Genomic DNA, 55,211 nt, shown 5'->3' on the forward strand with positions numbered 1-55,211 from the left:
CATGGGCGTCGGCGGCTCGCTGCTTGATGACTTCATCTATATCGACATCCACGACCACGAGACGAGCGAATACCGGCTGCTGTCGACCAAGGATCTCACGGCCGAGCCGAAGCTGGTGGCGGCGCGCGAGGAAGGCATCGAATATTCGCTGACCGAGGGCGGCGACATCTTCTACATCCTGACGAATGACGGCGGCGCCAAGGATTTCAAGATCATGGAAGCGCCGGTTGATAGACCGGGCAAGGAAAACTGGCGCGAGGTCGTGCCGCATAAGCCCGGCACGCTTGTTATCAGCCACATGGCCTATGCCCGCCATCTGCTGTGGCTGGAGCGCAAGGACGGGCTGCCGCAGATCATGATCCGCGATCGGGCGACCGGCGAGGAACATGCGATCGCCTTTGCCGAGGAAGCCTATTCGCTGGGGCTTTCGGGTGCTGCGGAATACGACACGGATGTCATCCGCTTCTCCTATTCCTCGATGACGACGCCGTCGCAGCTCTATGATTACAACATGGTGACGCGCGAGCGCACGCTGTTGAAGACGCAGGAGGTGCCGTCGGGCCACAATCCCGACGACTACGTCACCCGCCGCGTCTTCGCCCCGGCATGGGACGGCGAGACGGTGCCGGTCACCCTGCTCTATCGCAAGGACACGCCGCTCGACGGCACGGCCCCCTGCCTGCTCTACGGCTACGGCGCCTACGGCATCACCATTCCGGCCGGCTTCAACACGAATTGCCTGTCGCTCGCCGACCGCGGCTTCGTCTATGCCATCGCCCATATCCGCGGCGGCAAGGACAAGGGCTTTGCCTGGTACGAAGACGGCAAGATGGATAAGAAGACCAACAGCTTCAAAGACTTCATCGCTGCGGCCGACTATCTGAATCAACAGAAGTTCACCTCTTACGCGAAGATCATAGCCGAGGGCGGCTCGGCCGGCGGCATGCTGATGGGCGCCGTCGCCAACATGGCGCCGGAGAAATTTTCCGGCATCATCGCCGCCGTTCCCTTCGTCGACGTGCTCAACACCATGCTCGACGATACGCTGCCGCTGACGCCGCCGGAATGGCCGGAATGGGGCAACCCGATCGACAGCAAGGAAGAATACGAGCAGATCGCCGCCTATTCGCCCTATGACAATGTCGGCGCCAAAGCCTACCCGCCGATCCTGGCGCTCGGCGGCCTGACCGACCCTCGCGTCACCTATTGGGAGCCGGCCAAATGGGTGGCGAAGCTGCGTGAGGAGACAACCGGCGCGGCGCCGATCCTGCTCAAGACCAACATGGACGCCGGCCACGGCGGCGCCTCCGGACGCTTCCAGCGGCTGGAGGAGATTGCGTTTGAGTATGCGTTTGCGATCAAGGTGGCGGGGAAGATGTGAAATCTTTAGGGGGGTGCCGTGTCAGCCCCCCTCTGCCCTGCCGGGCCCGGGGCGAGCCGCGGCCCGGCAGGGCAGAGGGGGGCGACCGCGGCACAACAGGCCTAGGGAGACACCGAAATGCCCATCTACATCGCCCTCCTCCGCGCCATAAACGTCGGCGGCACCGGCGCCCTGCCGATGGCTGAACTCAAGGCAATCTGCGAAGAGCTCGGCTTCAAGGATGTGAAGACCTATATCCAGAGCGGCAATGTACTCTTCCGCTCGGATGAATCCGAAACGGCCGTCGAGGAAAAGCTCGACGCGGCGCTCGGCAAGAAGATGGGCAAGCGGCCGGGCGTAATGGTGCGCAGCCGCAAGGAGCTCGAGGCGATCGCCGCCAACGCCCCCTTCCCCGACGCCAAGCCGAACTTCCTGCTGGTCTATTTCCTCCCCGAAAAGCCGCCCGCCGATGCGCTGGAGAAGATGGTGGCGCCCGACGGCGAGGAGGCAAAACTCGCGACCCGGGAAATCTATGTGCATTATCCCAATGGTTCCGGCCGCTCGAAACTGAAGCTGCCGGCGCTGAAGCCGGGGACCTCGCGCAATCTCAACACCGTGCGCAAGCTCGCCGATATGGCGGCGGCGATGGAAGGCTGAACGCAGCTAGGCCCTCGGCATTTCCGCTACCGGCAGGAAGAGCATCTTCACGAAGGTGCGGAGCATCAGCACCTGTTCGGCCAGCGTGTTCGGCTCTTTCAGCGTCTTCGACAGAACGATGCCGCCTTCCAGGACGGAGGACACCATGTCGGCGAGCTGGTCGACATTGACGGGCTCGCGCGGCGGATAGATCTCCATGATGTCGCGGAGCATGCGGCTGAAACGGCGCCGCCAGGCAAGCACCGCATTGCGGTTGGTCTCCTGTATCTCCCGGTCGAACAGCCGCTCGTAATAGCACACGGTCGCCACAAGGCAGCCGGGATGGCCGTTCGGCAGATCGGAGAGCAGTTCGGACAGCAGCTTGAGGCCAAGCAGGAAGGATTGCAGCGGATCGTCGGTCAGATCGCGCGCACGGCTGAAGATCTCGTCGTAGATGCGCTCGTCATTTTCGATGTAGCGGTTGAGCAGCGCCTTGGCGAGCTCGTTCTTGTCCCTAAAATGATAGAAGAAGCCGCTCTTGGTGATGCCCGTCTCGGCGATCAGCTCCTCGATGGAGGTGCCGCCGAAACCCTTCTGCAGGACAGCCGCTTCGGCCACATCGAGGATGCGGGTCCTGGTTTCCTCGCCCTTTCGCATATCCCCTCCTGTACCGGCGGTACAGTTTTGATCGCCGCACGTTCAGAACCTGCCTGCGTCCCCGGCAGCTTCGGTTACGCCAAGCGATTGATATCAACCGGCAAAAACCAAAACCGCCGGCAGTATACCGCAAGTCGCCTAGTTTGGCAGCCGATTAAGCGCCAGAACATCATTCATCGACGGCAGCCGTTTCGGATGCTGCGAGGGAGAGGCTTCAACAATGGCAAAGTACAGAAACGGTCTGCCGCAACTCACAGGCGGCACCTTCATTACCGATGGCGGCATGGAAACGACGATGATCTTCCAGGAAGGCATCGCGCTTCCGCATTTCGCCGCTTTCATATTGCTGGCTTCCGAAGACGGGCGGCAGCGAATGTGGAATTACTATCGCCGTTATCTCGATATCGCCCGGCGGCACGGCACCGGCTTCGTGCTCGACACCGCGACATGGCGGGCCAATCCGGACTGGGGGCAGAAGCTCGGTTATACCGCTGAAGCCCTGAAGGCGGCCAACGAGGAAGCCGTCGACCTGCTCGTTGGCTTACGCAGCGCCTATGAGCGGCCGGAGCAGCCGATCGTCATCAGCGGCGCGATCGGCCCGCGCGGCGACGGCTACAAGGCGGGCAGCATGGATGCGGCCGAGGCGGAAGACTACCACACCTTCCAGATCGCGGCTTTCGCCGGCACCGAGGCCGATATGGTGACCGCCTTCACGCTGACCAATATTGACGAGGCGATCGGCGTGGCGCGGGCCGCACAGTCGCTCGGCATGCCCTGCGCCATCTCTTTCACGCTGGAGACGGATGGCCGGCTGGTGACGGGCCGCAGCCTTCAGGAGGCCATCGAGACGACGGATGCGGCGACCGGCGGGGCGCCGGCCTATTACATGATCAACTGCGCCCATCCCTCGCATTTCGAAGGTGCGCTCGATCCCGACAGCGCCTGGGTGAAACGCATTTCCGGCATCCGTGCCAACGCCTCGACCATGAGCCACGAGCAGCTGGACAATAGCGAGACGCTGGATGCGGGCGATCCCGAGGATCTCGGCCGCCGCTACCGCAAGCTCATCGGCCGCATGCCTGCGGTGCGCGTGCTCGGCGGCTGCTGCGGCACCGACCACCGCCACGTCGCGGCGATCTGCGAGGCATGCCTGCCGCAGGTGGCATGACAGCGGCAGGGGGGCCTGTATCCGGCTACGGCGTGCCGTGCCAGCGAGACCAGTTCATTGCCGATCGGCGTCAAGAAGGCTGAAGGCGTTAGCCTTTGGCGGCGCCTTTCGTCCGCTTCGCCTTATAGCCGCTGATCTCTTCGCCGGCCGTCGGCGAGAAGCGCAGGTTCCAGACGGTGGCGGTGATCGAGATGAGCGTGACGACGATGAAGGCGGTGGAGAAATCGCCGAGCGTCGGCGTTTCGACGTCGTTGAAGGCCATGGAACCGTGCAGCGCCAAGGCGCCGATGCAGATGCCGAGCGACAGCATCAGCTGTTGGAAGGTGGTGTAGAAGCTGGTGGCCGAGCTCATCCGCTCCCTGTCGATCTCGTCATAGGCGATGGTGTTGTAGGCGGTGAACTGGAACGACAGGAAGAAGGCGCTGAGTATCAGCACGATGAAGATGAGCGGCATCGGCCAATCCGGCCGGAAGGCGGCGCAGAGGCCGTAGCCGACCGTGCCGAGGATGCCGTTGAGGACAAGGCTGCGGCGGAAACCGAGCCGGCTGAAGACGAACTTCGCCATCGGCTTCATGGCGAGCGCGCCAAGCGCGGTGGCAATGACGATCTGGCCGGCGGCTGCGGCCGACAGGCCGAAGCCGATCTGGAAGAGCAGCGGCAGCAGGAAGGGCTGTGCGCCTTGGGTGATGCGCGTCAACGAACCTGATATGACCGAGGTGCCGAAGCTCGGCACCTTCATCAGCGAAAAATCCATGATCGGCGACGGATGCCTGCGGGCATGCCTGAGATAGGCGATGCCGAAGATGAGGCCGACGGCGATCAGGAAGAGCGAGAAGGCGCCCTCGCCTTCGTGGCTCGACATTTCGAAGCCGAAAAGCAGCGAGCCGAGCGAGAGGCCGGAGAGCACGAAGCCGATCGTATCGAACGGGCCGCTCGCCTTGCCCTTCACCTCATCGATATAGATCGAGACGAAGATCATGCCGATGATGCCGATCGGCACGTTGATGTAGAAGATCCAGCGCCAGTCGAGATAGGTGACGAAGAAGCCGCCGAGCGGCGGGCCGACGATCGGGCCGATCAGCGCCGGTACCAGCAGCCAGGACATGGCGCTGACCATATCCTTGCGGGCGACGCTGCGCATCAGCACCAGGCGCCCGACCGGCATCATCATCGCGCCGCCGAGGCCCTGCAGCAGCCGCGCCAGCACCAGGAACGACAGCGTCGGCGCCAGCGCACAAAGGATGGAGCCGATCACGAAGACGGCAATTGCCGCGCGGAAGACGGTGCGGGAACCGAAACTGTCGGCCATGCGGCCGCTGGCCGGAATGAAGATCGCCAGGCTGAGGAGATAGGAAGTCAGCGCGATCGACATGGCCGGGGCGCTGACGGCGAAATCGCGCGCCATGGTCGGCAGCGCCGTCGCCAGCACGGTCGCATCGATGTTTTCCATGAGCATCGCACTCGCGACAATCATCGCGATCACCCGGAAATTGGGCGCGGCGCGCCGAGCCATCGGCGCCTGGTAAATCTGATCCGACATCGTCCGGGATCACTCGCGGTGGCGCGGCGGAGCACAGGAGGCAGCAAGGCCGCGGGGGATGACATGGCGTAATGCCAAGGGGAGACGATCTGCTATACGCCTGCGATCATGGCGGCGCTATGTCCTTTATGGCACAGCAGCTTTGACGAGCGGGTAAAGCAGATCACGTTTGCTTGCATCGGCCTCATGCTTCGTGAAGAGCTTGCGCCACGGGCCGCCCGGCCCTACCTATCGATTATGACCTCCGCCCTCGAGAAAAAACGGCCCGGTGCGGCCTTCGCCTTCGACAACAGCTATGCCGGCCTGCCGCAGCGCTTCTTTGCGGCGCAGATGCCGACCGCGGTGGCGGAGCCCTGGCTGATCAAGCTCAACGAGCCGCTGGCCGCCGAACTCGGGCTCGACGTCGAGGCGCTGCGGCGCGACGGCGCGGCGATCTTTTCCGGCAATCTCGTTCCCGAAGGCGCACAACCGCTGGCGATGGCCTATGCCGGCCACCAGTTCGGCGGCTTCTCGCCGCAGCTCGGCGACGGCCGGGCGATCCTGCTCGGCGAGGTGATCGACCGCAGCGGCAGGCGTTTCGATATCCAGCTGAAGGGCGCCGGGCCGACGCCTTTCTCGCGGCGCGGCGACGGGCGGGCAGCCCTCGGGCCGGTGCTGCGCGAATATATCATCAGCGAGGCGATGTTTGCGCTCGGCATTCCGGCGACACGGGCGCTGGCGGCGGTGACGACGGGCGAGCCGGTCTACCGGGAAGAGGTGCTGCCGGGTGCGGTCTTCACCCGGGTCGCGGCCAGCCACATCAGGGTCGGCACCTTCCAGTTTTTTGCCGCCCGCGGCGACACAGACGGTGTGCGGGCGCTTGCCGATTATGTCATCGACCGGCATTACCCCACCCTTAAGGAAGCCGACAATCCCTATCTCGCCCTGTTCGAGTCAGTCTCCGAGCGCCAGGCGGCGCTGATCGCCCGCTGGCTGCATGTCGGCTTCATCCATGGCGTGATGAACACCGACAATATGACGATCTCCGGGGAGACGATCGATTTCGGCCCCTGCGCCTTCATGGATGCCTATGATCCGGCGACCGTCTTCTCGTCGATCGACCAGCACGGCCGTTATGCCTATGCCAACCAGCCGGCCATCGGCCAATGGAACCTCGCGCGGCTCGGCGAAACGCTGCTGCCGCTGATCGACGCCGAGCTCGACGGCGCAGTCGATAAGGCGAATGTGGTGATCCGGGCTTATGGCGAGCGGTTCCAGGCGCATTGGCTGACCGGTATGCGGAAAAAGATCGGCCTTGCCGGCGAAGAGGACGGTGATCTCGATCTGGTGCAGGCGCTGCTGTCGCTGATGCAGGCGCAAAGTGCCGATTTCACCCTGACCTTCCGCCGACTGTCGGACCTTGCCGGCGACGAAACAGCAGAGCCCGCCTTTGCCGCAAGTTTCCGCGAGGCGGAGGCCGGCCGTACCTGGCTCACGCGATGGCGCGAGCGACTGTCGCGCGATCCGCAGACGGCCAGCGAGCGCGCCAACGCCATGCGCAGCGTCAATCCGGCCTTCATTCCGCGCAATCACCGCGTCGAACAGGCGATCGAGGCTGCGGTCGAAAACGGCGATTTCTCGCTGTTCGAGGCGCTGCTGACGGTGCTCGCCAGGCCCTATGACGACCAGCCGGATCTTGCCGGCTATAGCGAGCCGCCGAAGCCGCATGAGCGGGTGCTTGCGACCTTCTGCGGGACGTGAGCGGCTCCAATACAACCGTACCGTGACATCCGCCTGCGGCAAATGCAGCCGTTGAAAGGCATGTCCCTTGCGCTATCTGGCTGATCGGCGGGGCTTTTCCGCCCTTCTTCACCCGGCGAACCTCAGCGGGAGACAGCCTTATGGCGATCGTCATCACCTCCATCCTTTTCATCATCATCGGCCTTGCGCTCGGCGGCGGCGGGCTCTGGCTCGTCACGCTCGGCGGCAGCGTCTTCTATCTGTTCGCCGGGCTGATGTTCCTGATCACCGCCGGGCTGCTTCTGATGCGCAAGGCGGTGGCGCTCTGGGTCTATGCGGTGCTCGTCATCGCCGCACTCGCCTGGGCGGTCTGGGAAGTGGGCTTCGACTGGTGGCAGCTCGGGCCGCGCGGCGGCCTGATCATCCTGCTCGGGCTCTGGCTGCTGACGCCCTGGATCCGCCGGCCGCTCGGCTTTCGCAGCCCGACCGGCATCACCTATGGCGCCAATCCCTGGCCGCTCGCCGTGCCCGTTCTTCTTGCCATAGCCGTCGCCCTCTATTCGATGACGACGGATCCGCATGATCTTGCCGGCGATCTGCCTAGGGATGAGGTCGCCGCCAGTCCCGCTTTCGGCGGCAGCGTGCCGGATGGAGAATGGCATCAGTACGGCCGCACGCCCTTCGGCCAGCGTTATTCGCCGCTCGACCAGATCACCGTCGACAACGTCTCCACCCTCAAGGAGGCGTGGCGATACCAGACCGGCGACGTCAAGCGGCCGGACGACATCAGCGAGACGACCTATCAGGTGACGCCGCTCAAGGTTAAGGACACGCTCTATCTCTGCACGCCGCATAACTGGGCGATCGCGCTCGACGCCAAGACCGGCAAGGAGAAATGGAAATATGACTCCAATTCCGGCATGAACCCCAACCGGCAGCATCAGACCTGCCGCGGCGTCACCTATTATGCCGACCCCGATGTCGCCGCCGGCCAGCCCTGCGCCGAGCGCGTCTACCTGCCGACCTCCGATGCCCGGCTGATCGCGCTCGACGCGGCGGACGGCAAGGTCTGCACCGGCTTTGCCGATCAGGGCGTGCTGCATCTCGAAACCGGCATGCGCTTCAACCCGGCCGGCTATTATTATTCCACCTCGCCGCCGGTCGCCGTGGCCGGCAAGATCATCATCGGTGGGGCGGTCAACGACAATTACTCGACCGAGGCGCAGTCCGGCGTCATCCGCGCCTTCGACATCAAGACCGGTGCGCTGATGTGGAACTGGGATTCCGGCAACCCCGATGTGACGACGCCGATCGCCGCCGGCCAGACCTATACGACCAACTCGCCGAACAGCTGGTCGGTCTTCAGCGTCGACGAGGCGCTCGGCATGGTCTACATCCCGCTCGGCAATCAGGTGCCCGATCAGCTCGGCATCAACCGCAGCGACAATGTCGAGAAATTCTCCTCCTCGATCGTCGCGCTCGATATCGCCACCGGACAGCTTCGCTGGGTGCGCCAGACGGTGCATCACGATCTCTGGGATATGGACGTTCCGGCCCAGCCGGCGCTGATCGACCTGACGAAAGAAGACGGCAGCGTCGTTCCCGCCCTTGTCGGCCCGACCAAGCAGGGCGATCTCTATGTGCTCGACCGGCGCAGCGGCGAGCCGATCATCCCCATCAAGGAGATCCCGGCGCCTGATGGAGCGATCTCCGGCGATCATACCTCGCCGACGCAGCCGATCTCCGACCTCACCTTCTCGCCCGAGCCGCTGAAGGAAAAGGACATGTGGGGCGTGTCGCTGTTCGACCAACTCGTCTGCCGCATCGATTTCCACCGCTACCGCTACGAAGGCCGTTACACCCCGCCCTCGCTCGCAGGGACGATCGTCTATCCCGGCAATTTCGGCACGTTCAACTGGGGCAGCGTCGCTGTCGATCCCGAGCGGCAGATCATGTTCGGCATGCCGACCTATCTCGCCTTCACCTCACGCCTGGTGCCGGCCGCCGACATTCCGCCGCGCGGCCAGGATGAAAAGGGCAGCGAACAGGGGCTCAACCGCAATGACGGCGCGCCCTACGGCGTCTTCATGGGGCCCTTCCTCGGACCGCTGCAGATCCCCTGCCAGGCGCCGCCATGGGGCTATGTCGCCGGCGTCGACCTGCGCACCGGCAAGATCGCCTATATGCACAAGAACGGCACCGTGCACGACATGACGCCGCTGCCCCTGCCCTTCAAGGTCGGCGTGCCCGGCATCGGCGGGCCGATGCTGACCAAGGGTGGCGTCGCCTTCCTCGGGGCCGCAGTCGACAACTACCTGCGCGCCTATGACGTGACGAGCGGCCGGGAACTCTGGCGGGCACGGCTTCCGGCCGGCGGCCAGGCGACGCCGATGACCTATACGACCGACGACGACAAGCAATATGTCGTCATGGTCGCCGGCGGCCACGGCTCGGTCGGCACCAAGCCCGGCGATTATGTGATTGCTTATACGCTGCCGTGATGGCTCGTGGCAGCGGTCGCCTTTGTCAGTGCGAACGCCAACGCAGTGCTTGCGGCCTGGGTCCTCGGGTCAAGCCCGAGGACGACGGAGGTGAAGGGGCCCGATTGGCAGAAGGCGGGACCGCCTGGAGCAATTCCTGATTCCCTATGCAACCGGCTAGCCCCCTCCGCACACCGGACAGCCGTCATACCTTCCCCCGGATCAAACCATCTCCACAATCATCCGCCCAACCTCGGCAAAGACCGGGTTGAGCTCCTTCGCCGGCACGGTCGCCTCGGCGATATAGACGGCGGCGACGATCGGGCCGCGGTCCGGGGGCCAGATGACGGCGATGTCGCCGAGGGAGCCGTTCGGGCCGGTGCCGGTCTTGTCGCCGACCTTCCAATCGGCCGGCAGGCCGGCCCTCAGCCGCTCCTTGCCGGTCGTGCTGGCGACGAGCCAGGCGATCAGCCTGTTGCAGGAGGCTTCCGTCAGCACCGAGCCGAGCGTCAGATTGCCAAGCGTATCGAGCATCGCATTCGGTGTCGTCGTGTCGCGCGGATCGCCCTTCCGGCCCTCGTTCAGCGTCGGTTCGGTGCGGTCGAGACGCGTCGTGCCGTCGCCGATCGAGCGCAGCCAGTCGGTCAGCCCCGCAGGCCCGCCGAAGCTTTCGAGCAGCAGGTTGCCGGCGGTATTGTCGCTGAGCGTCACCGCCGCATCGCAGAGTTCGGCGATCGTCATGCCGTCGGCGCCTGCGTGTTTTTCGCTGATCGGCGAATAGTCGACAAGCTTGTCCTTGCCGTAGGTCACCCGCCGGTCGAGGCTCTCGTCGCCCTTGTCGACGCGGGCCAGCACGAAGCCGGCGGCCAGCGCCTTGAAGGTGCTGCACATCGGAAAGGCTTCGCTGCCGCGATAGCCGAAGGAGATGCTGGTCTGGGTGTCGAGCACCGAGACGCCGAGGCGCCCGCCGGTGCGTTTTTCCAGCTCGGCCAGGCGGCGCTCGACATTGTCGTCGCCCTCTTCGCTCTTTTCCTCGGCGCTGACGGGAAGCGTGAGCGCAGGCAGGCACAAAGCCGAGCCTATCAGCATGCGGCGGGTAAGACTGAGATCCATGAAAATCCTCCGGCGGTGAGGAGGACAGAGCTAAGGCGCGATTGCGGCGGCATCTCGTCATCGCGGCGACGAAGTCGTCCCGCGGCGCCGAAGTTGCCCGCACCGGAATCATGCGGCGCGCGTCACCTCGACCGTCACATGCGACAATTCCGAGAGCGCCGAAAGCCGGGCCTTGTAGAAGGCCGGATCGCGCGGCTCGGAGGTGAGGACGGCGACGATGGCGGCGTGATGGCCGGGGCCGACCTGCCAGACATGCAGATCGGTGATCCGGTCTTCCTCCGTCTCGATCGCCTCGCGAATGTCAACCGGCAGCGTCTCGCCGTGCGGGACGACGTCGAGAAGGACGCCGCCCGAGGATTTCATCAGGCTCCAGGACCAGTTGGCGATGACCAGGCCGCCGACGATGCCCATGATCGGATCGAGCCAGAGCCAGCCATAGAGGCTGCCGAGCGTCAGCGCCGCGATGGCAAGCACGGAGGTCAGCGCGTCGGCGATGACATGCAGATAGGCGGCGCGGATATTGTTGTCGCCGTGCTTTGCGTGACTATCGTGAGCGTGGTGATCGTGGGTGTGATCGCCATGATCGTGATGGCCATGGTGGTGATGATGATGCGCGTGATGGCCGTGTGCATGGTGGCCGCCGCCGGCAAGCAGCCAGGCGCTGGCGAGGTTGACGGCAAGACCGACCACCGCCACGGCGATCGCCTGGGCAAAGCCGATCGGCACCGGATTTGCAAGGCGCAGCCAGCTTTCCCAGGCCATCAGCAGGGCGATCAGCGCAAGGATGATGGCGCTGGCAAAGCCGGCGAGATCACCGAGCTTGCCGGTGCCGAAGGTGAAGCGCGGATTGCGTGCCTGCCGGCGGGCGAAGAGATAGGCGAGCGCCGAAATCAACAGCGCACTGGCATGGGTCGACATATGCCAGCCATCGGCGACCAGCGCCATGGAGCCATAGGCGGTGCCGGCCGTTATCTCCGCCACCATCATCACCGCCGTCAGCGCGATCACCAGCCAGACGCGCCGCTCGTTCACCGCATGATCGGCGCCGAGGAAAACATGATCATGTTCGAGGCTGTTCATTTGGGTTTTCCCAATCCCGGCAGTCATTCCAGGCTCCTTCTACAAGCGCTCAGCGGAGATACGTTCTCAGCACTTCCGATATTTCCTCGACCGCCTCGGCTCTTGCCGCGTCATCGGCGGCATTCAGCACATGCTCGCGCAGGTGATCGTCCAGCACCTCGCCGGTCAGTCCGGTCAGGGCGCCGCGGATCGAGGCGAGCAGCTGCAGGATTTCGCCGCAGGGGCGTTCGGCCTCGAGCGCCCGCTCGACTGCTTCCATCTGTCCCTTCAGACGGCTGATGCGGGCGACGAGCTTCTTTTTTTGCAGGGAGGTGTGGGACATGACGGACTCACCAATTAATATAGGGGGGTATACTATCAGCATATGCCGGCCGATATCAATGCCCATGCCGCGTGGGAGCGTCATGCTGCAGCGCCATTGACAAATGCCGCGTTTGCGGCGATGGATGCTTCATGATCAAAAACGCGCACCAGAGCCGCTCGTATTTTTGGCTGTACCTGTAAAGGGCGGCTGGACAGATCATATTGTCAACAAGCCGCCGTCAGGCGGCTTTGTTGTATCGGCAGCGTCCTGACGGCAGACTATCAAAGGACGCGAAGACCATGACCGAAATCGAAGACAGCGAAATTTCACTGATGCGCCCGTCGGTGGTGACGATCCGCACCGCCAAGCCGCGCGACCTGCCCGAGCTCAACGAGATGATCGCCCTGCTTGCCGCTCATCACGGCGACGCGGCGGCAACGACGCCGGAGCAGCTCGAGCGCGATCTGTTCGGCCCCCTACCCTGGATCCATGCTCTCGTTGCCGAGACCGGCGAAGGGCTGATCGGTTACGCCATTCTCGTGCCGCTCTACAGGGCGCAGGAGGGAAAACGCGGCATGGACCTGCACCATCTTTTCGTGCGCGACGGCCATCGCGGCCACGGCACCGGCCAGTTGCTCGTCGACCGGGCCCGCGAAACCGCACGCAATGCCGGCTGCGGCTACCTCTCCGTCAGCGCCGCGACCGGCAACGTGCTGGCGCACCGCTTCTACGAACAGCTGGATTTCACCCCGCGGCCGGTGACCGGCATGCGCTACATGCAGTCGATTGCTTAGGTTGGCTAGATCGAAAGTCTAGCCCTGGCTCGATGGGCGGGAGCGGGTTAAGCTTGCCAGCTAGAGTGGCGCGCATCTATTCAGACGCAGGGTGGGGTTCGGATCGAGTCGGACGTGCCCGCTTCAGTACTGCGGATACTTTATCGAATCGCGTTAGGAGCATTCATGGCTGATTTCAAACTTCATTGCTTCGCTCTCTCCGGGAACTCTTACAAGGTCGTACTCTTCTTTGCGCTTGCCGGCATCGAATGGGAAAGCATTTTCGTTGACTATCTGGGCGGCGAAACGCGAACCGAAGAGTGGCGAAAAACGATCAACGAACAGGGCGAAGCGCCTGTGCTCGAACATGGCCAAACGAAGATCAGCCAATCGGGGGTTATCCTGGACTACTTGGCAGAGGTGACAGGCCAATTTGGGGCGCAGACGGCCGAAGAACGACGCGACATCATGCGCTGGATCCTCTTCGACAATCATAAATTCACTAGCTATTACGCAACGCTGCGGTTCATGTATGGCCTCCAGAAGAGCGGCGAGACGCCGGTCGTCGAGTTTTTAAGGCTGAGGGCTAAGGCTGCCTATGCGATTGTTGACGAGCACCTGGCCCACCGAGCCTTCATGGTCGGCGAGCGGCTGACGATCGCAGATCTCTCCTTGGCGGGCTACGTCTTCATGCCGGAGGATACCGGAATCGATCACGGCGCCTTTCCGGCTATCGCAGCATGGAAAGATCGTATCAGCAGCATGCCGGGCTGGCGCCATCCCTATGATCTCATGCCTGGTCCCACTTCCCTATAAACAGGGAGATCGACTTTCCGAGTGCAGCGGCCGCAAAAACCGCTGCACACTTTGGCGCGACAGGCTCTAGCGCCCCGGCACGGCCTTCAGATAGGCGGCGATCGCTTCGCGGTCGGCCGCCGGCAGACGGGCGATATTCTGCTGCACATCGACCATCGAGCCGCCGACGCTATCGAAATCGGGGGTGAAGCCGGTTTCGAGATAGCTGGCGATATCGGCCTCGCTCCAGCCGCCGATGCTCTTGGAGGCAGGCGTGATGTCGGGTATGCGCCCCTTGCCTTCCGGATTGGGCGCACCGGCAAGCCACTGATCGGCCTTAAAGCCGCCGAGCGCATCGCGCGGCGTATGGCATTCGCCGCAATGACCGGGGCCCTCGACGAGATATTGCCCGCGCTTCACCTTGTCATCGTTCTTGGCGAGCGCGACGCGCGGCTGATCGTTGAAATAAAGGAATTTCCAGCCGCCGAGCGCCAGCCGGATATTGTAGGGGAACGGCAGCCCATGCGGGGGCGTGGCGTTGGCGCTCTTCGGCAGCGTCTTCAGGAAGGCGAAGAGATCGTTGACGTCCTTGTCGCTCATCCTGGAATAGGAAGCATAGGGAAAGGACGGATAGAGATGCTGCCCGTTCGGCCCGACGCCGCGCTTCATCGCATTGCCGAACTGGGCGAGCGTCCAGCCGCCGATGCCGGCCTTTTCATCGGGTGAGATATTCGGCACGTGGAAGGTGCCGAAAGGGCTCTTCAGCGCCAGGCCGCCTGAGAGCGTCAGTTTCGCATCGCCTTCGGAACCGGGGGCTGAATGACAGCTGACGCAGCCACCGGCCCAGAAGACCATCTCACCGTTTGCCGGGTCCGGCGCGCCGAGACCGGCCCAATGGCTTTCCGGCAGCGGATCGGGCGCGGTGACAAGATAGAAGGCGGCACCGCCGAGGACGGCGACGCCGATCAGACAGAGCAGTAACCGGATGAACCTGCGGACCATGCCCCGCCTCCCCTTTCGCCGAGATTTCCCCGGGCGGATATCAAGACGACCCGCGTCGGCGGCAAGGCCGGCGCGGATCGCATACAAAGATCCGGATCAAAACGGCCTATCGCTCACTTGCCGAGGCGATAGGCCTTGTGACAGCCGCCGCAATTGGCGCCGAGGGTGTTCATCGTGGCGCCGACGGCGGCAGGATCGGCCGGAAGCTGAGCGAGCGCGGTTTCGGCATCGGTGGAGAGCTTGGCGGCACGCGCCTTGAAGTCATCCATGTTTTCCCAGATCTTCGGGCTCGCCGCTTCGTCGCCCGTCTCCGTGCCCGGCTTGAACTGGTCGGGAAAGACCTTGGACGTGGTGGCGATCGTCGTCAATGCCGCCTTCACCGTCTCGGCGTCATAGGGCTTCTCGCCCTTGGCGATGCCGGCCAGCGCGCCCGCCGACCCCCCGATCTTCTTCATCAAGGCAACGCGCGAGTCATGGGTGCCGTCGGCGGCGGTCACCGAGCCGAAGGCTATTCCTGCCATCGCTGCGGCGGCAGCTAGTGCTTTCCAATTCATATGTTCCTCTCCAATTTTCTGAAGGCCAAGGCGGCCGATGGCCAATCTGCACCGGCAGCATGACAAAATCCATGCGTCGGGGCAGTCACGTTTTGCCGGATGATCATAAAAACAATGTGATAAACGGCGAACAAACCTATGGCGAGCCGGTGCTTCCCAGACCTGACTGCCCTATACATCCACCAGCCTTGTTGCCAGAAAGTCGATGAGGACTCGTGCGGCCATCGGCAGGTGCTTTCGCGAAACATAAAGAGCATGGATGCCCAGTGTGCTTGGCTTCCACTCCGGCAAGACGACAACCAGCTGACCTGTCTTAACCTCCTGATCGGCGGCAAAACACGGCAGCATTGCGATGCCGAGACCGGACAGAGCGGCACGGCGCAGGGCGACAGCGTCATTGGTCTGGAAGGTGCCTTCCACCGACATGACGATCTGAGATTCGAAATTCTTCAGCGACCATTCCGTCCCGCCAAGGTGGGTGTAAGTGAGGCACCTGTGGTCGTCGAGATCCGCTGGTGTTGAGGGAATTCCGTATTCCTGGAGATAGCGCGGCGAGGCGTAGAGCAGCGACGAGCACTGTCCCAGCCGTTTCGCGATCAAGGATGGGTCCAGGCGATTGGCGATCCTTATCGCCAGATCGATGCGGTCCTGCACGAGGTCGATCGTCCGATCGGAAATCTGTAAATCGACCTTGATGCGCGGATAGGCGTCGGCAAAATCTGAGAGAAGCGGAATGAGCTGCGCTTCTGCGAGGATGCTGGGTGCCGTCACCCTGAGAAGACCGTGCGGAGTGTCTGCGGGGCTTGCGACCTCAGTCACTGCGTCGGCAACACGGACGATTTCCCGACACATGTCGAGAACGCGTTCGCCCGCCGATGTCAGGCTGAGCTGTCGCGTCGTGCGGTGGAGAAGCCGCGTTCCCGACCAGTCTTCCATGGCCGCGATGTAGCGCGACGCCATCGCGCGGGACATGCCCAATTCTTCGGCTGCTGCCGAAGCGCTGCCGCGCTCGACAGTCTTCAAGAGCACTTTCGCCGCAATGATCCGATCCATCTATTCGCTCGATTTATGCAACATTCTTTCGATCATAGTGACGTTTATCTTTGATATGCGCAACATTATATCTCTCTCGAACACAGGGAGATCGCAGTGACCACCGACATCGAACTTCAATATTTCTTCGACCCTTTCTGCGGCTGGTGTTACGCGAGCGCTCCGGCGCTGGCGGGTCTTGCCGAGCAATTTTCAGATCGTCTCAGGATGCTTCCCTCCGGCCTTTTCGTCGGAGGAAGGCCGATCTCGTCGATCGCCGATCACGCATGGCGCAACGACCAGAGGATCCAGGCTCTCACCGGGCAGCGCTTCTCAAAGGAATACCATCAGAACGTCCTGCTGGCACCGAACGGCATCTTCGACTCAGGCCCCGCGACGCTTGCGCTCACCGCGCTTGGAGAGCACGCCGCGAAGCTTGAGCCGCGTTTCCTGCATGCCATCCAGATCGCCCGCTATGTCGACGGACGCGATACTTCCAACGTTCAGGAGGTGGCGACGGTCGCCGTTCAGGTGGCTGCCGAGCATGGCATCGAACTGACTGCCGAGATCTTCGCCGAGAGGCTCCGGAACGACTCCGATCTTCGTGAGCGCGCGCTGGAGCGGGTGGAGGATGCGCAGCGCCAGATGGACAGGCTCGGCATTCGCGGCGTTCCGCAGCTCGTCGCCCGCATCAACGGCGAGGCCCACGTGCTCAACAGCGAGGCGCTCTATCAAGGTCCGGCTCGGCTCGTTGCGGCGCTCGATGAGCTCTCTGCAGACGCATGAAACCCCAATCCCAACCAGGAGTACCATCATGAAAATCGCTCTTATCGGAGCCTCCGGCCAGGCCGGCTCCCGCATCCTGTCGGAGTTGTCGGCTCGCGGTCATAACGTCACCGCGATTGCCCGAGATCCCTCCAAGGTCACATCTCTGCCGAACGTCGCCGCCGCCTCTGGCGACATCGCCGCACCTGAAGCGTTGGCAAAGGTGTTGGAGGGGCATGAAGCCGTCATCAGCTCGGTGCATTTCTCCGCCAGCGATCCGGACAAGCTGATTGGCGCGGTCAAGGCCTCCGGCGTTCGTCGCTACTATGTGGTGGGCGGCGCGGGCAGCCTCGAAGTCGCTCCGGGCGTTCTCCTGGTGAACACGCCCGAATTCCCTGATATCTACAAATCTGAAGCGCAGGGCGGCGTCGACTACCTCACCAAGCTCAGGGCTGAAAACGACCTCGACTGGACCTTCCTGTCGCCTTCGGCCGCATTCGTCCCCGGCGAGCGGACCGGCAGCTTCCGCCTCGGCAAGGACGAACTGCTGACGAACGAAAACGGCAGCAGCATTTCCTTCGAGGACTTCGCCGTTGCACTCGTTGACGAGATCGAAGCCCCGGCCCACGTCAGGCAACGGTTCACCGTCGGCTACTAACCCGATCCCTCCAAATCTCAATCGCCCACTGCAGCGTGGCCGACATCGTCAGGGTGTCGACCGCCGCCGGACCCTCCTGCCTTGGGGGCAGGACGGTTCGCCCCACAACCACGTGAAGAGAACATGATGAACAGACGCACCACCCTCAAGACGATCGCCGCAGCCGCGGCTCTCATGATCCCGCTCGCTACATCCGGTGTCGCGCAGGAGAAGTCTCCCCTATCATGGACGGCGTTCAGGGCCACCGAAGCGGGCTTTCTGCGCGCTCCGGTCCTTGTCACCGGGAAGACGGAGGCCGTACTCATCGACTCGAGCTTCAGCTATTCGGACGGCAAGGTCATCGCCGATGCGATCAAGGCCAGCGGCAAAAACCTCACCACGATCTATGTCACCACCAACGATCCCGACTACTATTTCGGTCTTGCACCCGTCCATCAGGCCTTCCCGAAGGCCCGCATCCTCGCCGCTCACGACACCGTTGCACTGATGCGGAAGAAGGCCGAAGGCAAGATCAAGGCTTGGTCGCCTGTTCTGGGCGACAACGGTCCCAAGTCGGTCTCCGATCTCATTTTCCCGGAAGCGAGCGACATTGACACGCTGTCAGTCGACGGCGAGAAGCTCGAAATCGTCACCGCGCCAGGGCTCAAGGATCGCGGCCGCTATATCTGGGTTCCATCGCTCCGCGCCGTGTTCGGCGGCGTCCCTGTGTTCGGCGGCATGTATCCCTGGGTCGCCGATCTTCCGACAGTCGAGGAACGGAAGGCCTGGGGCGCAGCACTTGACGACATCCTCGCCCGCAGACCCGAGATCGTCGTACCAGGTCACGGCACCTCCACCTGGCCGATGGATGCGTCCGCCGTCAGCTACACGCGTGATTACCTGATCGCATTTGACGCCGAGGCAGCCAAGGCCGCAGACTCCAAGGCATTGATCGCAGCGATGAAGAAACTCTATCCCGACGCGGCCATGCCGATTTCGCTGGAATTAGGGGCGAAAGTCGCCAAGGGCGAAATGACCTGGGGTCAGTGACCACAGCGGAGAACTCGCGGTTAAAGCGCGTCGTATCTAATTTGATTCGTTCGACGCGCTTTAACTCATATTTTTCGTCGGACCTTCAAATATTGGTGGCTGTGTAAAATTCAAACGGGACAATGTGCTGCGACACGGTTGGCGATCGGCCGGCATCGAGAGCTTCCGCCATTGCCCGGACCAGGGTCTCTCCCAGCAGCTTTGCCGGATGAGACAGGACGACCCTGATCAGCCCCTCAGCAAGACCGGCTCTCGTTTCATTGGTGAGCTCGTGTGCTATGACCACCAGGCGTTTGGCTGCCGGCCCACCATCCTCCCGCAGGGCCCGCATCACACCGGTGATGCCGCCACCGGCAACGTAGAGTCCGACCCAATTCGGCTCGGTCTGCAGAAGGCGTCGCGTCGCTTCATAGGCGATTTCGGGCTCTTCAAGCGTGGCAACCGTCTCCAGCATCTGGAAGCCCGGCGCGCTCTCCCGGAAATACGATCGAAACCCCATTTCGTTCAGCTCTTGGGCGAGATATCGGTGACTCCCGACGAAGACGGAAACCTTGCCGCCATTGCCATTCAGCCCGGCGATGAACCACGCGGCCGTGCGGCCCTTTTTGATGCAGTCGTTGCCGACATAGGCTGCGCGGGAGGCCGTGGAAATATCGGAAATCATGGTCACAACAGGAATGTTCTCTGCTGCAAGACCATCGACGGCGTGGTTCACCTGCGGGTGGTCGGAGGTGATCATTCCGATGACGTCGGCTTCGCGACTGAGAGCGTAGATCGCCTCGGCAGCCTTATCGGGCGCAAGATCGTCCATGAATCTGACGATGGCCCTTCCATGGGCATCGGGAAATGCTTCGGTCGCCGCGACCAGAATGTCGCTCCACATTTGATAAAGCTTGCGGTGAGACTGCTTGAGAAGAAAACCGAATTTGATCACCGGCTTGTCGTGCTCGAGTCGGCGAGCGATGGCCGTCACCCCGTGAAAGCCGATCTGCCGGGCGGCGTTCAGAACCCGCTCCGCCGTCTGCGGGCGCACCGGATCGCGACCGTTCAGCACGCGATCGACCGTTGAAATGCTCACATTCGCGGCCTTTGCCAAGTCGGGGATCGTTGGGCGAGACATATCGAACCTTTCAAATCTTGATGTTATTTATGAGAGTTTTTGGGAGAAAAATCCACCGGTTCGTTGACACTTTGCGGAATTTTCGCAATTTCATCTTCCAGCACAAGCCAGTTTGGCGGGAGAGCTTGGGAGAGCTCTCTCATCTGGAGGAAATACTCTCATGTCTGCGACCTTGCAAAGGGTGGCGCCGCTTTCGGGCGGCGAAGGCCATCGCACGCCTATAGATGGCGGAGCCGGCTTCGTTCTTGAAATGCGCTCAATCACCAAGGCCTTCCCCGGTGTTCTCGCGCTCGATGGCATGAGCCTGAAGGTTCTTGCCGGCACCGTCCATGTCCTCGTCGGGGAGAATGGCGCGGGCAAGTCGACGCTCATGAAGATTCTAAGCGGCATCTACGCGATCGACGGCGGAGAGATTCTTTTCAGAGGCGAAAAGCTCGACCATCAGAGCGCCGCAGCCGCGCTGGACCGAGGGATCTCGATGATCCATCAGGAACTCAGCCCGGTGCTCGACATGACCATCGCCGAAAACATCTTTCTCGGCCGAGAACCCAGTTACGGCCGGACCGGCGTTTTGTCCCGGTTCGTCGATTTCGATCGCATGAATTCAGATACGCAGACGCTGCTCGATCGTCTGGGCCTGAAATACAGCCCCCAAACCAAGATGCGAGACCTGTCCATCGCGACGATGCAACTCATCGAGATCGTCAAGGCGATTTCGCGCGAGGCCTCTCTGGTGATCATGGACGAACCGACGTCGGCGATCAGCGACACGGAAGTCGCGATGCTCTTCAGGCAGATCGCAGACCTGAAAGCGGCAGGCGTCGCGATCATCTACATCACCCACAAGATGGACGAGATCTTCCAGATCGCCGACGACATCACGGTGATGCGTGACGGCCAGTTCGTCGCTGCCGCCCCGGCGAGCGAATACGAGCCGGCAAAGCTGATTTCGCAGATGGTTGGCCGCACGATCTCCAGCATCTTTCCGAAAGAGGACGTGCCGATCGGCGATGTCGTCCTTTCCGTCGAGAACCTCTCTCGTGACGGCGTTTTCGAAAATGTCAGCTTCGAGGTGCGTGCCGGCGAGATCGTTGGCCTTTCCGGCCTGATCGGCGCCGGGCGAACGGAGGTCGCCCGGGTGATCTTCGGCTTGGACGCGGCGGACGCGGGCGTCATCCGCCTGAACGGCAAACCGCTAAAGCTGACGTCGCCGAAGGATGCAATTGCCGACGGCATCGCCATGGTCTCGGAAGATCGCAAGGCGGAAGGTCTGGTGCTTTGCCGGTCCGTCGGCGAGAACATTTCGCTCGCGAACCTCAAGAAGTTCACTTCCGGCCTTTTCATCAGCGAGCGGCAGGAAGAGACAGCTTCCCAGCGCATGATCAAGATGCTCCAGATCAAGACGCCCGACACGGCAATGATCGTGGAGAACCTCAGCGGCGGCAATCAACAGAAAATCGTTCTCGCCAAGTGGCTGCTGGGTGATCTGAAGCTGCTCATTCTCGACGAACCCACACGAGGCATCGACGTCGGGTCGAAATCCGAAATTCACAGACTGATGACCGAGTTCGCTCGTCGGGGGCTCGCGATCGTCATGATCTCATCCGAACTGCCCGAGATCCTCGGCATGAGTGACCGCGTGGTGGTGATGGGCGAAGGCCGGGTCACCGGCGAACTAACAAGAGCCGAGGCCACGCAGGAAAACATCATGCGCCTCGCCACGGGAGGACACTGATGAGTATTGAACGCGCAGACGCGGCCGTGAAACGAGAGGGCCAGGTGATTTCAGGCTCTCGGACCATGAGCTTTTCCCAGATCTACCGCAAATACGGTACAATCCTGATCTTCGTCGGTATCTGCGTCCTTGCCTCGATCCTGAGCCCGACATTTCTGACAGAAGCCAACCTCACCAACGTCCTGCGTCAGGTCGTCGTGGTGAGCCTCCTTGCCTGTGGCGTTACTTTCATCATCATTCTGGGACACATCGACGTCTCCCTGGGATCTGTCCTGGCACTCTGCGGCGTCTTGGCGGCCAGCGTGATGGCCATGACCGGAAGCGTCATTCTGGCTGTCGCCGCGGGCGTTGCAGTCGGGATCGTCACCGGCATCATCAACGGCTTCGTCGTCACTTTCTTCCGCATCCCGTCATTCATCATGACATTGGCCATGACGACGGTGGCACGCGGCACCGTGCTGCTTTACACGGGCGGTTCGCCGGTGACAGGACTGGGCGACTTCAAAGTGATCGGCCAGGGCTCACTCGGCCCGGTACCGATTTCCGTGATCGTTCTCGCGGTCGTTGTCGTCTTATCCTGGATTCTTCTCAACAAGACCAAGTTCGGCCGATACGTCTATGCGGTCGGCGGTAATGAGCGTGCCGCTCGCGCTTCCGGCATCAATCCGGACAGCATCGTCGTGAAGGCCTTCATCTTCAACGGCATCCTGTGCGCCGTCGCAGGCATCGTCCTCATGTCTCGCATCAATTCCGGCCAGCCGGCCGGCGGCGTCGGCTACGAGTTCGATGCGATCACCGCGGTGGTCGTCGGCGGCACCAGCCTGATGGGCGGCACCGGAACCATCACCGGCACGATCATCGGCTCGATGATCATCGGCGTCATCAACAACATGCTCAATCTCATGAATGTCAGCTCGTACTGGCAGCAGATCATCAAGGGTCTGATCATCGCGATCGCCGTGATCCTCGATGTCTGGACCAAGTCTGCCCGCAGCAAAAAGAAGGCATGACAGACGTTCTTCAGCGGGCCAGCGCCTGCTGCGGAACCACCTCTTTGTCGGCGGGGATTTCCCGCATCCGGAATGATCTGAAACTCTATGGGAGGACCCTATGAAAAGCATTTCCAAACTCGCTCTCGCGTGCGCCATATCCCTTGCCGCGATTTCCACCGGCGCCGCATTTGCCGCAGACAAGTTCGTCGTCGGTTACGCCAACATGGCGGATACGGACGTCTTCGTCATGGCGCGCAAAAACGCCTTCATCGAAGCGTCGAAAACCGATCCTGCAGTCGAAGTGAACTTCTCCGACGCCAACAACGACGTCAGCAAGCAACTCGATCAGATCGACAACTTCATCGCGCAGAAAGTCAACGCGATCGTCGTCGTGCCGGTCGACTACCAAGGCATCGTACCGGGCGTCGAGAAGGCGAACCAGGCCGGCATTCCGGTCATTGCACTCGGCATCCAATCGGCAGGCGGCAAGTACACGTTCGTCGGCTCGAAGAACATCGACGCCGGCCGCCTTCAGGGCGAGTACATGAAGGAGCACCTGCCGAAGGACGCCAAGATCCTCTACCTCGAAGGCACGCCGGGGCTCTCGCACACGCAGGAGCGCAAGACGGGCTTTGAGGATGCGCTCGGCCGTTCCGACGTGGCCACTCTCGCCAGCCTCTCGGCCAATTACGACCGCGCGGAAGGCATGAAGGTCACGGAGGACTGGATCCAGAGCTTTCCGAAGTTCGATGCGATAGTCGCAGCCAACGACCAGATGGCGCTCGGCGCGCTGGAAGCACTTCAGGGCGCTGACCGTCTCAAGGGCGTGATGATTTCGGGTGTCGATGGCACGGCCGATGCTCTGAACGCGATCAAAGCAGGCACCATGTCGCAGACCATCTTCCAGGACGCCGCAGGCCAGGCGAAGGCCGCCTTCGAGGTCGTGGAAGGCCTGAAGAAGGGGGAGGATGCTCCGGCCGAAAAGCTGGTGCCGTTCGCTTCGATCACCAAGGACAACGTTGATCAATACGCAAAGAAGTAGGCCCTCCCAAGGGTGCGTGCCGGGATGGGGTTCCCGGCACGCATTTCGCACGAGGAAGGCGCAATGCTTGCCGCAAATCGCTGATTCGCTAACGACAGGAAAATATCGAAATGACAACAAGGATCGCCGTCATCGGGGCAGGACTGATGGGAGCCGATCATGCGAAAATCATCGCGGAAGATCTGCCGGGGGCGAGCCTCCAGGTCGTTTGCGACATGGATGCGGACCGCGCCCGCAAGGTGGCGGACGCCTACAGCGCTCACGATGTCGACTCCGACCCCGACCGGGTCGCCGCTCGTCCTGATGTGGATGCCGTTATCATCGCAAGCCCCGATTTCACGCATGCACCGCTGTCGCTGTCCTGCATAAGAGCCGGCAAACGGGCTCTTTGTGAGAAGCCGCTGTCGCAGTCCTCGAACGAATGCCTGGAGATCATGCAGGCGGAAGAAGCCGCGGGATCGAAGTTCATAATGCTCGGCTTCATGCGCCGCTTCGATCAATCCTATGTCGAAATGAAGGGGGCTCTGGCGCATGGCGCAATTGGCCGCCCCCTGATGATGCACAACTTTCATCGCAATGTCGCGACGCCCGCGTCGGACTTCACCGGAGCGATGGCGATCACGAATTCCGCCCCGCACGAATTCGATGTCGTCCGACACGTCCTCGACACTGAATACGTCTCGATCTCCGCCTTCCAGCCGAAGCGGTCCGACGCGCTGGTCGCACCGGTCTATATGGTGCTCGAAACGGCGGATGATCAACTCGTCAATATCGAGATCAACAACAACGCAGCCTACGGATACGACGTCCGCGCGGAACTGGTGGGCGAGAAGGCGACCATCGCCATGAACGCTGTCAACTACACCCGCGTCGACCGGGAACTCGGACAGAGCACAAGCTACGAGGCGGATTGGCGCGGCCGCTACGCCGAAGCCTATCGCCGCCAGAACCGCGCTTTCGTTCGGTTCGTCGAGACCGGAGTGTTCCCGCACATCGCGTCGAGCAGTTGGGATGGATACTGCGCCGCAAAGGTCGCCGAAGCCGGCGTCAGAGCCTTGAACGACGGCCGCAAGATCCCCGTCGAAATGATTGCCAAACCGGAGTTTTACGCATGAAGCTTGGATTCGTATCAGACAGCCTCGGCGGCCTGCCCTTCGAGGCGATGCTGGATCACGCTCAAAGATTGGGCGTCTCCGGCGTCGAGGTCAATACCTGCGGCTGGTCGACGGCGCCGCATTTCGATCTGTCGACGATCCTCCGGGACAAGAACGCGCAGAAATCATTCCTCGGAGCTTTCGCCGATCGCGAACTGGAAGTGATAAGCCTGAACGCCAACGGAAATCCCCTGCACCCGACCGATCTTGCCCAGGGACAGGGCCTTGAGGATACGATCCGCGCAGCGGGTGCGCTAGGGATCAAGACGGTCTGCGCGATGTCGGGACTTCCAGCCGGGAATGCCACCGATACGATGCCGAACTGGGTGGTTTCCTCGTGGCCGCCGGAGACGCAGGCGATCCTTCGCTACCAGTGGGAGGAGAAGCTCCTCCCGTACTGGACCAAGATCGTGGCGCTGGCCAGGGATCACGGTGTGGAACGCATCGCGCTGGAACTGCATGGCAATCAGTGCGTCTATAACGTCCCCTCGTTGTTGAAGCTGCGCGAAGCCGTTGGCCCGGTCGTCGGTGCCAACCTGGACCCGTCGCACCTCTTCTGGATGGGTGCCGATCCTCTTGTCGCCGCAGAAGCGCTCGGCGAGGCCGTCTACCATGTGCATGCCAAGGACACCTTCCTCAACGAACCGAAGCAAGCCGTCACAAGCCTTCTGGAGAATGGCAGCCTGATGGACATCCCGGCGCGCAGTTGGTCCTACATCACGCTCGGCTTCGGCCATGGCGAAGAATGGTGGCGACAGTTCTGCTACAGGCTGAAGATGGCCGGTTACGATGGCTGGCTCTCGATAGAGCATGAGGATGTGCTTCTGAACAGCCTCGAAGGGCTGGAGAAGTCCGTCGCTCTGCTGCAGGGCGTGATGCCGGTCGCAGCCAGCGATTTCAAGCCGCAGGCGATTTAGTCGGAGCGAAACGCGTCCACTTCGCCCATCTCATGGGAGGCGCCGCCTCTGTGCGCGCCCGACCGAGCTTGCGTGAAGGCGGCTCTTTTGAAAGTGCGTGCAATGCTAAAGGATCGGAACTCTCCTCCTCCCTCAACGCTGCAAGAACTGAAGCACCTGATCGCCAGCCGGCAGCTGGTATTTCCCGTCAGGCTCGAGCGGGTCGCAAGGGAGATCCTGGAAAAACCTGACATCACGGCCTTTGAAGGTGCTGCCGCGGTTGCGCGCAGGTGCCGCGTTTCTCCAGCAACGGTCCATCGGCTTGTCCGGCACATTGGGTTCCAGACATTCGGTGAGTTTCGCGCGATGATAAGACACCATCTCTGCAGCACCGCCGCAAGTCATCGCTGAAGATGCAGCGACTTCCGCTGCCGCATCGGCCTCAATCGGCAGATGCGGCAGCGGTGCTCGACGATCGGGCTGAAGTGGCCGGACTTCGAGGCTCAGGCGCTTTTCCAACCCTGCCAGAGGCTGAGCGCTGATACCGCGACCAGGAGCAGTCCGGCGCAGCGGCCGACAAAGGCCGTCGCATCGGGATTTGCGACGAGAAGATCGCGGCTGCGGCCGGCGGTCATCGCCAGCGTGCCGTAAATGGCGAACTGGGTGGCAACAGTCATGGCGCCCATGATCAGGCCCTGCATCCAGACCGGACCATATTCGGGTTTCAGGAACTGCGGGTAGACGGCGAACATGAAGATGTAGGCCTTGGGATTGACCAGACAGGTGACGGCGCCCTGGCGGAAGGCGCGCCAGCCGGAGCGCGCCGTCGCCGGCCCGACCGCCTCGACGGTGATCGAGCTGCGCATCAGCGAAATGCCGATCCAGATCATATAGGCAACGCCGGCAAAGAGCAGAACATTGAACAACTGCGGCAGCATGGTAACGAGCAGACCGACGCCGGCCGCACCATAGGCCGAATGCACGGCGCCGCCGGCCATGATGCCGCCGGTCGCGGCCATTCCCCGCCTGATGCCGCCGGTCAGCGCATTGGCGAGCACGAAGAGCATGTCCATGCCCGGCACGATGATGATGCCGAAGAGAAGGGTGAAGAAGAGCCAGAGGTTTTCATGGTAATTCATGTCAGTTACCGCCTTGTCGCTGCATGGGTCGTTTTGAAAGACCCTAATTGATTTCAATCCGATAGGCGGCTCTATACGCAAACCCAACTGACAGTGTATTGTCAGGAGCGTAAGGGATTGGAGAGGCAAAATGCGCAAGGCCTCGCGGCTTTTCGAGATCATTCAGATCCTGCGGCTCGCCAGAAAACCGATGACGGCGGCTGTGATGGCCGAGACGCTCGAAGTGACGGTGCGCTCGATCTATCGCGATATCGCCGCCCTGCAGGCGATGCGGGTGCCGATCGAGGGCGGGCGCGGCATCGGCTATATCATGCGGCCGGGCTTCGACCTGCCGCCGCTGATGTTTTCGATCGAGGAGATGGAGGCGATCGTGCTGTCGCTGGCGCTGCTCGAACGCACGGCCGACGAGGAGCTGAAACAGGCGGCGCGCCGGGTCAACCAGAAGATCGCCGGGGCCGTGCCGGCGCCGCTGCGCCAGGCGATGGACACCAAGGCGCTATATGCCTGGGGCTCGACCGCGCAGCCGGCCGGCTTCGACCTTGCGATCGTGCGCCGGGCGATCCGCGACGAACGCAAGCTGATGCTCGCCTACCGCGACGAACTCGGCCGCGGAAGCGAGCGGACGATCCAGCCAATCGCGCTGATCTATTATTCGCAGACCGCCAATATCGTCGCCTGGTGCGAGTTGCGCCAGGCGATCCGCAATTTCCGCAGCGACCGGGTGGAGCGCTGCGCGGCGAGTGACGATTTCTTCAAAGGCGACGGCGACAGGCTGCGGGAGCTTTGGACGAGTGGATGGGCGGAGAAGGCTGTGGCGGGGTGAAATCAGCCGCTTGGCCGATCATCAACGCGCCGGGCTCACGTCAAGGGATGCCCCTCACCCTAACCCTCTCCCCGTTCTGACGGGGAGAGGGGACGTGCCCTGCGAGAGGCGTGGGGGAACGGAGAGGCCGCGGCATATTCCCTTCTCCCCGCAGGCGGGGAGAAGGTGGCGGCAGCCGGATGAGGGGCACGCGGCGATCTCCCAGCCTAATAAACCAGCGTCCGGCTCTCCTCGCGGCCGAAGCCGCGGATTTCGATGTGGGCGGCATAGACCTCGACGACGGCGAAGGCGTTTTCGCTTTCAGTGTCGACCACGCCCTTGAAATTGACGAAGTGGCAGGCGCCGGCCTTGCCGTAATTGCCGACGTGGTCGTGGCCGTTGAGGTAGGCGACGACGTTGCCCTGCGCGGCGAGCAGCGCGACGATGCGCTCGCTGTCCCACATGCCGTGCGCACTCGGCGGATGCACGGGATAGTGATTCATGACGATCACCTTTTCGCCGGCCTCGCCCGCTTTGGCGATTTCATCGGCCAGCCAGGCGAACTGCGCGTCGCTCAGCGCGGCATTCCAGCGATGCGCATTGCTGGCGCCGTTCTCCTCAAGCTCGGCCAGCATTTGCGCGGCGAGCGCGCGATGCGGATGGCCTTCCGGCGGCGCGAAGGTGCTGACCTCGTTGCCGTCGAGCACGATGAAGCGCCAGCCATGACGGGAGAAGCTGTAATAGGGCGACGGCATGCCGAGACGGGTGGCGACTGCCGAGAGATGCCCCGCGGAGACCGAGAAATCGTGGTTGCCGAGCAGGAAGAGCGCCTCGTGCCTGAGCTTTTCATAGACCGGCAGGATATCGTCGAAGCTTGAAAAGCTGCGGTCGATGACATCGCCGAGCGTCATCACGAAGCTCAAATCTTCGCCGTTGAAGACCTCGATCGCCTCGGCGACCTTGGCGAGGCTGTTGGCGTAGTAGCGGTCCATGGTCGCATGCGGAGGGATGGCCGCATATTGCGGATCGGCGATGATGCCGAAGCGGAACAGGGGAAGAGCGGACGAGGACATGGGGCGTGATTAGGTTCGGCCGGTAACAGGGATGTGACGACGGGATGCGAAAACAAACACCCGGCGTTCGGGAGAACGCCGGGTGCAAGATCAAAGAGGCCGAGACATCGCCGCGGATGGCGGCGAGCCCGGGCCGCTTACTTCGTGGCTTCTTCGTAGCGTTCCAGGACGTAGTCCCAGTTGATCAGGCTATCGACGAAGGCCTCGAGATATTTCGGGCGGGCGTTGCGATAGTCGATGTAATAGGAGTGTTCCCAGACGTCGACGCCGAGGATCGGGGTGGCGCCGTGGACGAGCGGGTTTTCGCCGTTCGGGGTCTTGGAGATTTCGAGCTTGCCGTTCTTGACGGAAACCCAGGCCCAGCCGGAGCCGAACTGGGTGGCGCCGGCATTGGCGAAATCGGCCTTGAACTTGTCGTAGCCGCCGAGATCGGAGGCGAAAGCCGCTTCGAGCTTGCCCGGCAGCTTGTTGCCGCCGCCGCCCTTCTTCATCCACTTCCAGAAATGGATGTGGTTGTAGTGCTGCGCGGCGTTGTTGAAGAGGCCGGCATTGGTGCCGAAGGACTTCTTCACGACGTCTTCGAGCGACAGATCCGAAAGGCCGGCTTCGGCGGCGAGCTTGTTGCCGTTGTCGACATAGGCCTTATGGTGCTTGTCGTGGTGAAATTCCAGCGTTTCCTTCGACATGAAGGGGGCAAGGGCTTCGTAATCATAGGGAAGTTCAGGCAATTCGAAAGCCATGTCAGATCTCCTCTTGGCAATAGATTGCGTCATCGGCAGGTGAGGCGGAACATAGGAGGGGAACGGGGGAGAGGCAACCGGCGAAATATCAAAAAACGACCGGCCGGAGGAAAATTTGCCTCAGTTTCAGAGCTGGAATCGCACGCGCAAATCGCCTGACATACCCGCCCGGAAAACCGCTTCGAGCGCAATGCACAACAAGGGAGATCCGATATGAACAGGAATATAATCCAGCTTTCGGCCGCAGCCGCGCTTGCTTGTCTCGCAGGCGCGGCCCATCCCTCCTCCGACGAGGCCTGGCAGCAGTTCGCGGCCGATGTGGAGGCCAAATGCAGGAAGGCGGCGGTCGCGCTGGAGAAGCCTGCCGTCAGTGTCGATCCTTTCGGCACCGCCCATTACGGGCTCGCTTTGGTGACGGGAAAGCCGAAAGGCGCCAAGGGGCTCGTCGCCCAGATCTGCGTCTATGACAAGCAGGAGAAGTCGGTCGAGATCGGCAGCGCGATGGATGCCAAGAAGCTTGGGCTGGCGCCGCCCAAATAGCCGGCCGCCGTCACGGTTTGCGACTCCAGTTGCATTCCGAGCGGAACCCAAGCCCACCCTTAGGAGTTGACGTTCCGGGTTTTTAGAGCGCCGCGCGTCTGTGAGAGGCGCCGAGGCGCTCTATGTTTGTGATAAATGCATGATCCTTTTCAAAAATTGATTCCGATCTTGGGGTTGTGCGCAGGGAGGCTTAGGCATGTCGGAACTTCGCAACCGGGCGGAAGATCAGCAGAAAATCTATCAGCGCTGGGCACCGGTCTATGACCGCGTCTACCGCGGCATCCTGCGCGACGGCCATCGCAAGCTTGCCGCCCTTGCCGCTGCGGCCGGCACCGATATTCTGGAAATCGGCGTCGGCACCGGCCTGACGCTCGGGCACTATCCCAGCCGCTGCCGGGTGACCGGCATCGACATTTCCGAACATATGATCGCCCGGGCGCGCGAAAAGGTACGGCGCGAAAAGCTGCAGCATGTCCAGGCGCTCGAGGTGATGGATGCGCATGCGCTTGCCTTTGCCGACCAGTCTTTCGACGTGGTCTGCCTGCCCTTCGTCATCACGCTCATTCCCGAGCCCGAGCGGGCGCTGGACGAATGCGCCCGGGTGCTCAGGCCGGGCGGCGAGATCATCCTGGCGAGCAAGCTCGGCGACGGCGCCGGCCTGCAGGGCGCAATCGAAGCGGCGGTGGCGCCGCTGGTGCGTCACATCGGCTGGTCCTCCGCCTTCCGCATCCATCGCATCGTCGCCTGGGCCGAGCGTCGCGGTGATTTTTCCGCGGCCGATATTCTGCCGGTCTTTCCGAATGGCTTTTTCAAGATCGTGCGGTTGAAGCAGCGCGGACTTTCCGCCTGAGCAAAAAAATTTCCCGCATCGTGGATTCTGATGCTACCGTTCGTCAGAGGGGACTGCATGACATCGGATATCTTCTTCTTCATCGCCGTCGGCTTCTGCGCACAGATCGTCGACGGCGCGCTCGGCATGGCCTTCGGCGTGCTGTCGACCACGAGCCTGCTGGCTTTCGGGGTGCCGGCGGCCAATGCCAGCGCCATGACGCATGTGACCGAAATGTTCACGACGGCAGCATCCGGCCTGTCGCATGCCTATCACCGCAATATCGACTGGCGGCTGGTGGCGCGGCTGGCTCCGGCCGGCATGATCGGCGGCGCGATCGGCGCCTATCTGCTTGCCAATGTCGACGGCAAGGTGATCGAGCCCTTCGTGTCGGCCTATCTGATCGCGATCGGCCTGTTGATTCTCTACAAAGCCTTTCGGCCGCCGGGCAGGCGCGAGGTGCGCGACTGGGCCGTGCCGCCCGTCGGTTTTTGCGGCGGCATGCTCGATGCGATCGGCGGCGGCGGATGGGGACCTGTTGTCACCAGCACGCTCGTCGGGCGTGGCCATGATCTCAAACGGGTGATCGGCTCGACCAATTTCACCGAATTCGCGGTGACGCTGACGATTTCGCTGACCTTCATCCTGACGCTCGGCTGGTCGGAGCTCAATTCGGCGATCGGCCTGATCATCGGCGGCGTCATCGCCGCCCCGTTCGGCGCCATCCTGGTCAAGCGGCTGCCGGTGCGGGCCCTGATGGTGGCGGTCTCGATGATCATCATCGCGACGTCGGCGATACGGATCCTGTAAACGGCACTGCCGGGCCTAGAGATTGCGGCCGAAATAGACCTCCACGGAGGCGATTTTGTCGCCACGGAAGCGCAGGCTTTCCATATTGCCGAAGCTGCCGCCGTCGAGTTTTTCGGCGCGGTAGCGAACAACCGCCTCGTCGCCGTCGACCGCGATGAATTCGATGTGGATAGCGCGGAAGAACGGCTCCTTCGGCCAGCAGCGCTCGAAATAGGTCGCCCGGTCGATATGGTCGTCGCGCGGGCTGGAGAAGGTGAAATCCTCCGTCAGCATGGCGCCGACTTTGTCCTTGCGGTCTTCGAGATAGGCGGCGTAGAGATCACGGACGGTCTGCTGCCGCGTGCGCATCTCGTTCATGGCAATGTCCTCCGACCAACCGATTGCATCGCGCAATCAGTTATCTTCTAGCACTTTTACCTGAGATGATCCAGATTGCGGCGCAGCTGCGCAGCAGGATTGATGCCGAGGCACGGAATGACCGATACGCAATGGGACGCGGCCAGCGCTGGAACGGGCTCGATCCACTGGAAGCGCAACCTCGCCGTCTCGCTGATCGGCTCCTTCACGACAATCGTGGCGATGACGCTGCTCTTGCCTTTCCTGCCGCTCTATGTCGAGGAACTCGGTGTGGCCGACCATGCGGCGATCGTGCAATGGTCGGGTATCGCCTATGGCGCCACCTTCCTGGCCGCAGCGCTCGTCGCACCGCTCTGGGGTCGGCTCGGCGACATTTATGGCCGCAAGCTGATGCTGGTGCGCGCGAGCCTCGGCATGACGGTGGCGATCTCGCTGATGGGCATGGCCGGCAATGTCTGGCAGCTGGTGGCGCTGCGCCTCTTCGTCGGCCTGGCCGGCGGCTATGCCTCCGGCTCGATGGTGCTGGTGGCGACGCAGACGCCGAAGGACCGCTCGGCCTGGGCGCTCGGCGTGCTTTCATCAGGCATCATGGCCGGCAATCTCGTCGGACCGCTCATCGGCGGGGCACTGCCGCCTGTCATCGGCATTCGCGGCACGTTTCTGGCCGCCGGAGCCATGATCTTCCTCGCCTTTCTCGCCACCATCCTGCTGATCAAGGAGGAGAAGTCGCCGGCCCGCAAACAGGCGGCCAAGGCGAGCGGCGGCTGGAAATCCATCAGCGACAAGCGGCCAGTCATCGCCATGCTGGCGACCGGCCTGCTGTTGATGTTCGCCAATATGTCGATCGAGCCGATCATCACCGTCTATGTCGCGCAGATCGTGCCTGATGCAACTGAGGTGACGATGATCTCAGGCCTCGTGATGTCGGCCGCTGCGCTCGGCAGCATTCTCTCGGCCTCCTGGCTCGGCAGGCTTGCCGACAGGATCGGCCACTGGCCGGTCATTGCAGGGGCGCTCGCGGTCGCCGGGCTGCTGCTGATCCCGCAGGCCTTCGTCACCAGTTCCTGGCAGCTGATCGTCCTGCGCTTCCTGATGGGCGCCGCGTTCGGCGGGCTGCTGCCCTGCATCGCTGCCGTCATCCGCCACAGCGTGCCCGATAGCGCGGCCGGGAGCATCCTCGGGCTGTCGATCTCCTCGCAATATGTCGGCCAGGTGGCCGGCCCCGTTCTCGGCGGCTTCGTCGGCGGCCATATCGGCATGCGGGCGGTCTTCCTCGGCACCGCGGTGCTGCTTGTCGCCGGTGCGGCCTATGCCTGGATGGTGCGGCCCAGAATGATCGAGGCCGGATCGGGATCAGCTGCGCGCGCTGCCGCAGATCAGCTCGACGCCTGAGCGGGCGATTGCCTCCAGCGTCTCGCGGCTGTCGCCGGCGCGGGCGCGCACGGCGAGCGAATGCATGACGGCGGAGGCGAGCCTTGCCAGCATCTGCGGATCGGCACTCTCGGGAAGCTCGCCGCGTTCGACGGCAAGGCGCATGCGCTTTTCGATCTCGCCGTCGAAATCGCTGAGGCTGCGGCCAAGCACCTCGCGGACCCGTTCACGCTCGACCGCCTCGACCGTTGCCGTGCCGATCAGCAGACAGCCGCGCGCGGCCGTTTCACCGTGCAGATAGACCGCCAGCGCGCCTTCATAGACGCGGGCGAGATTGTCGCGCAGCGGCAGCGACGGGTCGAGCGCCTGGACCAGCGCATCCATGCCGTCCTGCCGATAACCCTCCAGAGTATCGAGATAGAGATCCTCCTTGTCGCCGAAGGCGCCGTAGAGGCTCGGGCGGTTGAGGTTGGTCGCCGCACTCAGATTGTCGAGCGAGGCGGCGGCAAAGCCTCTGTCCCAGAAGACGTCCCGCGCCTTGGCGAGCGTTGCCTTGGCGTCGAAGGCCCTCGGGCGGCCGCGCTTCTTCTCATCCTTCATATTTTGTACCGCTTCGCATTAAATTCTTGACGAAAGTTATTTTATGCGAAACAGTACAGATGTTCAATGATATCGAACAGGCGGGCGCCGACCGCCTGCATGAGAGAGGAAATCGCCATGAAACTCTATATGAACGCCGCTGCCTGCTCGCTTTCGCCGCATATCGTCTGCCGGGAGCTGGGGCTTGATATCGAGCTCGTCGAGGTCGATCGGGAGACCCACCGGACGAGCGACGGCAAGGACTATCTCGCCATCAACGGCAACGGCTATGTGCCGGCGCTGATGCTCGACGACGGCAAGGTGCTGACCGAGGGACCGGCAATCGCGCAGTTCCTCGCCGACAGCGTGCCGCAAGGTGCGGCGATGCTGCCCGAGCTCGGCAATATCAGACGCAACGAGGTGCAATCCTATCTGAATTTCATATCCGCCGAGCTGCACAAGCCGATGGTGCTGCTGTTCGAGCCGGCTTATGCCAGTGTGCATGCGCAGATCCGCGCCCAGATCGCAAAGCGGCTGTCCTGGCTGAGCGGCCGCTTTGCCGGGCCCTATCTGACCGGCGAGGCCTTCACCGTGGCGGACGCCTATCTCTTCGTCTGCCTGAACTGGTCACCCTGGACGGGCATCAATCTCAAGCAATGGCCGGCGCTGCACGGCTTCATGGCCCGTGTGGCGGCACGCCCGAAGGTGCGCGAAGCATTGCGGGCCGAAGATCTCGAGGCCTTCGATGCCGACGGCGTCTATTTTGCGCCGAATGTCTATCTCGCCTCGTCGGACTGGACGGGCGTGCCGGTGCAGCCTTAAACGCTCCTCAGAGCGCGTTGACGGCTACCGGCAGCGCGCGCTTATGGGCGGTGGCGCGATAGGCGGCGAGAATGCGGCGGCGGGCGATCTCGCCGACCGGCCGGCCTTCGAGAAAATCGTCGATCTCGTCATAGCTGACACCATAGGCCTCCTCGTCGGGGCGCAGCGGCCGCTGGTCCTCCAGATCGGCGGTCGGCACCTTGAAGATCAGCTCGTCGGGGGCGCCGAGCCGCTTCGCCAAGAGGCGGACGCGGCGTTTGTTGAGGCCGGCAAGCGGCAGGATATCGGCGGCACCATCGCCGAATTTGGTGAAGAAGCCCATGACCGCTTCGGCCGCATGATCGGTGCCGATGACGAGGCCGCCGAGCGCGCCGGCCAAAGCGAACTGGGCGATCATCCGCTGGCGGGCCTTGATGTTGCCGAGAATGAAATCCTGCCGGCCGGCATCGGCGAAGGCAAGACCGCCATCTTGAGCAGCGGCCAGCATCGCATCCGCCGCCGCCTTGATGTTGACCACCACCGAGCGGTCGGCGCCGATCGTTTCCAGCGCCTTGACCGCATCAGCCTCGTCCGCCTGAACACCATAGGGAAGGCGCACCGCGATGAATTCGGCCGCATGGCCGCTGTCACGCAGCTCGCGCACCGCCTTCTGAGCCAGCAAGGCCGCCGTCAGCGAATCGACGCCGCCGCTGATGCCGAGGACGTAGCCGCGCATGCGCGAACCGACGAGATAATCCTTGAGGAAAGCGGTTCGCCGTTCGATCTCCCGTTCAGGATCGATATCGGCGGCGACACCCAGTTCGCGGATGATCTCGCCTTGTTCGTCGAACAGCACGGTCATAAGCTCCTCCTCCCCGCTTACGGAATTCCGGCGCCACTATGGCGAAAAGATGGGGGAAGACGAAACCGTTTCGGGCAGACCTGCCATGCATCCACCGCACACCTACCGCACGATGGTGAACAGCTCCGCCGGATCGGCAAACCCCTTCAGCCTATGCGCCCCGACCGACACCACATCCCCTGCCCCGGCGTCCCGGCGGAACGGCGCCGACATCAGCAAGGCTTCTCCCAGTTCGCCGCAGGCGGTCTGGATGCGGCTGACCAGGTTGACGTCGCGGCCGATCAGGGTGAAGTCGAGGCGGCGGCCGGAACCGACATTGCCGTAGCTGACTTCGCCGTAATGCAGGGCGATGCCGGCCTTCACGCCGATGCCTTGATATTGGAAATGGTCGATCTCATCGAGCATGGCGCGGGCCGCGGCAAGAGCGGCGCCGCAGGAATGGGCCGCGTCATAACCGGGGAAGAAGGCGAGCACGGCGTCGCCCATGAATTTCAGCAGTTCGCCGCCCTCGCGGGTGATGGCCGGCACGATCCTGTCGAAATAGGCGTTGAGCAAGCCGAGCACGGTGCTGCCGGGCAGCCGGTTCGACAGCTCGGTAAAGCCGCGCAGATCGCAGAGCAGCAGGGCTGCCTCCATCGATTCGATCTCGCCCTGGCGGATGCAGCCGGCCAGAATCCGGCTTGCCGTCAGCGGACCGATATAGGTATCGAGCAGGCTGAGCTCGACCTGGCGAAGAATGCGCAGCTCGCTGGTGTTGCGCAGCGCCGGCAGGATGCGCTCGATCACCTGGCGCTCCGAGGCGGTGAAACCGCCCGGCCGCCTGGTGCCGAAGACGGCGGCGCTGACCGGGCCGTCGACATTGCAGAGCGGCGCGATGACGAGCTGCATCAGGCCGCGATCGGCAAAGACATCGATATGCTGCCAGCGGCCATGGACGCTTTCGCCGGTATCGACGATCAGCGGCTCCCGGGTTTCCATGACCTTGCGCAGCGGCGTGTTTGATATAGCGACCCGCGCGCCATGTTCGCGGTCATGGATCTCGACCGGCTCGCCCGGCGCCCAGGCAATTGTGCGGCCGATAAATTCCGGATGCAGCGTCATCAGATGCAGGGTCAGCCGATCGACCGGCAGGCCGAGCGCCTGAAGCCGGCGGCCGAGGCCGGAGACGAGGCCGGCTTCATCGAGCGCGTGGCATTCATCGCCGGAAAGCCACTCGATGATCGAGAGCAGCGCGCCCGTGCTGACGGCATGACCAGTGGCCTTTGGCTGAAACCGGTCGCGATCGGGAGCATGGATTGCTGACGTCATGGTGTTCTCCTCAGGAGACGGGTTAGTGAGCGCCGCCGCCGGCGAGCTGACCGGGCTTTTTCAGCAGCAGGCTTGCCAGCAGGGCGACGACGAGGGCGACCCCAAGCAGGAAGAAGGTGTCGCTGAAGGCCATGATATTGGCCTGCTTGCGTATCTTGAGCGCGATGGCGACGACGGCCTTGTGGCTGGCGAGCGCCTGATCGCTGACGCCGTGGCTCATGAAGTAGCCGGTCAGCCTGGCGATGCGATCGCGGGTGGCTTCCGCGAACACCGAGACCGAATGGGTCAGGATGTTCGAATGGAACTGTTCGCGCTTCGACAGGAAAGTCTGCAGCGAGGCGATGCCGACCGCGCCGCCGAGATTGCGCATCATGTTGAAGAGCGCCGAGGCTGAACCGGCATTCTCCTTCTCGATGCCTGATGTGGCGATCGCCGACAGCGGGGTGAAGACGAGCGCCTGGCCGACGGCACGGACGATGTTCGGCCAGAAAAGCTGGTCGCTCGCGTAATCGCCGGTCATGTGCACGTTCATGAAATTGGAGGCGGCGAAGAGGGCAAAGCCGATAACGATCAGCAGGCGGACGTCGAACCGCTTCATCAGGCGCGGCACCAGCGGGATCAGCAGCAGCTGCGGAATGCCGGTCCAGGCGAGAACCATGCCGATCTGCTCGGAATTATAGCCCTGGATTCGGGTGAGATAGATCGGCAGCACGAAGACCGAACCGTAAAGCGCAATGCCGAGCAGGAAGTTGGCGACGATGCCGAAACCGAAGTTGCGGCGCAGCAGCAGGCGCAGGTTCAACAGCGGCTGGGCCGTTCTCAGCTCGATGACGATGAACAGGCTCAGCGAGACGGCGGCGACAACAGACAGGCGGAGGATGAAATCGGAGCCGAACCAGTCTTCCTTGTTGCCCTCTTCCAGCACGGTCTGCAGGGCCGCCAGCCCGATCGCCATGGTGATGATCCCCGGCCAGTCGCCCTTGGACAGCAGCTTCAGGTTCATCGGCGCCCGATCGAGCGAGACCCAGAGCAGGCCGACCATCAGCGCGCCGGGCACCAGGTTGACGTAGAAGATATGTTCCCAGCCCCAGTTTTCGGTGAGATAACCACCGATCGTCGGGCCGATGGCCGGTGCGAAGGTGGCCGACAGGGCAAAGAGCGCCAGGCCGATCGGCTGCTTGGCCTTGGGCAGCAGCGTGATGATGATGGTGAAGGCCATCGGGATCAGCACGCCGCCGGCAAACCCCTGGATGGCGCGCAGGATGATCATCTGCTGCAGGTTGGCCGCGAAGGCGCAGGCGACGGAGAAGATCAGGAAGAGGATGGCGTTGACCAGCAGATAGTTGCGCAGCGAGAAGACCCGCGCCAGCCAGGCGCTCAAGGGGATGACGACGATCTCGGCGATCAGATAGGAGGTCGAGATCCAGCCGCCGTCATCGGTGCCGGCGCCGATGGCGCCCTGAATATCGGCAAGCGAGGCATTGACGATCTGGATGTTGAGGACCGCCATGAAGGCGCCGAGCGTCGAGCCGACGACGGCCGACCACATGCGAAGCGGGCTCATGGCGGCAGGTGTGGCGGGCCCTGCAGCGGCGGGGCGCGCAAGCGAATTGCCGTTTGCGGCGGTCTGAAGAGTGGCCATGACCTGTCTCCTTCCGGCTGTTGCGGAAACTTTCCGATGATGGGGTTCGGCGATATTTCGGGAGGACAAGGATTATCCGGCGGCCCGGGAAGCCTCGCTCTGGGCAGCCTTGGTATCGACTTCGGGCTCGACCGACATGCCCGAGCGCAGCAGTCCGCTCAGAGCCTCGTCGTCGATGACGATCTTGACGGGGATGCGCTGGACGATCTTGGTGAAGTTGCCGGTGGCGTTATCCGGCGGCAGCAGCGAGAATTCGAGACCGCTTGCCGGCGAAACGCTGTCGACATGACCCTTGATCGACATATCGGGAAAACTGTCGATCTTGATCTCGACCGACTGGCCGGGACGGACATAGGTCAGCTGCGTTTCCTTGAAATTGGCAACGATATAGACCGCGTGCAGCGGCACGACGGCCATCAGCTGGGTGCCCGAGGTGACATACTGGCCGACGCGGATCGAGCGGGCGCCGACCGTGCCGTCGACGGCGGCGACGATGTCGGTATAGGACAGGTTGAGTTCGGCCTGGTGCGTGGCCGCGGCCGCCCGGTCGCGCTCGGCAACCGCCTGTTCGCGCTGGCTCCGGAGCACCGGCACCTTGTTCTCAGCCGCAACGAGGGCCGCCCGGTCACGCTCGACGGCGGCAGCCGCCTGGTCGCGGGCCGACTGGGTCTGTTCGGCGCGCGACTGGGTGCCGGCTCCGCTGGTGATGAGGCGGGCCGAGCGGGCGGCGTCGGAGACGGCAAAATCGAGCGAGGCCTGCGAGGCGTCGATCGTCGCCCTGGCCTGCCCGATGACCGACTGCTGCAGGGCGATCTGGGCATCGATATTGGCGATGGCGGCCTCGGCCGCCTTCAGATCGGCTCTCGCCTGCGAGAGTGCAGCCTGGAAGTCGCGGTCGTCGATGCGGGCCAGCACCTGGCCTGATTTGACCACGTCATTGTCGTTGACCAGCACCTGCCTGACATAGCCGGCGACCTTCGGGGCGACGGTGGTGTAATCGGCCTTCACATAGGCGTCGTCGGTGGTTTCGATGAAGCGGCCGACGGTCCAGTAGCGGTAGCCGTAATCACCCGCGAAAGCGACGCCGGCAAGCAGTGCGGCGGCAATGACGGCGCGCTTGACAATGCTGCGGCCGGTCTTTTCAGGCGCTGCGACAGCCGGGGTTTCGGCAGCGGGCATCGCAGGCGCCTCGGCGGCCGGCGCCTCGGCCAAAATCCGCTCGGCCTCACCGGCACTTTCGAAATCCTGCTTGCGGGGTAGTTCGACCATCGTCTCTTCCTTCGTCTGCCGCCCCGTTTCCGCGAGGCCCTGTTCGATGCGGAGGAAAATGCGCTCTGCCATTCATTTTGATAATCTGCTTATATCGGGAAGGATCATCAACTCTCAGCGGATAATCCGAGGGCAATATGGATCGGCTGACAAGCCTTGCAGTCTTTGGCCGGGTGGTGGAATGCGGCGGGTTTTCCGCCGCCGCGCGCCGGCTCAACATGTCCGTCACCATGGTCGGCAATCATGTGCAATCGCTGGAGGAGCGGCTCGGTGTCAGGCTGCTCAACCGCACGACGCGCAAGGTCAGCCTCACCGAAACCGGCAAATATTATTATGAGCGCTCGTCGCAGATCCTCGCCGAGCTCGATGAGGCGGACAGGACGGCCGGCGCGTTGAGCACGACGCCGCGCGGCACGCTGAAGGTCTATACCAGCAGCGCCATCGTGCGTTTCCTGCTGCCTGTGGTCAGCGAGTTCATGGAGCTTTATCCGTCGATCTCGCTCGATTTCAGCGTCGGCGAAGGGATGGTCGACATGATCGAGGATGGCTACGACCTGGTGATGCGCACCCTACTGCCACCGGACTCCTCGCTCATCGCCCGCAAACTGACGCCCTGGCGCCATATGCTCGTCTGCTCACCGGCCTATTTCGAGAGCCACCCGATGCCGAAGACGCCGGCCGAGGTCGCCGATCACAATTGCCTGCAATATGCCTATTACCCCTATGGCGACGAATGGCGCTTCGAGGATGGCGACGGCAACAAGGAGAGCGTCAAGATCGGCGGCAACGTCGTCTCCAACAGCGCGGAGATGCTGCGTTTCCTGACGCTGAACGGCAACGGCATCTTCCTGGCGCCGAGCTTCGTGGTGTTCGACGACATCGCCGAAGGGCGGCTGATGAAGATCATGCCGGACTACCGGCCGGTGGAATTCAACATCAACGCCGTCTATCCCAACCGCAGCCACCTGCCGACGAAAGTGCGGCTATTCATCGATCTCTTGGCGGAGAGATTTGCGGAGCATCGGAAGTGGATGACGTGAGGGATGCGGATCTCGATTCTGCCGATGGGATCGCGCCAGCCCTGCGCTTGCGCTTCGGGCGTTCACCACTGCAATCGATTCACTGGATCGATTGCTCCCGCTGCGCCGAACCGCTGCTCACTCTTCACTCTCGCTTCTTCCGTGGGCCCAGTCCATGTAGAGCTCCAGCGCCTTGCGGGTAACCGGGCCCTCCTGGAAATCGCGGTCGTCGAGGCGGGTGACGCCGACGACTTTGGAATAGTTGCCGGTGGTGAAGATTTCGTCGGCGGCGAGGAAATCCTCGACGGAGAGGGTTGCTTCCACGACGTCGAAACCGGCCTTGCGGAGCAGGCCGATGACGCGGGCGCGGGTGATGCCGGCGAGGAAGGTGCGGTTGGCGGCCGGCGTCATCACCACGCCGTCGCGGACCATGAACACATTCGAAGAAGCGGTCTCGACGACATTGCCGTTGAGGTCGCGCACCAGCGCATTGTCGAAGCCGCGGCTGCGGGCTTCGGCGATCATGCGGCCGCTATTGGGATAGAGCGAGCCGGTCTTCGCCTCGGTCATCGCCGTTTCCGGCGACGGACGGCGATAGGGCGAAACGGTGAGGCTGGTGCCGGCATGGCCGCCCATCGGCGCCTCGAACAGGCAGAGCGCGAAGCGGGTCGATGCCGCGTCGACGGAGACGATGCTGCCGGGCGAACCGTGTTCGCCCCAATACATCGGCTTGATGTAGATCGCCGTCGCGCCGTCGAATTTGCCAACGCCTTCCCAAGCGAGCGCGGCGATCTCCTCGGCCGACTTCACCGGCTTCAGGCCCATGGCAAGCGCCGAGCGGTTGACGCGCTGGCAGTGCAGATCGAGATCCGGGGCGATGCCGTCGAACCAGCGGGCGCCGTCGAAGACCGTGGAGCCGAGCCACATGGCATGCGAGGTCGGCCCGATCAGCGGCGGATTGCCGGGAAGCCATTCCCCATCGACGTGAGTCCAGGTGGTGGAACGCGGTGATGTATCGACGGCCATTGCTGCTCTCCCTTCAGAATCCGGGAAAGCAAAAGCCCCGGCGGCAAGCCGGGTCAAGGACAAATCCCGGCCGGAAATACGGAAGCAAGAAAATGCCGGGGGACAGCGTCCGGCCGCAATATTCGTGCGCGACAACCGTGGCGTCGGCGATGGGTGCATCAGCAAAAATGATGGAATCTCTGTTGGAACGGGTGCCTGCCACATGGCATCATGGACGCTCGAGCGGACAGACATGAAGGAGGACGCCGATGAAAGCCATGTATTACGAAGCCTTCGAGCAGGCGCCCGAAATCCGCACCCTGCCCGATCCGGCGCCGACCGAAGACGGCGTCGTCATAGCGGTCGGCGCCAGCGGGCTCTGCCGCAGCGACTGGCACGGCTGGATGGGGCACGATCCCGATATCCGCCTGCCGCATGTGCCGGGGCACGAACTTGCCGGAAAAGTCGTCGCCACCGGCCGCGGCGTGATGCGCTTCAAGGTGGGCGACCGGGTGACCGTGCCCTTCGTTTCCGGCTGCGGCCATTGCAGTGAATGCCATTCCGGCAACCAGCAGATCTGCCCGAACCAGTTCCAGCCGGGCTTCACCCATTGGGGCTCCTTTGCCGAATATGTGGCGATCGATTATGCCGACACCAATCTGGTGCACCTGCCCGATACGATCGACGATGCGACGGCGGCAAGCCTCGGCTGCCGCTTCGCCACCTCGTTTCGCGCCGTCGCCGACCATGCGCGCACCGGACCCGGCGAATGGATCGCCGTGCATGGCTGCGGGGGCGTCGGCCTGTCGGCGATCATGATCGCCACCGCCCTCGGCGCCAATGCGATCGGCATCGACATATCGGAGGAGAAACTCGCCTTCGCCAGAGAGTGCGGCGCGGTGGCGACGGTCAATGCCTCAAGCGTTGCCGATGTGGCCGAGGCGGTGCGCGAGATCACCAAGGGCGGCGCGCATGTCTCGATCGACGCGCTCGGCCATCCCACCACCTGCTTCAACTCGATCAAGAACCTGCGCCGCCGCGGCCGGCACGTGCAGGTGGGGCTGATGCTCGCCGAGCACGCGACACCGCAAATCCCGATGGCTCAAGTGATCAGCAACGAGCTGGAGATCTACGGCAGCCACGGCATGCAGGCCTGGCGCTACGACGCCATGCTGTCGATGCTGGCGGCCGGCAAGATCGCGCCGCAGAAGCTGATCGGACGGCGCATCAGCCTTACGGAGGCCGTGCCGGCGCTGATGGTGCTCGACAAGGCGGAGGGGACGGGAATCAGCGTGATTACGCGGTTTTCGTGAGGGAAGTCCGGCCTCTCGCCTATGGCAAGCAGAGGAAAGAAAAACTTCGTCCAACCGCCACACGTCTCTTCTCCCCAGCGGGGAGAAGGTGCCGGCAGGCGGATGAGGGGGTGGACGGCGAAGCCGCGAATGCGCTGAGCGCAAGCGAAGGGCAATCATGAATGGTGTGCCGTGCCGCCCCCTCATCCGACCCTGCGGGCCACCTTTACCTGGGTTGAGCCGCGGGTCTCAACCCGTCCTTCGGACCCCCGCTGGGGAGAAGAGGGAGCCAAACTGCGACCTTTGCAACAGACCTTATTCCGCCACCCCAATCGAGGCCGGAACAGCCGCCGCGTTCTATGCGCCTCTTCTGTGTCGCCGGTATTACAGGCGCGGGCGGCCGGAACTGCTGGCCTCCGCATATTTGTCGCAGCCGGCGGGCCTTGCGAAAATGGCCGGCCGCACCGATATCGCCGTCACCGGCTTGCCGACGGAGATCGTCGCCAGCCACGACGACAGGGCTGTTGTCAAAGGCGGCGGCAAGCTTTAACGGCTGCCCCCGCAAACAAAAACCAAGAAGAAGAAAGAGACATGATGTCCAACTCATGTGTGACAATGCCTGCCGGCAAAGAGGCAAGACGCTTTTTCGTCCTCGGCGACCGGATCGAACGACAGGTCCGCATCCGCGGAACCTGGCTCAACATCTTCGACGTCACCGTGCCGCCCGGCAGCCGGACGCCTAGACATGCGCATGCGAGCCCTGAGGTGTTCCGCATCCTCGAGGGACGCCTGACGATCTGGCGGCTGACCGACAACGGCCCTGAAGAGATCGAGGCAGGCGCCGGCGACATCGTGACGATCGCGCCCTTCATGGTGCATGGCTATGCCAACCGCGGAAGCGCTCCGGCGGTCTTTTCCGCCGTCGTCGATCGCGACATGGCCGAATTCATCGAAGCGGAAGGCGCAAGCGAGCCACCCAGACCAGCCCTTCGGCGGAAACCATCGCCCGCATGACGGCGGCCGCCAATGCCTATGGGATTACGATCCTGGCGGCGTGACGAGACCTTCCGGCCTGGATCGCGCTTGCCGTCTCAGGCATTTCCAGAGACTGAGGGAACCGACATCGATCTTAACACGACGATGGAAGACGATCGGCGATGCGTATATATAGCCTTTCGTCGAACGCCTCGCCGCGTCGCCTGATCAATAACGAATAGGGTCCCTGTGTTTCTGGAAATTGGAATTGTGGCGTTTCTCACCATTCTCAATGGTGTGCTCGCCATGTCTGAGCTGGCTGTCGTGTCTTCTCGAACAGCCCGCCTGAAGGTTCTCTCCGACAATGGCAGCAAGGGTGCGGCCCAGGCCATCAAACTTGCCGAACACCCCGGCCGCTTTCTCTCCACGGTTCAGATCGGCATCACTCTGGTCGGCGTTCTCTCAGGCGCCTTCTCAGGGGCCACGCTCGGCGGCCGTCTGTCCGGATGGCTGGAAGCACAGGGCATGTCCTCGGCGGCTGCCGATGCCGTCGGCGTCGGTTCGGTCGTCGTCGCCATCACCTATCTCTCTCTCATCGTCGGCGAACTTGTTCCGAAGCAGATCGCGTTGCGGGAACCCGAAGCAGTCGCGGCGAAGGTCGCACCCGCCATGGCGGTGCTTTCAAGAATCGCCCTGCCCCTCGTCTGGCTTCTGAACGCCTCCGGAAACCTGGTTCTCAAGCTGCTGGGCCAGACAGGAAAAAGCGGCGATAACGTCTCCGACGAGGAGATCAAGACAGTCCTGGCCGAGGCGCAGTCGGCCGGCGTGATCGAAAGCGAAGAGTCGGCGATGATTTCAGGCGTCATGCGGCTGGCGGATCGCACCGCCCGCGCGCTTATGACGCCTCGGCGCGACGTCGAAATCATCGATATCGACGACAGCCTTGACGAAATCCGAGCGCAGCTGCACCGGACGAAGCGGTCGCGGCTGCCCGTTCGAAAAGGCAGTTCGGACGAGGTGATCGGCATTCTTCCGGTCAAGGATTTCTACGATTCGATGTCCGAACACGGCAGCGTCGATATCAAGGCCTTGACACAAGACGTGCCTGTGGTTTCAGACCTTTCAACCGCCATTCATGTGATCGAGGCGATCCGGAAATCGCCGGTGCACATGGTGCTGGTTTTTGACGAATACGGCCATTTCGAGGGGATTGTTTCGTCGGGCGACATTCTGGAAGCGATCATGGGCGCTCTGCAGGAGGGGCCGGTCGACGAACAGGCCATCGCGCGCCGCGACGACGGCTCCTACCTGGTGTCCGGCTGGACGCCGATCGACGAATTCGCCGAATTCCTCAATCTTAAGCTCGATGACGATCTCGAATATCAGACCGTGGCCGGCCTGGTGCTGGAAGAACTGAAACATCTGCCGGAACTGGGTGAGAGCTTCACGCGAGACGGATGGCGCTTTGAAGTCATCGATCTCGACGGCAGGCGCGTGGACAAGATACTTGTGTCTGCGGCGTGAAAGCCGGTGCCTTTGTGATCGCCGAGCCCCATCGACAAGATCGGCTTCCGCCACGGGAAATGTGGCCCGACATCAGGAGGTACCGCCATGGCATGGTCCGCCAGCCAATATGTGAAATTCGAGGACGAGCGCACGCGACCGGCGCGTGATCTCCTGGCGCAGGTGCCGCTGCAGAGCATCGGCCGCGCCGTCGACCTCGGCTGCGGGCCGGGCAATTCGACCGAACTCATCATCGAGCGGTATGGCGCCGAAGGCGTCTCCGGCCTCGACAGCGACGTCAATATGCTGGAGGCGGCCCGCAAGCGGCTTGCCGGCACTACCTTCGTCGAGGCCGATCTCGGCAGCTGGCAGCCGACAGCGCCCGCCGACCTACTCTTCGCCAATGCCGTCTTCCAATGGCTGCCCGATCATCTCGACATTTTCGACCGGCTGATGGACGGGCTTTCCCCGGGCGGCGTGCTGGCCGTGCAGATGCCCGACAATCTCGGCGAACCCTCGCATCTGGCAATGGAGGAGAGCGCCCATGCCGGCCCGTGGAAGGCCGCCTTCGAGGAAAAGAGCGTGCGCCGCCAGCCGCTGGCTCCGCCGTCGGCCTATTATTCCAGGCTGATAGCCAAGGCTTCACGCGTCGATATCTGGCATACCATCTACAACCACCCGATGGCGGATGCGGCGACAATCGTCGAATGGGTGAAAGGCACCGGGCTGATGCCTTATCTCGCCCATGCCGGTGACGAGCATCGCGAGGCATTTCTGGTGGATTATCTGGAACGCATTGAAAGGGCCTATCCGAAGATGTCGGATGGGCGGGTGCTGCTGCGGTTTCCGAGGATTTTCATGGTGGCGGTGAAGGCGTAGCCGGCTGTCGGCGATGCCTCGTTCGGACCCAGGATTGCCCCTCACCCTAACCCTCTCCCCGTAAACGGGGAGAGGGGACGTGCCATGAGAGACGTTGGAGAGGGACCGAGAGGTCGCGGCATATCCCCTTCTCCCCGCGAGCGGGGAGAAGGTGGCGGCAGCCGGATGAGGGGCAGCCCCCATATGCTGTCAAATGCCTGTTATCCCTCACCCTCATATGTTGCGGCAAAACCGGCGGGCATTATAGTCGGCCGGACAATCTCAGGGAGATGACACCTATGGACGCTGCCCCTACCCCGCCGGTCACCCTCGTCATCTTCGGCGCCACCGGCGATCTGACGCGCCGGCTGCTGGTGCCGGCGATCATCAACCTGACGCGCCAGCGCCTCGTCGGCGAGGATCTCAATATTCTCGGCATCGGCATCGAGCCGGGCGACGACGAATTCCTGCGCGGGCGGCTCGACGCGTTCCTTAATCACCTCAACGGCGAGGAGCAGACGGTCAAGGACGAAGCCTGGGAGAGCCTGCGCCGGCGCATAAGCTACACATCGGGTGATTTCACCAAGGACGATATTTTCGTCGAGATCGGCAAGCGGCTGGGGCCGGATGCCAATGCCGCCTTCTATCTTGCCGTGCCGCCATCCTTCTTCGGCGCGATCGTCGAGAAGCTTGCCGCCCATGGCCTGACCGACGAAAAGGACGGCACCTTCCGCCGTGTCGCCATCGAGAAGCCGTTCGGCACCGACCTTGCCTCGGCACGGGCGCTCAATGCCCAGATCCTCGCCCAGATCGAGGAAAGCCAAGTCTACCGGCTCGACCATTTCCTCGGCAAGGAGACGGTACAGAACCTGATGACGGCGCGGTTTGCCAATATGATCATCGAGTCGCTGTGGAACAGCCGCTATATCGATCATGTGCAGATCACCGCCGCCGAGATCGTCGATGTCGGCAGCCGCGGCAAATTCTACGATGCCACAGGCGCGCTGCGCGACATGGTGCCGAACCATCTCTTCCAGCTGCTGGCGATGATCGCCATGGAGCCGCCGAACAGCTTCGACGCCGAAGCGATCCGCAACGAGAAAAGCAAGGTGCTGAAGGCGCTGCGCATCTATACGCCCGAGGAGGCAAAAACGCATGGCGTGCGCGGCGCCTATACGGCCGGGCCGCTGAACGGCGCCGAGCTTCCTGCCTATCGCGACACGAAGGACGTTTCACCCGACAGCCGGACCGAGACCTATGTGGCGCTGAAGCTCTATGCCGATACCTGGCGCTGGGCGGGCGTACCCTTCTACTTAAGAACCGGCAAGGCGCTGACGGCGCGCGACACCGAGATCGTCATCACCTTCCAGCCGGTGCCCTTCGCGCAGTTCCGCGAGACCGAGGTCAATCGCCGCCTGCCGCCGAACCGGCTGGTGATCCAGGTGCAGCCGGATGAGGGCATGAGCATGGAGATCTCGATCAAATCGCCGGGGCTTTCGGTCGATACCACGCCTGTTTCCCTCGACTTCCGCTATGCCGACAAGTTCGATATCGGCAAGACCACAGGCTATGAATCGCTGCTCTACGACCTCTTCATCGGCGACCAGACGCTGTTCCAGCGCGCCGACGGCATCGAGGCCGGCTGGGCGGCGGTACAGCCCTTCCTCGACATCTGGGCAAAGGATGAGAGCATGCCCGAGACCTACGCCCCGGGCAGCATGGGGCCGGCCTGCGCCGACCGCCTCATCGAGCGCGACGGACGCAAATGGCATGAACTCGGCGTCATCCTGCACAGCCAGGCGAAGAACGGCAAATAGCGCCCTTCCCCTTTATCGACCTTCACGGCATGCGGGGCTGACGGAGGCGCCGCTATTGCCGCCTTCGGTCGCCAGCGCGCCGCGGGCCTTGGGTGGCGGGCAGCGCGCCCAGTCGACGCGGCCGCTCGGGACGCCGTTGTCGATGCTGCCGGTTTCGATCGAATCGAGCGGGATGACCAGTCCCCTTTGTGTCTCGGCGCCCGGCGACGTGCCGAGCGGCGGCGTGCCGTCGATCCGGCCGCTGGCATCCATGCCCATGTTCGACTGGGCGAGGACCGGGGCGGAGAGGCTGAGGAGAGCGATCGACGTTGCTGCAATAAACCTGCGCATGATGCTGTTCCTTCTGGTGTCGGCGATGCGACAGAAACAGCGATTCTGCGTTCGTTGTTCCCTATGGGACGAGCACGAGCGATCAAAGTTTGGCGAGTAGAATATCGGCCGCGTAAAGGCGTCTTCTCGGGCTCAATCGCGCCAGCGTGACAGCACCTTCTCAAGCCCTGTCGGATAGAGATCGATGCCGGCATCGCGCAGCATGTCGCGGCCGAACCAGCGCGCCGTCGCCGCCGTCTCGTCGAGCTCGGAATAGCGGATTTCCTCACGCCCATAGAGCGATGCATCGGTAAGTTCGATATCGGCGGCAAAGATAAATTCGTGACCGGTCTCGCCATGATGCTCGAAGATGTTTTCGAGCAGATGCCAGGGGCCGACGATGCGGATCGCCGTTTCGAGTTCCTCCCGGAATTCGCGCTGCAGGGCCTGTTCGCGCGTCTCGCCGAATTCGATCGAGCCGCCGAGCGGGCGAATGCCCTTGATGCGGCCGCCATCATCCTCCACTTCCGCGGCGAGCAGCCGATCTTGCCTCCAGGCAAGGCCGATCACCTTCACCCTGATCTGCTGCGGCGGACGCCAGACAGTCATGCGGCTCTCCTACTTTTGACGGAAATCCTTAACTAGCCGGAAGAGGCTGCATGGCAAGGGCGAGCAGAAGCCACCACGCCGCGCCTGGCCAAAGATTGACATCTATTGCCATCGCGACGTGACTTCATCATTTTGACGATAGCGAAAGGAAAGCCATGCCCAACGTTGCGCTTGGAAGCCATTATGAGGAGTTTGTCCTGATGCAACTGGAATCCGGCCGCTACAACAATGCCAGCGAGGTCGTGCGGGCGGGCCTGCGGCTGTTAGAGGATCATGAAGCGGCCCGCGAGCGCTGGCTCAATGAGGAAATCCCGGCGCGCTACGACGAGTTGATGGACAATCCGGGGCTTGGAATTCCGGCCGGGGCCGTCCGCGCTCGCTTTAATACCAAGCGCCGAAATGATGCGGCAAAAGCCAAGTAGGGATGGCCTGGAAACCGCAGGCGGACGAACCCCGCCACCGGGCGGGGCTCCTGCCGCTCTCTCGTCTCAGACGAACTGGCTGAGGCCGGGGACGGAGGCGACGACCTCGTCGACGACCTCTTCGCCGGCATATTGCTTGGCGATGGCGATGGTTTCCTTGGCGAGCGAAGTGATCTCGCCCATGCCGAGGCCCTCGCTCATCAACTGCTGGCCGAGGCCCATGATGCCGCCGCCGCCGAGCGAGCTCATCAGCCCGCCGAGCAGGCCGCCACCGCCGGCACCGGCGCCGTTGAACTGTGCGACGAGATCGGCGCCGCCGGGGATCGCTTCGATCATCCGCGCGACAGGGCCGTCGGCCGCCTCGCGCTGCAGGAAGCCGAGCATCATGCCGAGCGCCTTTTCGGCCAGATCCGGCGCAATACCCACGCGATCGGCGATCTGGGTTACAATTTCATTCATGTCAGCCTCCTGTTATTTTGACGTTAACGTCAACGTTATTCGAAGTTCGATCGCAACTCAAGCTGCGCTTTCAAACGGCGGTTTTGCTTTCCATGCAAACAGTTGTCCGCATCCTTCCGCCTGCTTATAACAGGGAAACGATGGTTCGATGAAGGCGGCGCAAGCCCAAGCCTTCTCAACAAATGGCGGCGGCGCCGAAGGGAGAGTTGCGGATGATCGAGGACGGCAAGATTTTCATCGGCGCGAGCCGCAATCCCGACGACAGCATCAACAAGCCGGAATATCTCGACCTGAAATTCGGCAACCGCCACGGCTTGGTCACCGGCGCCACCGGCACCGGCAAGACGGTGACGCTGCAGGTGCTGGCCGAAGGTTTTTCGCGGGCCGGCGTGCCGGTGTTTGCGGCCGACATCAAGGGCGATCTTTCCGGCATCGCCGCCAGGGGCGAGCCCAAGGATTTCCTCACCAAACGGGCCGAGCAGATCGGCTTTGCCGATTATGAATTCGACCTGTTTCCGGTGATCTTCTGGGATCTGTTCGGCCAGAAGGGTCACCGGGTGCGCACCACCGTCGCCGAGATGGGGCCGTTGCTGCTCGCCCGGCTGATGGATGCCTCCGAACCGCAGGAAGGCGTCATCAACATCGCCTTCAAGATTGCCGACGAGGCCGGGCTGCCGCTGCTCGACCTCAAGGATTTCACCTCGCTGCTCAACTATATGGGCGAGAACGCCAGCGCGCTCTCCAACCAGTACGGGCTGATCTCCAAGGCCTCGGTCGGCTCGATCCAGCGGGCGCTGCTCGTTCTCGAACAGCAGGGTGCGGAGCATTTCTTCGGCGAACCGGCGCTGAAGATCACCGACATCATGCGCACCAGCAATAGCGGCTATGGCCAGATCTCCGTGCTTGCCGCCGACAAGCTGATGATGAATCCGCGCCTTTACGCCACCTTCCTGCTCTGGCTGCTGTCGGAGCTGTTCGAGGAACTGCCGGAGGTCGGCGACCCCGACAAGCCGAAGCTGGTCTTCTTCTTCGACGAGGCGCATCTGCTCTTCAACGACGCGCCGAAAGTGCTGGTCGAACGCGTCGAGCAGGTGGTGCGGCTGATCCGCTCGAAGGGTGTCGGCGTCTATTTCGTGACGCAGAACCCGCTCGACGTGCCGGAAACCGTGCTCGCCCAGCTCGGCAACCGCGCCCAGCACGCGTTGCGCGCCTATTCGCCCCGCGAGCAGAAGGCGGTGAAGACGGCGGCCGAAACCTTCCGCCCCAACCCGGCCTTCGACTGCGCCACCGTGATCACCAATCTCGGCACCGGCGAGGCGTTGGTCTCGACGCTGGAGGCCAAGGGCGCGCCCTCGATCGTCGAGCGCACGCTGATCCGCCCGCCCTCCGGCCGCGTCGGTCCGCTGACCGACGGCGAGCGCCAGCAGGTGATGGACAAGAGCCCGGTCCTCGGCGTCTATGACGAGGATCTCGACCGCGAATCCGCCTTCGAGATGCTGGCGGCGCGCGCCAGGAAGGCGGCGGAAGCCGACGCCGCCAAGCGGGCGCAGGAAGAAGCCGCCGAACAGCAGTCGGGCAGCACGACCTCCGGTTGGAACCTGCCGGGCTTCGGCGGCGGCAATGACGACAATCAGCAGGGCCGCGGCCAATCCCGCGGCCGGTCTTCCGGCTATCAGCGCGAAACGGTGGTGGAAGCGGCGATGAAGAGCGTGGCCCGCACGGTGGCAACCCAGGTCGGCCGGGCGCTGGTGCGCGGGATCTTGGGGAGCTTGAAGCGGTAGGGCTGGGTCCCTTCTCCCCAGCGGGGAGAAGATGCCGGCAGGCAGATGAGGGGGGAGCCGCAGAGCCGCGAATGCGCTGAGCGCAAGCGAAGGGCAATGACTGGTGTGCCGTGCGGCCCCCTCATCCGACCCTTCGGGCCACCGACCGGGGGTCGAGCCACAGGTCTCGACCCGTCCTTCGGACCCCCGCCGGGGAGAAGAAGGAGCAAGATCGCTGTCTGCTGCCCAATTGGCTGCGTCGCCTTGAACCGAAAGCCTTCATTCCCTAGATTACCCGCCATCGATCATTTCAACAGGATGTGTGCCGCAATGGATTTCAACCCGATCGCAATGCCAGTTCGCCTTGCCAACGGGGACATCCACATCCATGCCTGCATCCATCACCCTTTCCCAGATTTCGTGGTCCGCACCTGACGGGCGGCCGCTTTTTTCCGATCTTGACCTGAGCTTCGGGCCGGAGCGCACCGGTCTCGTCGGCCGCAACGGCGTCGGCAAGACGACGCTGCTGAAGCTCGTCTCCGGTGAACTCCGGCCGCAGTCCGGGACGATATCGGTCAGCGGCAGCCTCGGCATTCTGCGCCAGAGCGTGCAGGTCGCGCCGGAAGAAACCATCGCCGACCTTTTCGGTGTCACCGAGGCGCTTGCCGTTCTCCACCGTGCCGAAGCCGGCGAGGCAACGGCCGACGAGCTTGCCTCGGCCGACTGGATGCTCGAGGCGCGCATCGCCGCAGCGCTCGGCCGCACCGGGCTCGACGCAGAACCGCAGACGCCGCTTGCCGCACTCTCCGGCGGCCAGCGCACGCGGGCCGGGCTTGCCGCGCTTGTATTCACCGAGCCGGATTTCCTGCTGCTCGACGAACCCACCAATAATCTCGATCGCGACGGCCGCGCGGCGGTGATCGCGCTGATGTCAGGCTGGCGGGCCGGCGCGATCATCGTCAGCCACGACCGGGAACTGCTCGAAAGCGTCGATCAGATCGTCGAACTGACCTCGCTCGGCGCCACCCGCTATGGCGGCAGCTGGAGCCATTATCGCGAGCGCAAGGCACTGGAGCTTGCCGCAGCCGAACATGACCTCGCCGATGCCGAAAAACGCATGGCCGAGGTCGCAAGGAAGACGCAGGCGACGGTGGAGCGCCAGGCGCACCGGGACGGCGCCGGGCGGAAGAAGGCGGCCAAGGGCGGCATTCCCCGCATCCTGCTCGGCGGCATGAAGGAGAGAAGCGAGACGACCGGCGGCGACAATGCCCGGCTCGCCGAACGCCGGCGCACTGAGGCGCTGGACGAGGCAAAGGCGGCGCGCGAGAAGATCGAGATCCTCCAGCCCCTGTCGGTCAACCTGCCGCCGACCGGGCTGCCCGCCAGCAAGGTCGTGCTGAAGATGGAGGCCGTGACGGCGGGCTATCGGCCGGGAGATGCCGTCATCCGCGATCTCTCCTTCGATGTGACGGGGCCGGAGCGGATCGCCCTCACCGGCCGCAACGGTTCAGGCAAGACGACGCTGCTGGCGCTTGTAACCGGCGCGTTGAAACCCTGGGCCGGCACGATCGCCGTGATGACCGGCTTTGCGATGCTCGATCAGAAGGTCAGCCTTCTCGATCCGTCGGCCTCGATCCGCGACAATTTTCGCCGGATCAATCCGCTTTCCGATGAAAACACCTGCCGCGCCGCGCTTGCCCGCTTCATGTTCCGGGCCGATGCGGCGCTGCAGACCGTCTCGACGCTCAGCGGCGGGCAATTGCTGCGCGCCGGCCTTGCCTGCACGCTCGGCGCCGCGCCGCCGCCGCTCCTGATCCTCGACGAGCCGACCAACCACCTCGACATCGACTCGATATCGGCGGTCGAGGCCGGGCTCAGCGCCTATGACGGGGCTCTGCTGGTCGTCAGCCATGACGAAAGGTTTCTTGAGAGCATCGGGATAGAGCGGCGGCTGGAACTGGCTGGCGGTGATGCAGTGAGTTAGGTGGCACCCTCAAACCTCCCTCATCCTGAGGCGCGTAGGCCAAAGGCCGGAGCCTCGAAGGACACGCTCCAACGCTGCTCTTTGCAGCCATCGGCGTCAGCGCACCCGCCTCGTCCTTCGAGGCCCCTGCGGGGCACCTCAGGATGAGGCTCTCGTGGGACGGCGCATCTGTCACGCCCGCAGTTATGAGCGCGGCATCCGCCAACGTCCCTCATGCTGAGGTGCGAAGCCCAAAGGGCGTAGCCTCGAAGCACTCTGCAACACTGCTTCTTGCCTCCCTATGGACGGTAGTGGCAATCAGTGAACGGTGGCGGTTTTCCCGTTCTGCCTCGATCAGTTCGAGGCGGTATTGACGCAGATCGGCCACGGTCGCGGCAATGCTGGCGACATCTTCCGGGCTGAAGCGGGCCGCGAGCGCGGCGGCAACCTCCCCAACGTCAATGACGATATCGATGGAAGGCCGCCTCGTTGGCAGGGACATGATACGTGATGTTCCATGCAAGCTTCAGCGCCCCGACAGCGGAAACCCCGTCACCACTTACTTCCGCCAGATCGGCCAGCCTTCGCAGATCAGCGATGATGCTCCGACGGCTGCCCCAAGGCATTTTTGCCTTTCGGGCCTGCCATCAAGTCTTCGCTCAATCTCGATTGCTCCACTAGCCCGTTTCGCCATGAAAAGGCTTCATGTCGCTAGTTCGAAAGCGATGCCATACTTGCAATATATAACGCATTCAACCTATGAAAGCGGCGGCTTAGAGGAGAAGGGCATGACTATGGAAGAGGCGATCGGGCATCGTGCAGCCCAAAAGTGGAGCCTTTGGAGAAGTGCCAATATTGGCATTGGCGTTAGTGCTGCCGCCTTGTTACTTCAGGTCGCGAACGGTCGAGGCTTTGAATTAGCAAGCTACGCCCACACTCGGAGTGCGGAAACGATTAGCGCTTTAGGTGGGCAGGTTCTCGCCGCTCCACTATTATTTGTTGTGACTGCAGCCATACGAAACGTTTTCAAAAGGGGCAAGCTAAGTCGAACGCAAGTGCCATTCGGGGGGCAATCACGTTCGCGGCGGTCTTTGTCACAATTTTCGTCGGCCTTTTTACCTACGGAGAGCTTGTGTTCTCTCGCGACGAAGCAATCGATGGCGAAGCTCGAAGATCATTCATAGCTGACACCCAGTTTGCGTGCGTTCAGAAGCAGGCCTCACTCAACCAAGCTATTACCCAGCAGCAAATCCAAACCTATTGCACCTGTATGACCGAGAAGATGGCCGACACCACGACGTACAAACAATTGGGCACCGAACTGGCTGGCAAAGCCCTTGCGGACCTGCGGCAAAAGGTTGGAGCAATAAGTAACCTTTGCCGCCAATGACTTCTGAACGGCGCAATGCTGGTGCAGATATGGTGAGCCATTGCGACGCTTCTGGGCACGACGACGCTCCTGGTCCTCGGCGAGCCGACCAACCATCTCGACAT

The 55,211-nt window shown here is 62.9% G+C and carries 53 protein-coding genes and 2 pseudogenes (2 of these 55 cut by a window edge); 32 read left to right on the forward strand and 23 right to left on the reverse strand.

Going from position 1 to position 55,211, the window contains the following annotated elements; all coding sequences use genetic code 11:
* A protein-coding gene (locus tag CO671_RS26890; RefSeq protein WP_097608486.1) for a S9 family peptidase crosses the window boundary here: on the forward strand, nt 1–1,381 show its 3' portion. 728 nt of this gene lie to the left of the window's left edge; 1,381 of the gene's 2,109 nt are visible here — the last part of the coding sequence; its start codon lies off the left edge, out of view; its stop codon occupies nt 1,379–1,381.
* Nucleotides 1,382–1,498: 117 nt separating this feature from the next.
* A complete protein-coding gene (locus CO671_RS26895) occupies nt 1,499–2,017 on the forward strand; it encodes a DUF1697 domain-containing protein (RefSeq protein ID WP_097608487.1) in 519 nt (172 codons plus the stop codon).
* Nucleotides 2,018–2,023: 6 nt separating this feature from the next.
* Here the strand turns inward: CO671_RS26895 and CO671_RS26900 are convergent, their stop codons facing one another.
* Entirely contained in the window at nt 2,024–2,653 is a 630-nt protein-coding gene (locus CO671_RS26900; protein ID WP_097608488.1) for a TetR/AcrR family transcriptional regulator, read from the reverse strand.
* Nucleotides 2,654–2,873: 220 nt separating this feature from the next.
* Between CO671_RS26900 and CO671_RS26905 the strand changes: the two genes are divergently transcribed.
* The gene (locus CO671_RS26905) at nt 2,874–3,821 is read left to right on the forward strand and encodes a homocysteine S-methyltransferase family protein (protein WP_097608489.1); all 948 of its coding nucleotides are present in this window, start codon (nt 2,874–2,876) and stop codon (nt 3,819–3,821) included.
* Nucleotides 3,822–3,909: 88 nt separating this feature from the next.
* Here CO671_RS26905 and CO671_RS26910 read toward each other — a convergent pair whose 3' ends face one another.
* Nucleotides 3,910–5,361 (reverse strand): MFS transporter, encoded by a 1,452-nt coding sequence (locus CO671_RS26910; protein WP_097608490.1) that lies wholly within the window; start codon nt 5,359–5,361, stop codon nt 3,910–3,912.
* Nucleotides 5,362–5,598: 237 nt separating this feature from the next.
* On the opposite strand from CO671_RS26910, the gene CO671_RS26915 reads away from it, so the two are divergent.
* Complete coding sequence (locus CO671_RS26915; protein ID WP_097608491.1) at nt 5,599–7,101, forward strand: protein adenylyltransferase SelO; 1,503 nt, start codon at nt 5,599–5,601, stop codon at nt 7,099–7,101.
* A 140-nt stretch (nt 7,102–7,241) separates the two neighbouring features.
* Entirely contained in the window at nt 7,242–9,581 is a 2,340-nt protein-coding gene (locus tag CO671_RS26920) for a glucose/quinate/shikimate family membrane-bound PQQ-dependent dehydrogenase (protein WP_097608492.1), read from the forward strand.
* A gap of 201 nt (nt 9,582–9,782) precedes the next feature.
* On the opposite strand, the gene bla is transcribed toward CO671_RS26920, so the two are convergent.
* The 3 genes from bla to dmeR all read right to left on the reverse strand — a co-directional run bounded on the left by bla (nt 9,783) and on the right by dmeR (nt 12,075).
* A complete protein-coding gene (gene bla / locus CO671_RS26925) occupies nt 9,783–10,673 on the reverse strand; it encodes a class A beta-lactamase (RefSeq protein WP_097608493.1) in 891 nt (296 codons plus the stop codon).
* 108 nt (nt 10,674–10,781) lie between these two features.
* Nucleotides 10,782–11,780 carry a CDF family Co(II)/Ni(II) efflux transporter DmeF gene (dmeF, locus tag CO671_RS26930; protein ID WP_097608494.1) on the reverse strand — a complete coding sequence of 333 codons (999 nt, stop codon included), beginning with the start codon at nt 11,778–11,780 and terminating at the stop codon, nt 10,782–10,784.
* 22 nt (nt 11,781–11,802) lie between these two features.
* Complete coding sequence (gene dmeR, locus CO671_RS26935) at nt 11,803–12,075, reverse strand: Ni(II)/Co(II)-sensing transcriptional repressor DmeR (protein ID WP_097608495.1); 273 nt, start codon at nt 12,073–12,075, stop codon at nt 11,803–11,805.
* Between the two features lie 281 nt (nt 12,076–12,356).
* Here dmeR and CO671_RS26940 point away from each other — a divergent pair, with 281 nt between their 5' ends.
* Both CO671_RS26940 and CO671_RS26945 read left to right on the forward strand, forming a co-directional pair.
* On the forward strand, nt 12,357–12,851 hold the full coding sequence (locus CO671_RS26940; protein ID WP_039618661.1) for a GNAT family N-acetyltransferase: 495 nt from the start codon (nt 12,357–12,359) through the stop codon (nt 12,849–12,851).
* A gap of 165 nt (nt 12,852–13,016) precedes the next feature.
* On the forward strand, nt 13,017–13,646 hold the full coding sequence (locus tag CO671_RS26945) for a glutathione S-transferase (RefSeq protein ID WP_097608496.1): 630 nt from the start codon (nt 13,017–13,019) through the stop codon (nt 13,644–13,646).
* A 66-nt stretch (nt 13,647–13,712) separates the two neighbouring features.
* On the opposite strand, the gene CO671_RS26950 is transcribed toward CO671_RS26945, so the two are convergent.
* The 3 genes from CO671_RS26950 to CO671_RS26960 all read right to left on the reverse strand — a co-directional run bounded on the left by CO671_RS26950 (nt 13,713) and on the right by CO671_RS26960 (nt 16,234).
* The gene (locus tag CO671_RS26950; RefSeq protein WP_097608497.1) at nt 13,713–14,627 is read right to left on the reverse strand and encodes a cytochrome c; all 915 of its coding nucleotides are present in this window, start codon (nt 14,625–14,627) and stop codon (nt 13,713–13,715) included.
* Nucleotides 14,628–14,740: 113 nt separating this feature from the next.
* A complete protein-coding gene (locus tag CO671_RS26955; RefSeq protein ID WP_010034533.1) occupies nt 14,741–15,181 on the reverse strand; it encodes a cytochrome c in 441 nt (146 codons plus the stop codon).
* Between the two features lie 171 nt (nt 15,182–15,352).
* Nucleotides 15,353–16,234: a LysR family transcriptional regulator gene (locus CO671_RS26960; protein WP_097608498.1), complete on the reverse strand. Its 882-nt coding sequence runs from the start codon at nt 16,232–16,234 to the stop codon at nt 15,353–15,355.
* A gap of 96 nt (nt 16,235–16,330) precedes the next feature.
* Between CO671_RS26960 and CO671_RS26965 the strand changes: the two genes are divergently transcribed.
* The 3 genes from CO671_RS26965 (at nt 16,331) to CO671_RS26975 (ending at nt 18,665) form a co-directional block, all read left to right on the forward strand.
* Nucleotides 16,331–16,999: a DsbA family protein gene (locus CO671_RS26965; RefSeq protein WP_097608499.1), complete on the forward strand. Its 669-nt coding sequence runs from the start codon at nt 16,331–16,333 to the stop codon at nt 16,997–16,999.
* A 28-nt stretch (nt 17,000–17,027) separates the two neighbouring features.
* Nucleotides 17,028–17,636: an NAD(P)-dependent oxidoreductase gene (locus CO671_RS26970; RefSeq protein WP_097608500.1), complete on the forward strand. Its 609-nt coding sequence runs from the start codon at nt 17,028–17,030 to the stop codon at nt 17,634–17,636.
* Between the two features lie 123 nt (nt 17,637–17,759).
* A complete protein-coding gene (locus CO671_RS26975) occupies nt 17,760–18,665 on the forward strand; it encodes an MBL fold metallo-hydrolase (protein WP_097608501.1) in 906 nt (301 codons plus the stop codon).
* Between the two features lie 85 nt (nt 18,666–18,750).
* Here the strand turns inward: CO671_RS26975 and CO671_RS26980 are convergent, their stop codons facing one another.
* Nucleotides 18,751–19,785, reverse strand: a complete 1,035-nt coding sequence (locus tag CO671_RS26980; RefSeq protein WP_097608502.1) for a LacI family DNA-binding transcriptional regulator — start codon at nt 19,783–19,785, stop codon at nt 18,751–18,753.
* Between the two features lie 160 nt (nt 19,786–19,945).
* On the opposite strand from CO671_RS26980, the gene CO671_RS26985 reads away from it, so the two are divergent.
* The 6 genes from CO671_RS26985 to CO671_RS27010 all read left to right on the forward strand — a co-directional run bounded on the left by CO671_RS26985 (nt 19,946) and on the right by CO671_RS27010 (nt 26,015).
* The gene (locus tag CO671_RS26985; RefSeq protein ID WP_097608503.1) at nt 19,946–21,520 is read left to right on the forward strand and encodes a sugar ABC transporter ATP-binding protein; all 1,575 of its coding nucleotides are present in this window, start codon (nt 19,946–19,948) and stop codon (nt 21,518–21,520) included.
* Nucleotides 21,520–22,530: an ABC transporter permease gene (locus CO671_RS26990; RefSeq protein WP_097608504.1), complete on the forward strand. Its 1,011-nt coding sequence runs from the start codon at nt 21,520–21,522 to the stop codon at nt 22,528–22,530. The genes CO671_RS26985 and CO671_RS26990 overlap by 1 nt, the downstream gene beginning before the upstream one ends.
* A 100-nt stretch (nt 22,531–22,630) precedes the next feature.
* On the forward strand, nt 22,631–23,554 hold the full coding sequence (locus CO671_RS26995) for a sugar ABC transporter substrate-binding protein (RefSeq protein WP_097608505.1): 924 nt from the start codon (nt 22,631–22,633) through the stop codon (nt 23,552–23,554).
* Between the two features lie 110 nt (nt 23,555–23,664).
* Nucleotides 23,665–24,669 (forward strand): Gfo/Idh/MocA family oxidoreductase, encoded by a 1,005-nt coding sequence (locus CO671_RS27000; protein WP_097608506.1) that lies wholly within the window; start codon nt 23,665–23,667, stop codon nt 24,667–24,669.
* The gene (locus CO671_RS27005; protein ID WP_097608507.1) at nt 24,666–25,625 is read left to right on the forward strand and encodes a sugar phosphate isomerase/epimerase; all 960 of its coding nucleotides are present in this window, start codon (nt 24,666–24,668) and stop codon (nt 25,623–25,625) included. The genes CO671_RS27000 and CO671_RS27005 overlap by 4 nt, the downstream gene beginning before the upstream one ends.
* Nucleotides 25,626–25,727: 102 nt before the next feature.
* Nucleotides 25,728–26,015 (forward strand): MurR/RpiR family transcriptional regulator, encoded by a 288-nt coding sequence (locus CO671_RS27010; RefSeq protein WP_097608508.1) that lies wholly within the window; start codon nt 25,728–25,730, stop codon nt 26,013–26,015.
* 92 nt (nt 26,016–26,107) lie between these two features.
* Here CO671_RS27010 and CO671_RS27015 read toward each other — a convergent pair whose 3' ends face one another.
* Nucleotides 26,108–26,743: a LysE family translocator gene (locus CO671_RS27015; protein ID WP_097608509.1), complete on the reverse strand. Its 636-nt coding sequence runs from the start codon at nt 26,741–26,743 to the stop codon at nt 26,108–26,110.
* A gap of 130 nt (nt 26,744–26,873) precedes the next feature.
* Here CO671_RS27015 and CO671_RS27020 point away from each other — a divergent pair, with 130 nt between their 5' ends.
* Nucleotides 26,874–27,566, forward strand: a complete 693-nt coding sequence (locus tag CO671_RS27020; RefSeq protein ID WP_097608510.1) for a YafY family protein — start codon at nt 26,874–26,876, stop codon at nt 27,564–27,566.
* A 206-nt stretch (nt 27,567–27,772) separates the two neighbouring features.
* On the opposite strand, the gene CO671_RS27025 is transcribed toward CO671_RS27020, so the two are convergent.
* Nucleotides 27,773–28,618: a metallophosphoesterase gene (locus CO671_RS27025; protein ID WP_097608511.1), complete on the reverse strand. Its 846-nt coding sequence runs from the start codon at nt 28,616–28,618 to the stop codon at nt 27,773–27,775.
* Nucleotides 28,619–28,755: 137 nt separating this feature from the next.
* On the reverse strand, nt 28,756–29,358 hold the full coding sequence (locus tag CO671_RS27030; protein WP_003569477.1) for a superoxide dismutase: 603 nt from the start codon (nt 29,356–29,358) through the stop codon (nt 28,756–28,758).
* A 213-nt stretch (nt 29,359–29,571) separates the two neighbouring features.
* Here CO671_RS27030 and CO671_RS27035 point away from each other — a divergent pair, with 213 nt between their 5' ends.
* From CO671_RS27035 to CO671_RS27045, 3 genes are all read left to right on the forward strand, one after another.
* Nucleotides 29,572–29,898 carry a hypothetical protein gene (locus CO671_RS27035; protein WP_097608512.1) on the forward strand — a complete coding sequence of 109 codons (327 nt, stop codon included), beginning with the start codon at nt 29,572–29,574 and terminating at the stop codon, nt 29,896–29,898.
* A gap of 196 nt (nt 29,899–30,094) precedes the next feature.
* Nucleotides 30,095–30,748, forward strand: a complete 654-nt coding sequence (locus tag CO671_RS27040) for a class I SAM-dependent methyltransferase (RefSeq protein ID WP_097608513.1) — start codon at nt 30,095–30,097, stop codon at nt 30,746–30,748.
* Nucleotides 30,749–30,805: 57 nt separating this feature from the next.
* Complete coding sequence (locus CO671_RS27045) at nt 30,806–31,537, forward strand: sulfite exporter TauE/SafE family protein (RefSeq protein WP_097608514.1); 732 nt, start codon at nt 30,806–30,808, stop codon at nt 31,535–31,537.
* A gap of 15 nt (nt 31,538–31,552) precedes the next feature.
* On the opposite strand, the gene CO671_RS27050 is transcribed toward CO671_RS27045, so the two are convergent.
* Nucleotides 31,553–31,894 (reverse strand): nuclear transport factor 2 family protein, encoded by a 342-nt coding sequence (locus tag CO671_RS27050; RefSeq protein WP_097608515.1) that lies wholly within the window; start codon nt 31,892–31,894, stop codon nt 31,553–31,555.
* Nucleotides 31,895–32,011: 117 nt separating this feature from the next.
* Between CO671_RS27050 and CO671_RS27055 the strand changes: the two genes are divergently transcribed.
* Nucleotides 32,012–33,286 carry a multidrug efflux MFS transporter gene (locus CO671_RS27055; RefSeq protein WP_097608516.1) on the forward strand — a complete coding sequence of 425 codons (1,275 nt, stop codon included), beginning with the start codon at nt 32,012–32,014 and terminating at the stop codon, nt 33,284–33,286.
* Here the strand turns inward: CO671_RS27055 and CO671_RS27060 are convergent.
* Nucleotides 33,248–33,865: a TetR/AcrR family transcriptional regulator gene (locus CO671_RS27060; RefSeq protein ID WP_097608517.1), complete on the reverse strand. Its 618-nt coding sequence runs from the start codon at nt 33,863–33,865 to the stop codon at nt 33,248–33,250. The two genes, CO671_RS27055 and CO671_RS27060, sit on opposite strands and share 39 nt — an antisense overlap.
* 117 nt (nt 33,866–33,982) lie before the next feature.
* On the opposite strand from CO671_RS27060, the gene CO671_RS27065 reads away from it, so the two are divergent.
* On the forward strand, nt 33,983–34,666 hold the full coding sequence (locus CO671_RS27065; RefSeq protein WP_097608518.1) for a glutathione binding-like protein: 684 nt from the start codon (nt 33,983–33,985) through the stop codon (nt 34,664–34,666).
* Between the two features lie 7 nt (nt 34,667–34,673).
* Here the strand turns inward: CO671_RS27065 and nadE are convergent, their stop codons facing one another.
* The 4 genes from nadE to CO671_RS27085 form a co-directional block, all read right to left on the reverse strand.
* Nucleotides 34,674–35,507, reverse strand: a complete 834-nt coding sequence (gene nadE, locus CO671_RS27070; protein WP_097608519.1) for an ammonia-dependent NAD(+) synthetase — start codon at nt 35,505–35,507, stop codon at nt 34,674–34,676.
* 102 nt (nt 35,508–35,609) lie between these two features.
* Nucleotides 35,610–36,815, reverse strand: coding sequence for an adenylate/guanylate cyclase domain-containing protein (locus tag CO671_RS27075; protein WP_097608520.1), 1,206 nt, complete (start codon nt 36,813–36,815; stop codon nt 35,610–35,612).
* Between the two features lie 22 nt (nt 36,816–36,837).
* Nucleotides 36,838–38,457 carry a DHA2 family efflux MFS transporter permease subunit gene (locus tag CO671_RS27080; RefSeq protein WP_097608521.1) on the reverse strand — a complete coding sequence of 540 codons (1,620 nt, stop codon included), beginning with the start codon at nt 38,455–38,457 and terminating at the stop codon, nt 36,838–36,840.
* 72 nt (nt 38,458–38,529) lie between these two features.
* Nucleotides 38,530–39,726 (reverse strand): HlyD family secretion protein, encoded by a 1,197-nt coding sequence (locus CO671_RS27085; protein WP_097608542.1) that lies wholly within the window; start codon nt 39,724–39,726, stop codon nt 38,530–38,532.
* A gap of 137 nt (nt 39,727–39,863) precedes the next feature.
* Here CO671_RS27085 and CO671_RS27090 point away from each other — a divergent pair, with 137 nt between their 5' ends.
* Complete coding sequence (locus tag CO671_RS27090; protein WP_097608522.1) at nt 39,864–40,766, forward strand: LysR family transcriptional regulator; 903 nt, start codon at nt 39,864–39,866, stop codon at nt 40,764–40,766.
* A 117-nt stretch (nt 40,767–40,883) separates the two neighbouring features.
* Here the strand turns inward: CO671_RS27090 and CO671_RS27095 are convergent, their stop codons facing one another.
* On the reverse strand, nt 40,884–41,771 hold the full coding sequence (locus CO671_RS27095) for a branched-chain amino acid aminotransferase (protein WP_097608523.1): 888 nt from the start codon (nt 41,769–41,771) through the stop codon (nt 40,884–40,886).
* Between the two features lie 248 nt (nt 41,772–42,019).
* Here CO671_RS27095 and CO671_RS27100 point away from each other — a divergent pair, with 248 nt between their 5' ends.
* From CO671_RS27100 to zwf, 5 genes and pseudogenes are all read left to right on the forward strand, one after another.
* Entirely contained in the window at nt 42,020–43,063 is a 1,044-nt protein-coding gene (locus CO671_RS27100) for a zinc-dependent alcohol dehydrogenase family protein (RefSeq protein WP_097608524.1), read from the forward strand.
* A 570-nt stretch (nt 43,064–43,633) separates the two neighbouring features.
* Nucleotides 43,634–44,100: pseudogene (locus CO671_RS27105) on the forward strand (cupin domain-containing protein).
* Nucleotides 44,101–44,266: 166 nt separating this feature from the next.
* Complete coding sequence (locus tag CO671_RS27110) at nt 44,267–45,541, forward strand: hemolysin family protein (protein WP_097608525.1); 1,275 nt, start codon at nt 44,267–44,269, stop codon at nt 45,539–45,541.
* 87 nt (nt 45,542–45,628) lie between these two features.
* The gene (gene tam, locus CO671_RS27115; protein ID WP_097608526.1) at nt 45,629–46,399 is read left to right on the forward strand and encodes a trans-aconitate 2-methyltransferase; all 771 of its coding nucleotides are present in this window, start codon (nt 45,629–45,631) and stop codon (nt 46,397–46,399) included.
* Between the two features lie 278 nt (nt 46,400–46,677).
* The gene (zwf, locus tag CO671_RS27120; protein WP_097608527.1) at nt 46,678–48,195 is read left to right on the forward strand and encodes a glucose-6-phosphate dehydrogenase; all 1,518 of its coding nucleotides are present in this window, start codon (nt 46,678–46,680) and stop codon (nt 48,193–48,195) included.
* 12 nt (nt 48,196–48,207) lie between these two features.
* Here the strand turns inward: zwf and CO671_RS27125 are convergent, their stop codons facing one another.
* Both CO671_RS27125 and CO671_RS27130 read right to left on the reverse strand, forming a co-directional pair.
* Nucleotides 48,208–48,525: a hypothetical protein gene (locus CO671_RS27125; RefSeq protein ID WP_010031228.1), complete on the reverse strand. Its 318-nt coding sequence runs from the start codon at nt 48,523–48,525 to the stop codon at nt 48,208–48,210.
* A 132-nt stretch (nt 48,526–48,657) separates the two neighbouring features.
* Nucleotides 48,658–49,113: an NUDIX domain-containing protein gene (locus CO671_RS27130; protein ID WP_097608528.1), complete on the reverse strand. Its 456-nt coding sequence runs from the start codon at nt 49,111–49,113 to the stop codon at nt 48,658–48,660.
* A 155-nt stretch (nt 49,114–49,268) separates the two neighbouring features.
* Between CO671_RS27130 and CO671_RS27135 the strand changes: the two genes are divergently transcribed.
* Nucleotides 49,269–49,535 (forward strand): type II toxin-antitoxin system ParD family antitoxin, encoded by a 267-nt coding sequence (locus CO671_RS27135; protein WP_010031230.1) that lies wholly within the window; start codon nt 49,269–49,271, stop codon nt 49,533–49,535.
* Between the two features lie 66 nt (nt 49,536–49,601).
* On the opposite strand, the gene CO671_RS27140 is transcribed toward CO671_RS27135, so the two are convergent.
* Entirely contained in the window at nt 49,602–49,994 is a 393-nt protein-coding gene (locus CO671_RS27140; RefSeq protein WP_097582829.1) for a hypothetical protein, read from the reverse strand.
* 212 nt (nt 49,995–50,206) lie between these two features.
* Between CO671_RS27140 and CO671_RS27145 the strand changes: the two genes are divergently transcribed.
* The gene (locus tag CO671_RS27145; RefSeq protein WP_097608529.1) at nt 50,207–51,775 is read left to right on the forward strand and encodes a helicase HerA-like C-terminal domain-containing protein; all 1,569 of its coding nucleotides are present in this window, start codon (nt 50,207–50,209) and stop codon (nt 51,773–51,775) included.
* 367 nt (nt 51,776–52,142) lie between these two features.
* On the forward strand, nt 52,143–53,738 hold the full coding sequence (locus CO671_RS27150; RefSeq protein ID WP_097608530.1) for an ABC-F family ATP-binding cassette domain-containing protein: 1,596 nt from the start codon (nt 52,143–52,145) through the stop codon (nt 53,736–53,738).
* A 211-nt stretch (nt 53,739–53,949) separates the two neighbouring features.
* Here the strand turns inward: CO671_RS27150 and CO671_RS34030 are convergent, their stop codons facing one another.
* On the reverse strand, nt 53,950–54,219 hold the full coding sequence (locus CO671_RS34030; protein WP_210201922.1) for a hypothetical protein: 270 nt from the start codon (nt 54,217–54,219) through the stop codon (nt 53,950–53,952).
* Nucleotides 54,220–55,110: 891 nt separating this feature from the next.
* On the opposite strand from CO671_RS34030, the pseudogene CO671_RS34295 reads away from it, so the two are divergent.
* A pseudogene (locus tag CO671_RS34295) lies at nt 55,111–55,211 on the forward strand (ABC transporter ATP-binding protein); its annotated part runs 136 nt beyond the window's last position; the annotation flags it as partial.

The sequence above is a fragment of the Rhizobium sp. M10 genome (assembly GCF_002531955.1).
GTDB lineage: Bacteria > Pseudomonadota > Alphaproteobacteria > Rhizobiales > Rhizobiaceae > Rhizobium > Rhizobium etli_C.

What these genes read in the sequence shown, in the direction of transcription:
- CO671_RS27135 (WP_010031230.1), top strand. Translation starts at nt 49,269, where the DNA reads ATGCCCAACGTTGCGCTTGGAAGCCATTATGAGGAGTTTGTCCTGATG.
- CO671_RS26945 (WP_097608496.1), top strand. Translation starts at nt 13,017, where the DNA reads ATGGCTGATTTCAAACTTCATTGCTTCGCTCTCTCCGGGAACTCTTAC.
- CO671_RS27145 (WP_097608529.1), top strand. Translation starts at nt 50,207, where the DNA reads ATGATCGAGGACGGCAAGATTTTCATCGGCGCGAGCCGCAATCCCGAC.
- CO671_RS27075 (WP_097608520.1), bottom strand. Translation starts at nt 36,815, where the DNA reads ATGACGTCAGCAATCCATGCTCCCGATCGCGACCGGTTTCAGCCAAAG.
- CO671_RS26990 (WP_097608504.1), top strand. Translation starts at nt 21,520, where the DNA reads ATGAGTATTGAACGCGCAGACGCGGCCGTGAAACGAGAGGGCCAGGTG.
- CO671_RS27060 (WP_097608517.1), bottom strand. Translation starts at nt 33,865, where the DNA reads ATGAAGGATGAGAAGAAGCGCGGCCGCCCGAGGGCCTTCGACGCCAAG.
- CO671_RS27000 (WP_097608506.1), top strand. Translation starts at nt 23,665, where the DNA reads ATGACAACAAGGATCGCCGTCATCGGGGCAGGACTGATGGGAGCCGAT.
- dmeR (WP_097608495.1), bottom strand. Translation starts at nt 12,075, where the DNA reads ATGTCCCACACCTCCCTGCAAAAAAAGAAGCTCGTCGCCCGCATCAGC.
- CO671_RS27020 (WP_097608510.1), top strand. Translation starts at nt 26,874, where the DNA reads ATGCGCAAGGCCTCGCGGCTTTTCGAGATCATTCAGATCCTGCGGCTC.
- dmeF (WP_097608494.1), bottom strand. Translation starts at nt 11,780, where the DNA reads ATGACTGCCGGGATTGGGAAAACCCAAATGAACAGCCTCGAACATGAT.
- CO671_RS27140 (WP_097582829.1), bottom strand. Translation starts at nt 49,994, where the DNA reads ATGAATGAAATTGTAACCCAGATCGCCGATCGCGTGGGTATTGCGCCG.
- CO671_RS26910 (WP_097608490.1), bottom strand. Translation starts at nt 5,361, where the DNA reads ATGTCGGATCAGATTTACCAGGCGCCGATGGCTCGGCGCGCCGCGCCC.
- CO671_RS26975 (WP_097608501.1), top strand. Translation starts at nt 17,760, where the DNA reads ATGATGAACAGACGCACCACCCTCAAGACGATCGCCGCAGCCGCGGCT.
- CO671_RS26960 (WP_097608498.1), bottom strand. Translation starts at nt 16,234, where the DNA reads ATGGATCGGATCATTGCGGCGAAAGTGCTCTTGAAGACTGTCGAGCGC.
- CO671_RS26940 (WP_039618661.1), top strand. Translation starts at nt 12,357, where the DNA reads ATGACCGAAATCGAAGACAGCGAAATTTCACTGATGCGCCCGTCGGTG.
- CO671_RS26915 (WP_097608491.1), top strand. Translation starts at nt 5,599, where the DNA reads ATGACCTCCGCCCTCGAGAAAAAACGGCCCGGTGCGGCCTTCGCCTTC.
- CO671_RS27025 (WP_097608511.1), bottom strand. Translation starts at nt 28,618, where the DNA reads ATGTCCTCGTCCGCTCTTCCCCTGTTCCGCTTCGGCATCATCGCCGAT.
- CO671_RS27090 (WP_097608522.1), top strand. Translation starts at nt 39,864, where the DNA reads ATGGATCGGCTGACAAGCCTTGCAGTCTTTGGCCGGGTGGTGGAATGC.
- CO671_RS27100 (WP_097608524.1), top strand. Translation starts at nt 42,020, where the DNA reads ATGAAAGCCATGTATTACGAAGCCTTCGAGCAGGCGCCCGAAATCCGC.
- CO671_RS26905 (WP_097608489.1), top strand. Translation starts at nt 2,874, where the DNA reads ATGGCAAAGTACAGAAACGGTCTGCCGCAACTCACAGGCGGCACCTTC.
- CO671_RS27040 (WP_097608513.1), top strand. Translation starts at nt 30,095, where the DNA reads ATGTCGGAACTTCGCAACCGGGCGGAAGATCAGCAGAAAATCTATCAG.
- CO671_RS34030 (WP_210201922.1), bottom strand. Translation starts at nt 54,219, where the DNA reads ATGTCCCTGCCAACGAGGCGGCCTTCCATCGATATCGTCATTGACGTT.
- CO671_RS26970 (WP_097608500.1), top strand. Translation starts at nt 17,028, where the DNA reads ATGAAAATCGCTCTTATCGGAGCCTCCGGCCAGGCCGGCTCCCGCATC.
- CO671_RS27095 (WP_097608523.1), bottom strand. Translation starts at nt 41,771, where the DNA reads ATGGCCGTCGATACATCACCGCGTTCCACCACCTGGACTCACGTCGAT.
- bla (WP_097608493.1), bottom strand. Translation starts at nt 10,673, where the DNA reads ATGGATCTCAGTCTTACCCGCCGCATGCTGATAGGCTCGGCTTTGTGC.
- zwf (WP_097608527.1), top strand. Translation starts at nt 46,678, where the DNA reads ATGGACGCTGCCCCTACCCCGCCGGTCACCCTCGTCATCTTCGGCGCC.
- CO671_RS26950 (WP_097608497.1), bottom strand. Translation starts at nt 14,627, where the DNA reads ATGGTCCGCAGGTTCATCCGGTTACTGCTCTGTCTGATCGGCGTCGCC.
- CO671_RS27055 (WP_097608516.1), top strand. Translation starts at nt 32,012, where the DNA reads ATGACCGATACGCAATGGGACGCGGCCAGCGCTGGAACGGGCTCGATC.
- CO671_RS27065 (WP_097608518.1), top strand. Translation starts at nt 33,983, where the DNA reads ATGAAACTCTATATGAACGCCGCTGCCTGCTCGCTTTCGCCGCATATC.
- CO671_RS27015 (WP_097608509.1), bottom strand. Translation starts at nt 26,743, where the DNA reads ATGAATTACCATGAAAACCTCTGGCTCTTCTTCACCCTTCTCTTCGGC.
- CO671_RS26895 (WP_097608487.1), top strand. Translation starts at nt 1,499, where the DNA reads ATGCCCATCTACATCGCCCTCCTCCGCGCCATAAACGTCGGCGGCACC.
- CO671_RS27050 (WP_097608515.1), bottom strand. Translation starts at nt 31,894, where the DNA reads ATGAACGAGATGCGCACGCGGCAGCAGACCGTCCGTGATCTCTACGCC.
- CO671_RS26900 (WP_097608488.1), bottom strand. Translation starts at nt 2,653, where the DNA reads ATGCGAAAGGGCGAGGAAACCAGGACCCGCATCCTCGATGTGGCCGAA.
- CO671_RS27080 (WP_097608521.1), bottom strand. Translation starts at nt 38,457, where the DNA reads ATGGCCACTCTTCAGACCGCCGCAAACGGCAATTCGCTTGCGCGCCCC.
- CO671_RS27035 (WP_097608512.1), top strand. Translation starts at nt 29,572, where the DNA reads ATGAACAGGAATATAATCCAGCTTTCGGCCGCAGCCGCGCTTGCTTGT.
- CO671_RS27150 (WP_097608530.1), top strand. Translation starts at nt 52,143, where the DNA reads ATGCCTGCATCCATCACCCTTTCCCAGATTTCGTGGTCCGCACCTGAC.
- CO671_RS26980 (WP_097608502.1), bottom strand. Translation starts at nt 19,785, where the DNA reads ATGTCTCGCCCAACGATCCCCGACTTGGCAAAGGCCGCGAATGTGAGC.
- CO671_RS27010 (WP_097608508.1), top strand. Translation starts at nt 25,728, where the DNA reads ATGCTAAAGGATCGGAACTCTCCTCCTCCCTCAACGCTGCAAGAACTG.
- CO671_RS27125 (WP_010031228.1), bottom strand. Translation starts at nt 48,525, where the DNA reads ATGCGCAGGTTTATTGCAGCAACGTCGATCGCTCTCCTCAGCCTCTCC.
- CO671_RS26995 (WP_097608505.1), top strand. Translation starts at nt 22,631, where the DNA reads ATGAAAAGCATTTCCAAACTCGCTCTCGCGTGCGCCATATCCCTTGCC.
- CO671_RS27005 (WP_097608507.1), top strand. Translation starts at nt 24,666, where the DNA reads ATGAAGCTTGGATTCGTATCAGACAGCCTCGGCGGCCTGCCCTTCGAG.
- CO671_RS26920 (WP_097608492.1), top strand. Translation starts at nt 7,242, where the DNA reads ATGGCGATCGTCATCACCTCCATCCTTTTCATCATCATCGGCCTTGCG.
- CO671_RS27085 (WP_097608542.1), bottom strand. Translation starts at nt 39,726, where the DNA reads ATGGTCGAACTACCCCGCAAGCAGGATTTCGAAAGTGCCGGTGAGGCC.
- CO671_RS26955 (WP_010034533.1), bottom strand. Translation starts at nt 15,181, where the DNA reads ATGAATTGGAAAGCACTAGCTGCCGCCGCAGCGATGGCAGGAATAGCC.
- CO671_RS27045 (WP_097608514.1), top strand. Translation starts at nt 30,806, where the DNA reads ATGACATCGGATATCTTCTTCTTCATCGCCGTCGGCTTCTGCGCACAG.
- tam (WP_097608526.1), top strand. Translation starts at nt 45,629, where the DNA reads ATGGCATGGTCCGCCAGCCAATATGTGAAATTCGAGGACGAGCGCACG.
- CO671_RS27130 (WP_097608528.1), bottom strand. Translation starts at nt 49,113, where the DNA reads ATGACTGTCTGGCGTCCGCCGCAGCAGATCAGGGTGAAGGTGATCGGC.
- nadE (WP_097608519.1), bottom strand. Translation starts at nt 35,507, where the DNA reads ATGACCGTGCTGTTCGACGAACAAGGCGAGATCATCCGCGAACTGGGT.
- CO671_RS27030 (WP_003569477.1), bottom strand. Translation starts at nt 29,358, where the DNA reads ATGGCTTTCGAATTGCCTGAACTTCCCTATGATTACGAAGCCCTTGCC.
- CO671_RS26985 (WP_097608503.1), top strand. Translation starts at nt 19,946, where the DNA reads ATGTCTGCGACCTTGCAAAGGGTGGCGCCGCTTTCGGGCGGCGAAGGC.